General features: G+C 64.4%; 53 protein-coding genes and 1 tRNA gene (1 of these 54 cut by a window edge). 27 read left to right on the forward strand and 27 right to left on the reverse strand.

Translation table 11 applies throughout. From position 1 onward, the window contains the following. Positions 1-190, reverse strand: partial view of an ATP-dependent chaperone ClpB gene (gene clpB / locus CXY91_RS10835; RefSeq protein WP_100961205.1) — the 5' portion only. It extends 2,432 nt beyond the left edge of the window; the window shows 190 of its 2,622 coding nt (coding positions 1-190); its start codon is at positions 188-190; its stop codon lies off the left edge, out of view. A 139-nt stretch (positions 191-329) separates the two neighbouring features. On the opposite strand from clpB, the gene CXY91_RS10840 reads away from it, so the two are divergent. Both CXY91_RS10840 and CXY91_RS10845 read left to right on the forward strand, forming a co-directional pair. After that, a complete protein-coding gene (locus CXY91_RS10840) occupies positions 330-701 on the forward strand; it encodes a DUF2293 domain-containing protein (RefSeq protein WP_465246851.1) in 372 nt (123 codons plus the stop codon). 103 nt (positions 702-804) lie between these two features. Further along, a complete protein-coding gene (locus tag CXY91_RS10845) occupies positions 805-1,593 on the forward strand; it encodes an MOSC domain-containing protein (RefSeq protein ID WP_248307434.1) in 789 nt (262 codons plus the stop codon). Between the two features lie 56 nt (positions 1,594-1,649). Here the strand turns inward: CXY91_RS10845 and CXY91_RS10850 are convergent, their stop codons facing one another. The 6 genes from CXY91_RS10850 to CXY91_RS10875 form a co-directional block, all read right to left on the reverse strand. Next, positions 1,650-2,693 (reverse strand): DUF4167 domain-containing protein, encoded by a 1,044-nt coding sequence (locus tag CXY91_RS10850; RefSeq protein ID WP_158673363.1) that lies wholly within the window; start codon positions 2,691-2,693, stop codon positions 1,650-1,652. A 392-nt stretch (positions 2,694-3,085) separates the two neighbouring features. After that, a complete protein-coding gene (prmC, locus tag CXY91_RS10855; RefSeq protein WP_199777404.1) occupies positions 3,086-3,970 on the reverse strand; it encodes a peptide chain release factor N(5)-glutamine methyltransferase in 885 nt (294 codons plus the stop codon). A 28-nt stretch (positions 3,971-3,998) separates the two neighbouring features. Next, positions 3,999-4,244: a hypothetical protein gene (locus tag CXY91_RS10860; RefSeq protein ID WP_091834108.1), complete on the reverse strand. Its 246-nt coding sequence runs from the start codon at positions 4,242-4,244 to the stop codon at positions 3,999-4,001. A gap of 61 nt (positions 4,245-4,305) precedes the next feature. Next, on the reverse strand, positions 4,306-5,391 hold the full coding sequence (gene prfA / locus CXY91_RS10865; RefSeq protein WP_100961209.1) for a peptide chain release factor 1: 1,086 nt from the start codon (positions 5,389-5,391) through the stop codon (positions 4,306-4,308). Between the two features lie 62 nt (positions 5,392-5,453). Beyond that, positions 5,454-7,721, reverse strand: coding sequence for a phosphoenolpyruvate--protein phosphotransferase (gene ptsP / locus CXY91_RS10870; RefSeq protein ID WP_199777405.1), 2,268 nt, complete (start codon positions 7,719-7,721; stop codon positions 5,454-5,456). 118 nt (positions 7,722-7,839) lie between these two features. Further along, positions 7,840-9,396, reverse strand: coding sequence for a trehalose-6-phosphate synthase (locus CXY91_RS10875; protein WP_100961211.1), 1,557 nt, complete (start codon positions 9,394-9,396; stop codon positions 7,840-7,842). Here CXY91_RS10875 and otsB point away from each other — a divergent pair. Beyond that, positions 9,289-10,410: a trehalose-phosphatase gene (gene otsB / locus CXY91_RS10880; RefSeq protein ID WP_349236586.1), complete on the forward strand. Its 1,122-nt coding sequence runs from the start codon at positions 9,289-9,291 to the stop codon at positions 10,408-10,410. The two genes, CXY91_RS10875 and otsB, sit on opposite strands and share 108 nt — an antisense overlap. Before the next feature lie 14 nt (positions 10,411-10,424). After that, complete coding sequence (locus CXY91_RS10885) at positions 10,425-12,263, forward strand: glycoside hydrolase family 15 protein (protein ID WP_100961215.1); 1,839 nt, start codon at positions 10,425-10,427, stop codon at positions 12,261-12,263. A 6-nt stretch (positions 12,264-12,269) separates the two neighbouring features. On the opposite strand, the gene metW is transcribed toward CXY91_RS10885, so the two are convergent. Together metW and metX are read right to left on the reverse strand one after the other, a co-directional pair. Beyond that, the gene (gene metW / locus CXY91_RS10890; RefSeq protein WP_091834120.1) at positions 12,270-12,893 is read right to left on the reverse strand and encodes a methionine biosynthesis protein MetW; all 624 of its coding nucleotides are present in this window, start codon (positions 12,891-12,893) and stop codon (positions 12,270-12,272) included. A 2-nt stretch (positions 12,894-12,895) separates the two neighbouring features. Further along, the gene (gene metX, locus CXY91_RS10895) at positions 12,896-14,074 is read right to left on the reverse strand and encodes a homoserine O-acetyltransferase MetX (protein ID WP_100961217.1); all 1,179 of its coding nucleotides are present in this window, start codon (positions 14,072-14,074) and stop codon (positions 12,896-12,898) included. Positions 14,075-14,495: 421 nt separating this feature from the next. On the opposite strand from metX, the gene CXY91_RS10900 reads away from it, so the two are divergent. From CXY91_RS10900 to CXY91_RS10920, 5 genes are all read left to right on the forward strand, one after another. Next, a complete protein-coding gene (locus tag CXY91_RS10900) occupies positions 14,496-15,332 on the forward strand; it encodes a chorismate mutase (protein ID WP_100961219.1) in 837 nt (278 codons plus the stop codon). Between the two features lie 182 nt (positions 15,333-15,514). Beyond that, a complete protein-coding gene (hisC, locus tag CXY91_RS10905; protein WP_100961221.1) occupies positions 15,515-16,624 on the forward strand; it encodes a histidinol-phosphate transaminase in 1,110 nt (369 codons plus the stop codon). Beyond that, on the forward strand, positions 16,621-17,565 hold the full coding sequence (locus tag CXY91_RS10910) for a prephenate/arogenate dehydrogenase family protein (RefSeq protein ID WP_100961223.1): 945 nt from the start codon (positions 16,621-16,623) through the stop codon (positions 17,563-17,565). Before hisC ends, CXY91_RS10910 begins: the two co-directional genes overlap by 4 nt. 116 nt (positions 17,566-17,681) lie before the next feature. Next, positions 17,682-17,757, forward strand: a tRNA-Thr gene (locus tag CXY91_RS10915). Positions 17,758-17,922: 165 nt separating this feature from the next. Then, the gene (locus CXY91_RS10920) at positions 17,923-19,167 is read left to right on the forward strand and encodes a tyrosine-type recombinase/integrase (protein WP_100961225.1); all 1,245 of its coding nucleotides are present in this window, start codon (positions 17,923-17,925) and stop codon (positions 19,165-19,167) included. Between the two features lie 343 nt (positions 19,168-19,510). Here CXY91_RS10920 and CXY91_RS30155 read toward each other — a convergent pair whose 3' ends face one another. Then, complete coding sequence (locus CXY91_RS30155) at positions 19,511-20,020, reverse strand: hypothetical protein (RefSeq protein WP_158673364.1); 510 nt, start codon at positions 20,018-20,020, stop codon at positions 19,511-19,513. Positions 20,021-20,232: 212 nt separating this feature from the next. On the opposite strand from CXY91_RS30155, the gene CXY91_RS10930 reads away from it, so the two are divergent. The 3 genes from CXY91_RS10930 to CXY91_RS10945 all read left to right on the forward strand — a co-directional run bounded on the left by CXY91_RS10930 (position 20,233) and on the right by CXY91_RS10945 (position 21,528). Continuing rightward, positions 20,233-20,487 (forward strand): GlsB/YeaQ/YmgE family stress response membrane protein, encoded by a 255-nt coding sequence (locus CXY91_RS10930; protein ID WP_091840030.1) that lies wholly within the window; start codon positions 20,233-20,235, stop codon positions 20,485-20,487. Positions 20,488-20,508: 21 nt separating this feature from the next. Beyond that, positions 20,509-20,964 carry a YidB family protein gene (locus CXY91_RS10935; RefSeq protein WP_100961229.1) on the forward strand — a complete coding sequence of 152 codons (456 nt, stop codon included), beginning with the start codon at positions 20,509-20,511 and terminating at the stop codon, positions 20,962-20,964. A 321-nt stretch (positions 20,965-21,285) separates the two neighbouring features. Continuing rightward, on the forward strand, positions 21,286-21,528 hold the full coding sequence (locus CXY91_RS10945; RefSeq protein ID WP_100961233.1) for a hypothetical protein: 243 nt from the start codon (positions 21,286-21,288) through the stop codon (positions 21,526-21,528). Positions 21,529-21,986: 458 nt separating this feature from the next. Here the strand turns inward: CXY91_RS10945 and CXY91_RS10950 are convergent, their stop codons facing one another. The 4 genes from CXY91_RS10950 to CXY91_RS10965 all read right to left on the reverse strand — a co-directional run bounded on the left by CXY91_RS10950 (position 21,987) and on the right by CXY91_RS10965 (position 25,300). Beyond that, positions 21,987-23,666 carry a sensor histidine kinase gene (locus CXY91_RS10950; protein ID WP_158673365.1) on the reverse strand — a complete coding sequence of 560 codons (1,680 nt, stop codon included), beginning with the start codon at positions 23,664-23,666 and terminating at the stop codon, positions 21,987-21,989. 433 nt (positions 23,667-24,099) lie between these two features. Next, a complete protein-coding gene (locus CXY91_RS10955; protein WP_100961238.1) occupies positions 24,100-24,822 on the reverse strand; it encodes an SOS response-associated peptidase in 723 nt (240 codons plus the stop codon). Positions 24,823-24,833: 11 nt separating this feature from the next. Then, on the reverse strand, positions 24,834-25,070 hold the full coding sequence (locus CXY91_RS10960; RefSeq protein ID WP_100961240.1) for a hypothetical protein: 237 nt from the start codon (positions 25,068-25,070) through the stop codon (positions 24,834-24,836). Continuing rightward, positions 25,070-25,300 carry a hypothetical protein gene (locus tag CXY91_RS10965; protein WP_100961242.1) on the reverse strand — a complete coding sequence of 77 codons (231 nt, stop codon included), beginning with the start codon at positions 25,298-25,300 and terminating at the stop codon, positions 25,070-25,072. The genes CXY91_RS10960 and CXY91_RS10965 overlap by 1 nt, the downstream gene beginning before the upstream one ends. Positions 25,301-25,517: 217 nt before the next feature. On the opposite strand from CXY91_RS10965, the gene CXY91_RS10970 reads away from it, so the two are divergent. Beyond that, a complete protein-coding gene (locus CXY91_RS10970; protein WP_100961244.1) occupies positions 25,518-25,826 on the forward strand; it encodes a hypothetical protein in 309 nt (102 codons plus the stop codon). Positions 25,827-26,331: 505 nt separating this feature from the next. Here CXY91_RS10970 and CXY91_RS10975 read toward each other — a convergent pair. Together CXY91_RS10975 and ku (CXY91_RS10980) are read right to left on the reverse strand one after the other, a co-directional pair. Continuing rightward, complete coding sequence (locus tag CXY91_RS10975) at positions 26,332-27,123, reverse strand: exodeoxyribonuclease III (RefSeq protein ID WP_100961246.1); 792 nt, start codon at positions 27,121-27,123, stop codon at positions 26,332-26,334. Further along, on the reverse strand, positions 27,124-27,945 hold the full coding sequence (gene ku / locus CXY91_RS10980) for a non-homologous end joining protein Ku (protein WP_100961248.1): 822 nt from the start codon (positions 27,943-27,945) through the stop codon (positions 27,124-27,126). A 127-nt stretch (positions 27,946-28,072) separates the two neighbouring features. Between ku (CXY91_RS10980) and ku (CXY91_RS10985) the strand changes: the two genes are divergently transcribed. Beyond that, positions 28,073-28,876: a non-homologous end joining protein Ku gene (ku, locus tag CXY91_RS10985; protein ID WP_100961251.1), complete on the forward strand. Its 804-nt coding sequence runs from the start codon at positions 28,073-28,075 to the stop codon at positions 28,874-28,876. Positions 28,877-29,005: 129 nt separating this feature from the next. Here the strand turns inward: ku (CXY91_RS10985) and CXY91_RS10990 are convergent, their stop codons facing one another. Beyond that, on the reverse strand, positions 29,006-29,260 hold the full coding sequence (locus tag CXY91_RS10990; RefSeq protein ID WP_100961253.1) for a hypothetical protein: 255 nt from the start codon (positions 29,258-29,260) through the stop codon (positions 29,006-29,008). 118 nt (positions 29,261-29,378) lie between these two features. Continuing rightward, entirely contained in the window at positions 29,379-30,014 is a 636-nt protein-coding gene (locus tag CXY91_RS10995; protein ID WP_100961896.1) for a DUF6766 family protein, read from the reverse strand. Between the two features lie 160 nt (positions 30,015-30,174). Between CXY91_RS10995 and CXY91_RS11000 the strand changes: the two genes are divergently transcribed. Further along, positions 30,175-30,681, forward strand: a complete 507-nt coding sequence (locus CXY91_RS11000) for a YciE/YciF ferroxidase family protein (protein ID WP_100961255.1) — start codon at positions 30,175-30,177, stop codon at positions 30,679-30,681. A gap of 149 nt (positions 30,682-30,830) precedes the next feature. Here CXY91_RS11000 and CXY91_RS11005 read toward each other — a convergent pair whose 3' ends face one another. Both CXY91_RS11005 and CXY91_RS11010 read right to left on the reverse strand, forming a co-directional pair. Beyond that, positions 30,831-31,952: a phospholipase D-like domain-containing protein gene (locus CXY91_RS11005; protein WP_158673366.1), complete on the reverse strand. Its 1,122-nt coding sequence runs from the start codon at positions 31,950-31,952 to the stop codon at positions 30,831-30,833. A gap of 609 nt (positions 31,953-32,561) precedes the next feature. Continuing rightward, the gene (locus tag CXY91_RS11010) at positions 32,562-32,975 is read right to left on the reverse strand and encodes a DUF1236 domain-containing protein (RefSeq protein ID WP_100961259.1); all 414 of its coding nucleotides are present in this window, start codon (positions 32,973-32,975) and stop codon (positions 32,562-32,564) included. Between the two features lie 777 nt (positions 32,976-33,752). Here CXY91_RS11010 and CXY91_RS11015 point away from each other — a divergent pair. Continuing rightward, complete coding sequence (locus tag CXY91_RS11015; protein ID WP_248307436.1) at positions 33,753-34,187, forward strand: DUF1236 domain-containing protein; 435 nt, start codon at positions 33,753-33,755, stop codon at positions 34,185-34,187. A gap of 294 nt (positions 34,188-34,481) precedes the next feature. Continuing rightward, positions 34,482-35,456: a L,D-transpeptidase family protein gene (locus CXY91_RS11020; RefSeq protein WP_100961261.1), complete on the forward strand. Its 975-nt coding sequence runs from the start codon at positions 34,482-34,484 to the stop codon at positions 35,454-35,456. A gap of 393 nt (positions 35,457-35,849) precedes the next feature. Here CXY91_RS11020 and CXY91_RS30880 read toward each other — a convergent pair whose 3' ends face one another. Beyond that, complete coding sequence (locus tag CXY91_RS30880; RefSeq protein ID WP_248307469.1) at positions 35,850-35,918, reverse strand: hypothetical protein; 69 nt, start codon at positions 35,916-35,918, stop codon at positions 35,850-35,852. A gap of 519 nt (positions 35,919-36,437) precedes the next feature. Further along, positions 36,438-37,610, reverse strand: coding sequence for an acyl-CoA dehydrogenase family protein (locus tag CXY91_RS11030; protein ID WP_100961898.1), 1,173 nt, complete (start codon positions 37,608-37,610; stop codon positions 36,438-36,440). A gap of 133 nt (positions 37,611-37,743) precedes the next feature. On the opposite strand from CXY91_RS11030, the gene CXY91_RS11035 reads away from it, so the two are divergent. Further along, positions 37,744-38,436 carry a winged helix-turn-helix transcriptional regulator gene (locus CXY91_RS11035; RefSeq protein ID WP_100961263.1) on the forward strand — a complete coding sequence of 231 codons (693 nt, stop codon included), beginning with the start codon at positions 37,744-37,746 and terminating at the stop codon, positions 38,434-38,436. Between the two features lie 209 nt (positions 38,437-38,645). On the opposite strand, the gene CXY91_RS11040 is transcribed toward CXY91_RS11035, so the two are convergent. The 3 genes from CXY91_RS11040 to CXY91_RS11050 all read right to left on the reverse strand — a co-directional run bounded on the left by CXY91_RS11040 (position 38,646) and on the right by CXY91_RS11050 (position 41,633). Then, positions 38,646-39,119 carry a hypothetical protein gene (locus tag CXY91_RS11040; RefSeq protein ID WP_100961265.1) on the reverse strand — a complete coding sequence of 158 codons (474 nt, stop codon included), beginning with the start codon at positions 39,117-39,119 and terminating at the stop codon, positions 38,646-38,648. A 144-nt stretch (positions 39,120-39,263) separates the two neighbouring features. Further along, entirely contained in the window at positions 39,264-40,757 is a 1,494-nt protein-coding gene (locus CXY91_RS11045) for an MFS transporter (protein ID WP_349236587.1), read from the reverse strand. A 42-nt stretch (positions 40,758-40,799) separates the two neighbouring features. Then, entirely contained in the window at positions 40,800-41,633 is an 834-nt protein-coding gene (locus CXY91_RS11050) for an oxidoreductase (protein WP_100961267.1), read from the reverse strand. A gap of 163 nt (positions 41,634-41,796) precedes the next feature. Here CXY91_RS11050 and CXY91_RS11055 point away from each other — a divergent pair, with 163 nt between their 5' ends. The 5 genes from CXY91_RS11055 (at position 41,797) to CXY91_RS11075 (ending at position 46,819) form a co-directional block, all read left to right on the forward strand. Then, positions 41,797-42,663, forward strand: a complete 867-nt coding sequence (locus CXY91_RS11055) for a LysR family transcriptional regulator (RefSeq protein WP_100961269.1) — start codon at positions 41,797-41,799, stop codon at positions 42,661-42,663. A gap of 217 nt (positions 42,664-42,880) precedes the next feature. Further along, positions 42,881-44,899, forward strand: a complete 2,019-nt coding sequence (locus tag CXY91_RS11060) for a hypothetical protein (protein ID WP_158673367.1) — start codon at positions 42,881-42,883, stop codon at positions 44,897-44,899. A 132-nt stretch (positions 44,900-45,031) separates the two neighbouring features. Then, entirely contained in the window at positions 45,032-45,232 is a 201-nt protein-coding gene (locus CXY91_RS11065; protein WP_100961273.1) for a hypothetical protein, read from the forward strand. Positions 45,233-45,235: 3 nt separating this feature from the next. After that, on the forward strand, positions 45,236-45,670 hold the full coding sequence (locus tag CXY91_RS11070) for a DNA-binding protein (RefSeq protein ID WP_100961275.1): 435 nt from the start codon (positions 45,236-45,238) through the stop codon (positions 45,668-45,670). A 144-nt stretch (positions 45,671-45,814) separates the two neighbouring features. Continuing rightward, positions 45,815-46,819, forward strand: coding sequence for a site-specific integrase (locus CXY91_RS11075; RefSeq protein ID WP_199777406.1), 1,005 nt, complete (start codon positions 45,815-45,817; stop codon positions 46,817-46,819). Between the two features lie 302 nt (positions 46,820-47,121). On the opposite strand, the gene CXY91_RS11080 is transcribed toward CXY91_RS11075, so the two are convergent. Together CXY91_RS11080 and CXY91_RS11085 are read right to left on the reverse strand one after the other, a co-directional pair. Next, positions 47,122-47,763, reverse strand: coding sequence for an NrsF family protein (locus tag CXY91_RS11080; protein WP_100961280.1), 642 nt, complete (start codon positions 47,761-47,763; stop codon positions 47,122-47,124). A 64-nt stretch (positions 47,764-47,827) separates the two neighbouring features. Next, a complete protein-coding gene (locus CXY91_RS11085) occupies positions 47,828-48,403 on the reverse strand; it encodes a sigma-70 family RNA polymerase sigma factor (RefSeq protein WP_349236588.1) in 576 nt (191 codons plus the stop codon). Between the two features lie 148 nt (positions 48,404-48,551). Here CXY91_RS11085 and CXY91_RS11090 point away from each other — a divergent pair, with 148 nt between their 5' ends. The 4 genes from CXY91_RS11090 to CXY91_RS30160 all read left to right on the forward strand — a co-directional run. Then, complete coding sequence (locus CXY91_RS11090; protein ID WP_158673368.1) at positions 48,552-49,433, forward strand: CE1 family esterase; 882 nt, start codon at positions 48,552-48,554, stop codon at positions 49,431-49,433. Between the two features lie 72 nt (positions 49,434-49,505). Next, positions 49,506-51,152 (forward strand): thiamine pyrophosphate-binding protein, encoded by a 1,647-nt coding sequence (locus tag CXY91_RS11095; RefSeq protein ID WP_100961284.1) that lies wholly within the window; start codon positions 49,506-49,508, stop codon positions 51,150-51,152. Next, a complete protein-coding gene (locus tag CXY91_RS11100; protein WP_100961286.1) occupies positions 51,152-52,348 on the forward strand; it encodes an OpgC family protein in 1,197 nt (398 codons plus the stop codon). The genes CXY91_RS11095 and CXY91_RS11100 overlap by 1 nt, the downstream gene beginning before the upstream one ends. Before the next feature lie 69 nt (positions 52,349-52,417). Continuing rightward, positions 52,418-53,643 (forward strand): tetratricopeptide repeat protein (locus CXY91_RS30160; RefSeq protein ID WP_199777407.1); only part of this gene is annotated, 1,226 nt, incomplete at its 3' end.

A 53,643-nucleotide genomic window follows, 5' to 3' on the forward strand; every position in this document is an offset into this window, starting at 1 on the left:
TCTGCTGCTTCGCGAGCCGCGACTGCCCGCCGGCCCGGTCGACCAAGCCGGAAGCCATGCCCTCGCTGTCGTCGAGCAGTGCCTTCAGCAGATGCTCGGGTGTGAATTGCTGATGGCCTTCGCGCATGGCAATCGTCTGCGCGGCCTGCAGGAAACCCTTTGCCCGGTCGGTATATTTCTCGATGTTCATTCGGCTACCTCCGCACGCCAGTCGCGCCCCGAAGCGGCGGAGCCGGCTGCTTTTCGATGGGATAGGGCCCCCTGATGGGCGGCCCCTCGTCCTCAAAGATAGTGTTGCTTTCGCGCAACGTAAGGGGAAGGACGCAGCTTTGACATTGACGATCGTCAACGCCTGCGCCCAGCCTGCCGGCATGGTCGGCACGAAGCGGCAGCAGGCGATTCGAAAGGCGTTGCGGGCGCTCGTGCCCGGCATCCCGCTGCTCGACGCCGAGGCGGTGCTGGCGCTCGCCGGCCGGGTCCAGATGAAGGCGCTGCCGCCTTCGACCGCGCTCTGGCTCGCGCTCGGTTCCCATGTCCGGCACGCCCATACCGACTACGACAGCCTGCTCGCCGAGGGCTATGAGCGCGACGCCGCCCGCTTTTTCGTCGTCGAGGCCATCGATGATGTGCTTTCGGGCTGGGGCTGCCAGCGCTCGATCCTGGACGAAGAGGCCGAGGAGGGCGCGGAGCAGTCGCATTGATCGGATCGATGCAATCCTTTCATCGACTATGAGGCCCGTAGGCGGTGGCGTCGCGGTGCCCTGCATGGCACTTTCCGCCCTCGCAATCGGAAGGGCAGGGCCCATGCGCGTCGCTTCGCTGTATCGCTATCCGGTCAAAGGCCTGTCGCCGGAGCGGCTGAGCCGGGCCGAATTGCCGACAGGTGGCTACTTCCCCGGCGACCGGCTCTTCGCCATCGAGAACGGGCTCTCCGGCTTCGACCCGGCCGAGCCAGCGCATCAGCCGAAGATCAAATACCTGATGCTGATGCGCAACGAATCGCTGGCGCGCCTGCGCACGCGGTACGAGGACGCCAGCGGCGATCTCGTCATCGGCCATGATGATGGAGAGACCAGGATCGCCACCCAGACCGCTGCCGGCCGCGAACAGCTCAGCGCCTTCTTCAAAGCCTTCATGTCGCAGGAACTGCGCGGCGAGCCGCGCCTGCTGGCCGCGCCGGAGGGCTATCGTTTCACCGATTCACGCTCGGGCTTCGTCTCGATCATCAACCTCGCCAGCGTCGCCGACCTGGAGACGCGGCTCGGCGTTCCCGTCGATCCGCTGCGCTTCCGCGGCAATGTCATGGTCGAGGGCCTGCCGGCCTGGGCCGAGCTCGATCTGGTCGACCGCGAACTTGTTGCGCCGTCGGGCCTGCGACTCCAGGTGATCAAGCGGATCGAGCGCTGCGCTGCGACAAATGTCGACCCCGCGACGGGCGCGCGCGACCTGCAGATCCCGAAAGCGCTGATGAAGGGCTACGGCCATGTCGATTGCGGCATCTATTGCCGGATCGTCGCTGGTGGCGCACTGGCCGAGGGTGAGCGGCTGACGCTGGTCGAGGTCAGCGAGCCGGCAGGGCTCGGCGTCGCCTGAAAAGAAAAAGGGCCCTTTCGGGCCCTCTCTGAACGATCCTGATGTCTTTGGCGGGATCACTCGGCCGGGGGCTCGCCGCCGTCGCCGCCGAGCGCGTCCATCACCTCGCGCGGCGAGCGCCGTCGGGGCGCCCGGCGCTTTGGCTTCTCGCCAGTCTCGGGCGCGCCTTCCGCGGCTTCGGCCGGGGCAGCTGTAACGACGACCGGAGCTGCAGGCTCTTCCGCGATTGCGATCGGCACGCGGGTCGGCGTGGTCAGGAAGGCCGGAAGCGCCGGCGCGACATCCTGCTCCTCGTTTGTGTTGCTGGCGCGAGCCTCATCGCGGTCACGGCGCGAAGGACGCTCGCCGCGCGGCGGACGGTCCGGGCGCTCGAAGCGACGCTGCTCGACCGGCGGCTGGACGGGTGCGATGTCCGGCTGCTCGGCACCGGGCTGAGCCTCGGGGCGCGGAGCGTAGGAACCGTTCTGGCCCTCGGGGCGCTCGAAGCGACGCTCGCCGCGGTCCTGGCGTTCGCCGCGATCCGGACGATCGCCACGATCCTGGCGGTCGTTCCGATCGTTCCGGTCGAAGCGGCGCTGGCCGTTCCGGTCGAAATTGCGCTCAGGGCGGTTATTATTGTTATTGGGCCGGTCGAAGCGCTGGCCGTTGTTATGGCTGCCGCCTTCGCCTTCCTCGCCTTCCTGGCGCTGGCCGCCATGGCCGTTCACGCCATTGCCATTGTACTGGCGCTCGCCCTGCTGCTGGCCGCCCTGGAAGTTGACGTCTTCCTCGCCTTCCTCCTCGCCGTCGTCAGCGTCTTCGACAAAGGCGCGGTTCGGCTGGAAGCTGTGGCCGAACTGCTGCGTCATCTGCTCCTGGGCAGCGAGCAGAATGCGATAATAGTGTTCGGCATGCTGGAAATAGTTCTCAGCCGCAACCGGATCGCCGGAGGATTGCGCATCGCGAGCGAGCTGGAGATACTTCTCCGCCACATTCTGCGCCGTGCCCCTGACCTTGACGTCCGGGCCGTTCGACTCGTAGCTGCGCTGCAGCGGATTGGGTGACTTACGATTGCCGTTGTTGCTGTTGTTATTGTTATTATTGTTGCTACGGCCGCGCATGCGCCGGTTCTGACCTGGTCTCATTCGCGTCTGTCTCGCGTTCCGTTCATTCAAAGCAACCTTGAGGTCGTCATGCGCGTCGTAACACGCGGCGGGTTGCGACGCCGTGCGTAGGAAATTCGACCTGAAAGGGCTCTGCGCCGATATGGGTCTTCACGCGCTCTTTCCATTGGAGCCTTACCGGCTCCCTCTCCGAATGGCTGTCTCGCGCATTCGAAGTCTCGGTCTCGCTATGTCAGTAACGTCGATTCTTGCAGTGATCCGAGGGCTTGGTCTGCTCGGCAGGGCCCAGCCAAAGGTCATGTGCTGTCGACACTGTCTTCAAGACCATGCGTGCATAGCTGGTTTTGCGGCCTGTTCCAAGCAAATTCGCGCAGCTTGCTGTGCACGGCTCATGGACGATGCCCGAAGACGAGGCCGCGAATATGGCCGCCGAGATCGCGATGGGACGCAAGATGGTGCAAGCCCGCCTGCTCCATCAGTGCGATGACAGCCTCTTCCTGTCCGGCGCCGATCTCCAGGATGACGAGACCGCCAGGATGCAGATGGTCGGGCAGGGCAGCGGCGAGGGCGCGATAGGCGGTTAGGCCGTCCGGGCCGCCGTCGAGGGCGAGTAGCGGATCGTGCTCGCGCACATTCGAGTCCAGGCCAGCGATCTCGGCGCTGCCGATATAGGGCGGATTCGACAGGATGAGGTCGAAGCGCTCGTCGATCCCGGCAGTCCAGTTGCCCTGACGAAAGGCGGTGCGCTCGGCAACGCCGTTGCGCGCGGCGTTGCCCATCGCGGTCGCGACCGCATCCGGCGACAGGTCGATCCCGAGCCCGGTCGCCTGCGGAAACTCGCGCAAGGCTGCGATCAGGAGGCAGCCCGTTCCGGTGCCGAGGTCGAGCGCGCGCAGCCTCTCGTGCCGGCGCGGTGCGAGATGGCTGAGCGCCGCCTCGATCAGGGTCTCGCTATCCGGCCGCGGCTCCAGTGTGCCGGGCGAAAGGGCGAAGGTCAGGCCCCAGAACTCGCGCGCGCCGAGGATGCGCCAGAGCGGCTCGCCGGCGAGGCGCCGAGCGAGTGCATCGTTGAGCCGGATGGCAGCAGACCCGTCGATCGGATCGCTGCCGCCGGCGAGGTCCTCGATCATGATACGGGCTTCGAAGGTGAAATCGGCGATGCCGCCGCGCTTCAAGACGAGCGCGATCGCCTTCCGGGCTGCAGAAATGCTTTCACCCGCTGCCGGCAAGGCAACGGGCGCGTTTCCGTCGGTCGGTTTGGCCGTGCCGGTCAAGCGTATCCTTGGGCCGGCACGCGGCCGGTCAATTACCCTGCATGCCTTCCTGGACGCAGGCGTTGATCTTGATCCGCAGGGCGGACTTGCTTTCCTTAGCGCCGCGATACTGACGCTGACAATCGCGCCGGGCCTGCGACTGCGTTTTGGCCTTCTGCAGCGTTGCCGGTTCGCCGCTCAGAACCTTCTTCGCGGTCCGCTCCTGGGCGCCCGCGGACACCGGCACGAAGGCGACGGCGGCGGCAAGGGCAATGGCGCTGAACAGGACTTTCATCTCTCGATCCTCCCCGTGGAAACAGTCGATGCGTCCAGAACGCGGGAGAGCGGCGAAGGTTTCACACGCTGCCTTGCTCGGCGAGCAACTCGGCCTGCCGCTGGGCGGTCAGCGCATCGATGATCTCGTCGAGCACCAGCCCCTGCATCATCTCCTCGAGCTTGTAGAGGGTGAGGTTGATGCGGTGGTCGGTGACGCGCCCCTGCGGGAAGTTGTAGGTGCGGATGCGCTCCGAGCGGTCGCCGGAGCCGACCTGCGAGCGCCGATCGGCCGAGCGCTCGGCATCGGCGCGACTGCGCTCCATGTCGTAGAGCTTGGCCCGCATCAACTCGTAGGCGCGCGCCTTGTTCTTGTGCTGCGAGCGCTCGTCCTGGACCAGCACGACGGTGCCGGTCGGGATGTGGGTGAGGCGGACGGCCGACTCGGTCTTGTTGACGTGCTGGCCGCCGGCGCCCTGCGCCCGCATCGTGTCGATGCGCAGATCCTTCTCGTCGAGGTTGACGTCGACCTCGCCGGCGAGCGGCAGCATGGCGACGGTCGCGGCCGAGGTGTGGATGCGCCCGCTCGTCTCGGTGTCCGGCACGCGCTGCACGCGGTGCACCCCGGATTCGTACTTCAGCCTGGCATAGACACCCTTGCCGGCGATTTCGGCGATGACCTCCTTGAAGCCGCCCACCGTGCCCTCGCTCTCGGTCAGGATGTCGACGCTCCAGCTCTTGCCGGCGGCATAGCGCTGGTACATGCGCAGGAGGTCGCCGGCGAAGAGCGAGGCCTCGTCGCCGCCCGTGCCGGCGCGGATTTCGAGGATGACGCCGCGCTCGTCGGCAGCGTCCTTGGGTAGCAGCGCGATCAGGATTTCGCGGGCGCGCCCCTCGATCTCGGCCCTGGCCGCATCGCGCTCCTCATAGGCGAGATCGCGCATCTCGGCGTCGGTGGCGGGGTCGTCGATCATCGCCAGCGCCTCCTCCAGCCCGGACTGTGCCTTGCGCCAGGCGGCAATCGCCGCGACGACGGGATCGAGCTCGGCGAGTTCCTTGGACAGTTCGACGACGCGGGCCGCCTCGGTCGCATGGTTGATGGCCTCGCTCGCCGCGGCATGGCGGGCGACGATCGAGTCGAGGCGGTCTTGCGGGAGCTGGAGCGACATGATGCGGTAACGATCTGAACGGAAAAACGGGGAGGCCTGCGCGATCCGCGAGTTAAGCGTCGCTAGACCGGCACCTTCATCTCGGCGGCGAGGGCGGCGAGCAGCGGGCGCAGGCTGGCGGCGCTATCGGAAGAGGACATCCAGGCGTCGAGGCGCTGGCGCGCCTTGCCGGCGTCCAGCGCGCGCAGCATCGCCTTGACCGGGCCGACCGACGCTGCCGACATTGAAAAAGAGCGATAGCCGAGCGCGATCAACGCCAGCGTCTCGATCGGCTTGCCGCCCATCTCGCCGCAGACGGTGACCGGGCAGTTCGCCTTGCCGGCTTCTTCGACGATGTTGCGCAGCGCGCGCAGGCCGGCAATGCCGAGCGGGTCGAAGCGATCGGAGACACGCTTGTTCTCGCGATCGGCCGCGAACAGGAACTGCATCAGGTCGTTGGTGCCGATCGAGAGGAAATCCGCTTCGCGCGCGATTTCCGGCAGCTCGAACAGCAGCGAAGGCACTTCGACCATGACGCCGAGCTTCAGGCTGGCCGGCGCCGGGCGGCCGTCGCGCTCCAGCATGTCTAGCTCGCGCCGCACCAGCGTGCGTGCGCGCAGAAACTCGTTCACCGTGGCCACCATGGGCAGCATGATCTTCATATCGCTGCCGGCGCCGGCCCGCAGCAGGGCCCGCACCTGCGCACGCAGCAGCCGGGGGCGGTCGAGGCCGATGCGGATGGCACGCCAGCCCAGCGCCGGGTTCTCCTCTTCCAGCCGCTCCATATACGGCAGCACCTTGTCGCCGCCGATGTCGAGCGTCCGGAACGTCACCGGGCGGCCGTTCGCGACCTTGAGCACCGCATCGTAGAGCGCCTGCTGCTCGGCCGTGGTCGGCATGTGCTGGGCCACCATGAACTGCAGTTCGGTGCGGAAGAGGCCGACGCCGGAAGCGTTGGTCTCCTCGAGATTGGCCATGTCGACCAGCAGGCCGGCATTGATCTGCAGCTGGATCTCGACGCCGTCCTTGGTCACCGCGGCCTGCGTCTTGAGCTTGCGATACTGCTCCTGCTTGCGGGCGCGCAGGCGGGCCTTGTCCTTGTAGGCGTTCTCGACGTCGGGCTGCGGCCTGATCTGCACCTCGCCGGCCTGGCCGTCGACGATGACCGCATCGCCTGCCTGGATCAGTGCGGTGGCGTTGGCGATCTCGCCGACCGCCGGGATGTTGAGCGCACGCGCCACGATGGCGATATGGCTGGTCGGGCCGCCCTCCTCGAGCACGACCCCGCGCAGATGCCGGCGGTCATAGTCGAGCAGCGCCGCCGGCCCCATCGAGCGCGCGATCAGGATGGCATTCTCGGGCAAATCCTCGCGTGTGACGCCATTGGACTTGCCGACCAGCGTGCGCAGCAACCGGTTGGCGAGGTCGTCGAGATCGTGCAGGCGCTCGCGCAAATAAGGGTCGGTCTGGCGCAGCATCTTGGCGCGGGTGTCCGACTGCACGCGTTCGACCGCGGCCTCGGCGGTGAGGCCGGTCATCACCACCTCGCGCATCCGCCGCAGCCAGCCCTGGTCGTGCGCGAACATGCGGAAGGTCTCGAGCACATCGCGATGCTCGCCGGTATGGGCGACGTCGCCGCGCTCGATCAGTTCGTCGATGGCGAGCCGCATCGTCGCGATCGCCGCCTCCAGCCGCTGCACCTCGCGGCCGGGGTCCTCGGCGATCAGGTTGGTGATCGCGACGCGCGGCTCGTGCAGCACGGCATGGCCGAGGCCGACCCCGTCGGCGAGGGTGGTGCCGATGCTGTGGATCGGCCGGTCGAGCCCGATGGTCGCGCCGGGTTTCGACAGCGCCTTCAGGCCGCCGGCGGCGATCATCTCGGCCATGATCATGGCCGTGGTCTGCAGCGACTCGACCTCGTCCTCGCTGTAGACGCGCGAGGCCCGGTTCTGCACGACGAGCACGCCCATCACGGCTCCGCCGCGCAGGATCGGCACGCCGAGGAAGGAGCGATAGATCTCTTCGCCGGTCTCCGGGCGGTAGGAGAAGGCCGGGTGCGATTGCGCGTCGGATAGCGCGAGCGGTTCCGCCTCGCTGGCGATCAGGCCGACGAGGCCTTCGCCGGCTCGCATGGTGGTGAGATGGACCGCCTCGCGGTTGAGGCCTTCGGTGGCGTAGAGTTCGAGCGAGGAATCTTCACGCAGGACATAGACCGAGCACACCTCGGCCACGAGGTTGCCGGCGATCACGACGACGAGCCTGTCGAGCCGCTCCTGCGGACTGACCGGTGCCGCCATCACCTCGCGGAGACGGCGCAGCAGCACGCCCGATCCCCCGAGTGCGCCTCGCATCAACAAAGCCCTCCGCCCGCCTCCACGGCTGTTTCAGCCGGATACCCCCCGCAGACCTGACACCGCAACCGCTGAGTCGCAAGCGCAAGCTGGGTTGACTGCCCCTAGCGGGCTGCTTCTAGCCAGCGGAGGGAGCGTTCGGCAAGGCCTTGCCGCGCGACGCGCCGCCTTTGCCGTGTGTCGGTCGGGAGGCCTGGGGAAGCATATCCGCGCGTGCGAGGCTGGTATTCATGCCCGATTTGCGTGTGTTGCGCCGCGTTTTGGGTCGCCCCGGCGGCACGATGTCGCCGCTGGGGATATCGAGGCCGGAGAGGGCAGCGAGATAGCGCGACGTCCACCAGTCGATGTCGGTCGAGGAGATCGTCGCGTAGAGCCGCTCGAAGCGGCGCTGCCGTTCCGATAGCGGCATGGCGAGTGCGGTCCGGATCGCCTCGGCCACCTCATGGGTGTCGAACGGGTTGACGATCAGCGCCTCGCCGAGTTGGTGGGCTGCGCCGGCGAAGCGCGACAGCACCAGCACGCCGGGATTGCCGGGATTCTGCGCCGCAACATATTCCTTGGCGACGAGGTTCATGCCGTCGCGCATCGGCGTCACCAGCCCGACCTGCGCGCGCCGGTAGAGACCGGCGAGAGCGCTGCGCGAATAGGCCTTCTTCACAACGCGGATCGGCGTCCAGTCGAACTCGCCGAGCGCGGCGTTGAGGCGGCCGGCGACTTCGTCCGACATCCGGTCGAGCTCGGCATATTCGGGTACGTCGCTGCGCGAGGGCGGCGCGATCTGCAGCAGGCCGACATCGCCGCGGTATTCCGGATGGTTGCGCAGGAAGGTCCCAAAGGCCTCCAGCCGCTGCACGATGCCCTTGGAATAGTCGAGCCGATCGACACCGATTACCAGCTTGCGGCTGCCCAGAGGGGCAGTCGTCGCCCTCACCGGCTGAGTCGCCGCCCGGATCGACGCCTGGGCGAGTTTGCGGAAACCCTCGACGTCGATGCCGATCGGGAAGGCCTGCACCACCGCTTCGCGCTGGCCGGTCCTGACCCGGTTGCCGTCGCGGTGCGCACCGCAGAGCGCAACCAGCCCGCCGATCAGGTTGGCGACGTCGTTCTGGGTCTGCAGGCCGATCAGGTCGTAGGCCGTCATCGTGCTGATCAGGGTCGATGAGAAGGGCAGGGAGCCGAACACCTCGGCCGGCGGCCAGGGGATATGATGGAAGTAGCCGATCCGGTTGGTGACGCCGCGCCGTCGCAACTCGGCCGCGAGAGGGATCAGGTGGTAGTCATGGATCCATATGACGTCGTCAGGCTTGAGCAGCGGGATGAGCAGCCGGGCGAAACGGCGGTTGACGCCGAGATAGCCGGCATAGTCGGCGCGGGGGAACTCGGTCAGGCCGAGCCGGTAATGCATCAGCGGCCAGAGCGCGCGGTTGGCGAAGCCGAGATAATAGCTCTGGCGCTCGGCCTCGGTCAGGTCGGTGACGGCGTAGCTGACCTTGCCGTGCTTGACGGGCTCCAACTGCGCCGCAGGCTCGCCACTGACCGCTCCGCTCCAGCCGAACCAGAGGCCGCCATGTTGCTCGAGGGCCGAACGCAATGCGACTGCCAGGCCACCTGCCGCCACCTTTTCGCCGCGTTCGGGCATGGTGACGCGGTTGGACACGACGACAAGACGCATGATGCCTCACATTTTGCTGACGCTGCCGCAAAGGCGCGGGAACAGAACGCGCGGGCAGGCGTAATGTTTCGTGTGACGCCGGCTTTGCCGGCCGCTTCGCGTCGCCGCCGTGACCGGATCATGGCGACCTCGCGCCAAACTGAACCTCGAATGTGGCGAGGAGGGGACGCTTTCACGATTGTCGTCCTTTCGCCCGTTTCACACTCTAACCAGGTCGTCATGTCACAGATGCTGAGTCCCGGGGTCGCTGAACCTCCCGCAAAAGCCGTTGCCGTCAGCGGGCAGATCGCGCTGTTCCTCGATTTCGACGGAACCCTGGTCGAAATCGCGCCCTCGCCGGAGGATGTGCGGATCGACCGGCGCCTGCCTGAAGCCCTGGACGCGTTGCGTCAGCGGCTCGGCGGCGCACTGGCGCTGGTCTCCGGGCGCCCAGTGGCGCTGCTCGACAAGATGATGGCGCCCTATCGCTTCGACGCTGCCGGTCTGCATGGCGCCCAGATCCGCCTTGGCAGTGAGGATGCGCCGGTCGCCGCTCCCGCGGAAGCGCTCCGCGCCGCCCTCCGCGCCATGGTTCGCTTCGCCAACTCCAATGTCGGCGTCATCATCGAGGACAAGCGCCAATCGATCGCGCTGCACTGGCGGCTTGCGCCTGCGCTCGCCGACGAAGCGCTCGCACTGATGGAAGGCCTCGCCGCCGAAATCGGCCCGACGATGCGCCTCCAGCGCGGCAAGGCGGTCGCTGAATTGGTTCCGGCGAGCGCGAGCAAGGGCGGCGCCATTACCTGGCTGATGCAGCAGGACGCCTATGCCGGCCGCACGCCGGTCTTCGTCGGCGACGATGTCACCGATGAGGATGGCTTTGCCGCGGTCAATGCGGCCTCGGGCCTGTCGATCCGGATCGGCGATGGCCAAACCTGCGCCCGCCATCGTCTGGCCTCGCCTACGGCACTTCGCCAGGTTCTGCTCGCTGCCGCCGACGGCGGCGACCTCACGCTCGAAACCTTTCTCCAGAACTGATTTCAGGAACCGGCATGACTGTGACGACCACCGCCTCGCCGCGCGTCGCCTCGCTCGATCTCGGCGTCATCGGCAATTGCTCGATCGCCGCGCTGATCGACCGGCGTGCCCATATCGTCTGGGGCTGCTTTCCGCGCTTCGACCGCGACCCCGTCTTCTGCTCGCTGATCGACAACCAGATCGACGACGGCGACGCTGTGCCGAAGAAGGGCGTCTTCGCCATCGAGATGGTCGGGATGACCCGCTGCGAGCAGAGCTATCTCGACAACACCGCGATCCTCTCCTCGGTGCTGTCAGACGACCAGGGCAATGCGCTGGAGATTCTCGACTTCGCCCCGCGCTTCGTCCGTTTCGAGCGCTTCTTCCGGCCTCCGCAGCTTGTGCGCCGTGTTCGCCGAATCTCCGGGCGCCCGCGCATCCGCGTCGTGGTCAAGCCTTGCCTCGGCCTCGGCGAGGAGCCGGACGAGATCACTCGCGGCTCGAATCATGTCCGCTTCGTCGGCGCCGACCAGACGATCCGGCTGACGACGGACGCGCCCGTTTCCTATGTGCTGGAGAGCATTCCGTTTGCGGTCGAGAAGCCGTTCTCCTTCTTCATCGGCTCGGACGAGGCGCTGCGTGCCGAGATCGAGACGACCTCGCGCGAATTTCTCGACAAGACCACCGACTACTGGCGCGACTGGGTCCGCTCGCTCTCGATTCCGTTCGAGTGGCAGCGCGAGGTCATCCGTGCCGCGATCACGCTGAAGCTCTGCTCCTTCGAGGAGAGCGGGGCCATCGTCGCGGCGCTGACCACCTCGATCCCGGAGGCACCGGGCACGCAGCGCAACTGGGATTATCGCTTCTGCTGGCTGCGCGACGCCTATTTCGTCGTCCACGCCCTCAATCGCCTCGGAACGACCCGGACGATGGAGGACTATCTCGGCTTCATCACCAACATCGTCGACACCTATTCGGAGAGCGGCGCCGAGCACCTGCCGCCGCTCTATCCGATCACGCGCGGCGGCGAATTGCGTGAGTTCGAGGTGCCTAACCTCGCCGGCTATCGCGGCCATCAGCCCGTGCGCGTCGGCAACGGCGCCGCCACACAGATCCAGAACGACGGCTATGGCGCCGTCGTGCTCGCCGCGACCCAGTCCTTCTTCGACCGCCGCCTGATCCAGCCGGGCAAGGAGGCGCTCTTCGCGCAACTCGAACGCATGGGCGAGCGCGCCATCGCGGTCTTCGACAAGCCCGATGCCGGCCCCTGGGAGCTGCGCGAGAAAGAGGTGGTCCATTCTTTCTCCAGCGTGATGTGCTGGGCGGCCTGCGACCGGCTTGCCCGCATCGCCGGCACGCTCGGCCGCGCCGATCGCAAGGAATACTGGCGGGCTGAGGCCAAGCGCCTGAAGGGCATCATCACCGACCGGATCTGGAACCAGGAGAAGGGTCATTTCGTCTCGACCTTCGACGGCGCCGATCTCGATGCGACGCTGCTGCTGATCGCCGAGCTCGGCTTCGTCAAGCCGGACGATCCGCGCTATATCGCGACCGTGGAGTCGATCGGCCGCGAGCTCGGCCGCGGCGACCTGATCCTGCGCTATGGCACGCAGGACGATTTCGGCTTCATGCACACCGGCTTCCTGATCTGCGCCTTCTGGTATGTCGATGCGCTGCACGCGATCGGCCGCAAGGACGAGGCGAAGGAGCTCTTCGGCCGCATCCTGCAGCGCCGCAACAGCTTCGGCCTGCTCTCGGAGGATGCCGATCTCGAAACCGGCGAGCTCTGGGGCAACTTCCCGCAGACCTATTCGATGGTCGGCCTGATCAATTCGGCGATGCGGTTGAGCAGGAACTGGGAAGAGGCGTTCTGAACGAGGCTACCCCCGCTTCAGCAGGAACACCGCCTGCGCACCGAAGAGGTTCCAGAACCACCAGGGCGCGCTGACGCCAACCCTGCCGCCGGAGACGTCGAGCGCGACGGCACGTTCCTTTTCCGCGCCGACGGCGTCGCACAGCGCGACGAAGTCGCGGATCGTGCAGAAATGGATGTTGGGCGTCTCCCACCACGCATAGGGCAGGGAGTCGGTCACAGGCATCCGACCCATGAAGAAGACCTGGGTGCGCATGCGCCAATGCCCGAAATTCGGGAAGGAGACGATGGCGCGCCGGCCGATGCGCAGCATGTGTTCCAGCACATCGCGTGGATTGCGGGTCGCCTGGATGGTCTGCGAGAGGATGACGTAGTCGAAACTGTCGTCGGGATAGTCGGCGAGATCGGTGTCGGCATCGCCCTGGACGACAGAAAGGCCGCGCGCGACGCAGCCGGCGACGCCTTCGCGCGACAATTCGATGCCGCGCCCGTCGACGCCGCGCGTCTCGGCGAGCAGCGACAGCAACTCGCCGTCGCCGCAGCCGACATCGAGCACGCGGGAGCCCGGTGTCACCATCTCGGCGACGAGCCGCAGGTCGATGCGGTTGGTCTGGGTGTCCGCCAGCGCCATGCTCAGATCCCCCTGGCCCGCGCCGCGGCGCCGATGAAGCCGCGCGTCGTCGCGAACAGGTTGGGCTCCTCCAGCAGGAAGGCGTCGTGGCCCTTGTCGCTTTCGAGCTCGACGAAGGAGACCGAGGCGCCGGCCGCGTTGAGGGCGTGCACAATGGCGCGCGAGTCGGCGGTAGGGAACAGCCAGTCGGAGGTGAACGAGGCGACGCAGAACCGCGTCCGCGTCCCGGCGAAGGCCTTGGCCAGCACGCCGTCGTGGTCGTCGGCGAGGTCGAAATAGTCCATCGCGCGCGTCACGTAGAGATAGGAATTGGCGTCGAAGCGCTCGACGAAGCTGACGCCTTGATGGCGCAGGTAGCTCTCGACCTGAAAGTCGGCGTCGAAGGTGAAGGTCGGCGCGCTGCGCTCCTGCAGCTTGCGGCCGAACTTGCGATGCAGCGCCGGCTCCGAGAGATAGGTGATGTGCGCGCCCATGCGCGCCACAGAGAGTCCTTTCGAAGGCCTTGTGCCCTCGTCGAGATAGCGCCCCTGGCGCCAGTCCGGATCGGCCATCACCGCCTGGCGGCCGACCTCGTGGAAGGCGATGTTCTGGGCCGAGTGCTTAGCGGCGGTGGCGAGCGGCAGGGCGCTGAACACCCGCGTCGGATAGCTCGCCGCCCACTGCAGCACCTGCATCCCGCCCATCGAGCCACCAGCGACGCAGAACAGGCTGTCGATCCCGAGCGAGTCGACGAGATGCGCCTGCGCCCGCACCATGTCGCGGATCGTCACCATCGGGAAGGACAGGCCCCACGGCCTGCCTGTCGCCGGATTGGTCGAGGCCGGGCCGGTCGTGCCCATGCAGCCGCCGAGCACATTGGCGCAGATGATGAAGAAGCGGTCGGTGTCGATCGGCTTGCCCGGCCCGATCATCGCCGTCCACCAGCCGCCCTTGCCGGTGACCGGGTTGCGGCTCGCGACATACTGGTCGCCGGTCAGGGCGTGGCAGACGAGGACGGCATTCGACCGGGACGCATTCAAGGTGCCGTAAGTCTGGTAGGCGATCTGCCAATGCTGCAGCACTGCGCCGGAATCGAGCTGCAGGGCCTTGTCCGGCCCGAACTGGACGAGCAGGCTCGACGGCTGATTGGCTTCGGCCAGCGGATCGGCGAGAGGTTCGGGAGCTTGCGTCCGGTTCGGCATTCGGATTTGTCTTGTCGCCCGGTCCGTTCGTAATAGCGGATATTACCGATGGCGCGGCTCTTCCCGTCTGTCAACGCAGCGATGCGTCGCGAACGCTTTGCCAAGCCCTTCGGTGACCGCTAAGAGACCGGCACGATTGAGAGCCTCGAACAAAACCTGAGCAGGTCTGGATGGGTCTTGGAGGAGTCGGATGCCAGGAGGAGCGCGCAGCCGATATCCTTCGATATCGGCAAGTCGCTTCGACGCCGCAGGCGGCCCTCCAAGGCCCACCTTCGGCGCCGGGAATTCGCCCGCCCGCGGCGTCGCGCCGCTTGCCGGTACCAACGGTATCGGCTGCACGTCGCTCCTGGCGGATCGGACGAATTGCCGGCGTCCAGACCTGCTCAGGTTTTGTTCGAGGCTCTAACGAAGTCTGGCCATCATGACGCAAGCCGCCCCGACCACGCTCGCCGATCTGCGCAGCGAGATCGACCGCATCGATGCGGCGATGCACGGCCTGCTGATGGAGCGCTCGCAGATCATCGAGACGCTGATCGCGATCAAGAAGACGCAGGTGTCCGGCTCGGCCTTCCGCCCGGGCCGCGAGGCCGACATGATGAAGCGACTCGCCTTGCGCCATCAGGGGCTGCTGCCGCTCGACACGGTCGAGAGCATCTGGCGCATCATCATCGCGACCTTCACCTTCGTGCAGGCGAACTATTCGGTCCATGCCGACATCTCCGGCGGCGATGCGGCGATGCGCGACAGCGCTCGCTTCCATTTCGGCTTCACCGTGCCTTTCGTCACCCATGAGGATGCCCGCGCCGTGATCGCGGCGGTGGCGGATTCGGCCGGCGATCTCGGCATCTTCCGCATGGACCTGGGCGCCAGCGCCGGCGTCTGGTGGCGCGACCTGATCGGCCCCGCCCAGCCCAAGATCATCGCGCGCCTGCCCTTCATCGAGCGGCCCGACCATCCCGCCGGCACGCCGGTCTACTGCATCGCCAAGCCGCTGACCGACGCCGCCGTGCGCGAGATCGTGCTCTACGCCGCCCGCGTCGAGCGCTGGTCTGAGCAGCTTCGCCACGGCCTTGCCCAGCACCTCGCCGAAGTCTCGGCCAGCGCCGCCGACGGCTCGCATCTGGCGCTGCTGGTGGCGGCCTCCGGCGAGACGCCGGTCGACGCCATCCGCAGCGCACTCGAACCCGCGGGCCTCAAGGAGCTGACCGAGATCGGCAGCCACGCCGCTCGCTTCGCCTTCAAATCCGTCCGCTCTTGAAATGAACCCTTATCGCTGAACCCTCTTCGTCATCCCGGACAAGCGGCGAGGCCGCGCCGATCCGGGATCCATTCCGGAGCCTTTCCGAAGGAGGTTCCGGAATGGATCCCGGGTCTCCCTCCGGTCGCCCGGGATGACTTCGTTGGTTTAAAAGAAACGCCCGAAACCGAAAGCCCAGCCCCATGGCTCTGCCCGCTCCCCGCCCCGTCCCGCGTCCCGGTGTCCTCGACATCGAGGCCTATGTCCCCGGCAAGTCGTCGGCCCCGGCCGGCGTCAAGCTGCACAAGCTCTCTTCCAACGAGACCCCGCTCGGCCCGAGCCCGAAGGCGATCGCGGCTTATGGCAACCTCGCCGGCAAGCTCGAGCTTTATCCGGATGGCTCGGCGACCAAGCTGCGCGAGGCGATCGCCGGCCGCTACGGGCTCGACGCCAACCGCATCGTCTGCGGCACCGGCTCGGACGAGTTGCTGCAGCTGATCACCAAGGTCTATCTCGGCGATGGCGACGAGGGCGTGTTCACCGAGCATGGCTTTCTCGTCTACAAGATCGCGATCCTCGCCGCCGGCGGCAAGCCGGTGATCGTGCCCGAGACGAACCTCACCGCCGATATCGATGCGATCCTCGCCGCGGTGACGCCGCGCACCAAGATCGTCTTCCTGGCCAATCCCAACAACCCGACCGGCACCTATCTGCCCTTCGACGAGGTCAAGCGCCTGCAGGCCGGCTTGCCGCCGCATGTCCTGCTGGTGCTGGACGCGGCCTATGCCGAATATGTCCGGCGCAACGATTACGCCTCGGGCCTCGAACTTGTCGCGACATCAGAGAACGTCGTGATGACCCGCACCTTCTCGAAGATCTACGGCCTGGCGAACCTGCGCCTCGGCTGGGCCTATGGTCCCGCCCACATCATCGATGCGCTGAACCGCACCCGCGGCCCCTTCAACGTCAATGGCGCCGCGATCGAAGCCGGTGTCGCTGCCATCGCCGACGAGGCTCACATCGCCTCGGCGATCGAGCACAACGACAAATGGCTGGCCTGGACCACGGCCGAGCTGGAGAAGCTCGGCCTCACCGTCACGCCTTCGGTCGGCAACTTCCTCCTGATCCATTTCCCCGCCGCTGGCGGCAAGAGTGCGAAGGAGGCCGACGCCTTCCTGACCCAGCGCGGGCTGATCCTGCGCTCGGTCGCCTCCTACGGCCTGCCGGACGCGCTGCGCATGACCATCGGCAGCGAGGAGGCCAACCGGCTCGTTGTCGCGGCCTTGGCCGAGTTCCTGGGCAAGGCCGCGTGAGCGCGCCGGAAACATTCGCGCCGCGCCGCGACGAGCCGCTCTTCGGGCGGCTCGCCATCATCGGCATCGGCCTGATCGGCTCCTCGATCGCGCATGCGGCCAAGGAGCTCAACCTCGCCCGCCATATCGTGCTGAGCGACGCCGACCCCGATGTCCGCCGGAGAGCCCGCGAGCTCGATCTCGGACATGAAGTCGCCGAGAGCGCGCTCGAGGCGGCGCGCGACGCCGACCATATCGTGCTCTGCGTGCCGGTTGGTGCCTGCGGCGCAGTCGCGCAGGAGATCGCGCCCGTGCTGAAGGCCGGCGCGATCCTGTCGGATGTCGGCTCGGTCAAGCATGCGGTGGTCGAAGCGGTCAGCCCGCATCTGCCCGAGGGCGTGCATTTCGTCCCGGCCCATCCGGTCGCCGGCACCGAGAATTCCGGCCCCGATGCCGGCTTCCCCAGCCTCTTCCTCAATCGCTGGTGCATCCTGACGCCGCCGCCCGGCACGGACGAGGCCGCGATCGCCCGCACCCGTCAGTTCTGGGAAGGCATGGCGGCGATCGTCGAGGTCATGGGCTCGCAGCACCATGACCTCGTCCTCGCCATCACCAGCCACCTGCCGCATCTGATCGCCTACAACATCGTCGGCACCGCCGAGGATCTCGCGGCGGTGACGCAGTCGGAGGTGATCAAGTTCTCGGCCGGCGGCTTCCGCGACTTCACCCGCATCGCTGCGAGCGACCCGACCATGTGGCGCGACGTCTTCCTCGCCAACAAGGAGGCGGTGCTGGAGATGCTGGGCCGCTTCAACGAGGATCTTGCGCTGCTCACCCGCGCCATCCGCTATGGCGACGGCGAGACCCTGCACAAGCATTTCACCCGCACCCGTGCCATCCGCCGCGGCATCGTCGCCCTCGGCCAGGAGAAGGCCGAGACGGAAAAGCTGAAGAAGGGCTGAGCGGCAGGCGCGCTGGTGTCCCCGCGGGCTTCCCACAGCCGGGCGTGAATTCCATGCCTCCGGTGGGCTTGTCTGCCTTGTCAAAACGGGGTCGGGCTGATACAGCCCCACCCGTCGCCGCAATAGCTCAGCTGGTAGAGCACCTCATTCGTAATGAGGGGGTCGGGGGTTCGAATCCCTCTTGCGGCACCACTTCTGCTTTCAGAGACGTTCGCAGCCGCCCCGAAAGGGCGGTTTTTCGTTGCTTTTTGCACCACTTCGCGTCGCTGGCGTCCAGGGACGTTCATTGACAGCCGTGTCGATTGTTGGCCTTTCTGTTGGCCTAGCCAACGAGGCCAACAAGGGCGAGGCCAACACATGCCGCTGTCCGATGTCGCAATCCGCGCCGCCAAGCCAGCCGCCTCGGTTCGGAAACTGTCCGATGGTGGGGGCCTTCAACTTTGGCTCATGCCCAACGGCGCCAAACTCTGGCGGCTGGCTTATCGGTTTGCCGGAAAGCAGAAGAAGCTGGCGATTGGCCCCTATCCCGCCATTGGCCTTTCCGAGGCGCGAGCCAAGCGCCAGGAAGCCAGGGCTCACTTAATCGCCGGCCGCGATCCCTCGATACAGAAGCGGGCGGTCAAGGCGCAGGCGCTTGATTCGCAGGGCCAGACCTTCGCCAAGATCGCCGCCGAACTTCTGGACAAGAAGCGGCGCGAGGGCAAGGCAGCTAACACCCTTGCCAAGCTTGAATGGTTACATGGGCTTGCGAATGCCGCGATCGGCGACCGCCCGGTTTCAGAAATCACCGCGGCGGAAGCCCTGTCCGCCTTGCGCAAGGTGGAGGACAAGGGGCGGCTCGAAACTGCCAAGCGCCTGCGCGCGGTAATCGGCGAAGTCTTCCGCTACGCTATCGCGACCGCGCGGGCCGAGAACGATCCGACCTTCGCCCTTCGCGGGGCGCTGTCGGCTCCTGTCGTAAAGCATCGCGCTGCCATTACAGACCCGGTTCAGCTCGGCGGCCTGATGCGCGCGATCGACGGATTCAACGGCCAGCCATCGACTAACGCGGCCTTGAAGCTGATGGCCTATCTCTTTCCCCGCCCCGGTGAATTGCGTATGGCGGAATGGCGCGAATTCGACCTTGAGAAGGCTGTTTGGACGATTCCCGCGACACGCGCGAAGATGCGGAGGGAACATCGGGTGCCGCTGCCACATCAGGCGGTTGCCGTCTTGAGTGAGCTTCGGCCTATCAGCGGGAGCGGTAGACTTGTCCTGCCCGGCTACGGTGTCAGCGGTGGTGAGGGGCGCAAAGTCGAGCAGCGGCCGATCTCGGAGAACACGCTGAATGGTGCGCTGCGCCGCATGGGCTTTACGCAGGACGAAATGTCTTCGCATGGCTTCCGTGCCGCCGCCTCGACGCTCCTAAATGAGAGCGGTAAGTTCTCCGCAGACGCCATTGAGCGCGCGCTGGCGCATCAGGACCCCGATGCGGTGCGCCGCGCTTATGCACGCGGCGAGCATTGGCAGGAGCGGGTGACAATGGCGCAGTGGTGGGCCGATCAACTTGACGCATGGCGTGATGGAGCGAGAGTGATCTCCTTCGGGCCTAAGGCCGGATGAACGCAGTCAATACGAAACGCTCACAGAAATCGGCCTTTCGGAATATTGGAGACCGGTGGATTGCGAGGTTCGTGGGGACCCCTCCAGTGCCGCCATTGCGCCACTAGCCGACGTCGGCGCTTCGTCGAAACGTGAACATTCTTCGGCTACTTGCTTTTTGCGACCGCGGCGCACTTCGACTTGGGGGAATCAAGCAGCGACCGCGAACGGCGCCCGAGCACCGGAGGCGGCGTTCCTCGACGAAACTGACCCGATGTCCTCGCCGTTGACGGCGAAAGGCGTCGGTGAGCTTGCATCTGCGGGGTTCGTGCGGCAGTGGCTGGTTTTCAATACCGATCTGCGTTCATGGGCCTTCGGAACAGTTCATCGCTTCGGTGGTCGCATGGTCGTCGTCCTCAATTGCGCTGGGATCACTTGCGTCGAGGACCTTTCTTTTCGGCCACGTGACACCATCTGTTTGACGACACTCAGGCTTTGAAGGATCCAAACGTCCATGTCGTGCGATTGCGAACGGCTGGCCGAAGCGATCTATCGCGAGATCGAAAAGCAGCTCCCCGGACGTTGCGACGCCCATATTCTCGATAATCGAGACCTTCAATCGGTCCTGATCGATGGGCAACTGGATCTCGTGAAACTCGCGGCGTCGCTGACAAAACGCTTCTGCTTGCTGGCGGACGATCTGGAGACGTTGGACGCGGACCCGCCAGCCAAAGTCTTCGCCGCTCAATGCCATAGCGCTCCAGCAGGAACCGACCAGAGGGCAATCCAGTTGAAGGCTGCGAACGCTGGCTGAGCCAGTTGCTTTGGAGCGGACCATGCCTGCGCTGCGGAAATTCTCACGAACGTTGGTCAATCTTGTCGCCTATGCGGTGGTGCTTCGCTGGTCCTTTCAGCCGGATCGAGATTTGAATGCTAGTTGAGCCGCGAACCGTGCGCTTCGCCAGTTTGCTGCTTGCCTGCGGTCGCCTAATGAATCGACCTTCTATCGGAACTTTCTACGCACAGCTGCGGTTCATGGGTGGCCCCGAGCGCACATTGCGCCGGGCCAGATCATGAGGATCAGCCATGGGCATCATCTGGACGATCATCATCGGGTTTGTCGCTGGCGTCATAGCCAAGTTTCTGTCGCCCGGATCCAACGAGCCGGCTGGTTTCGTTCTCACGACCGTGCTCGGCATCGTCGGCGCCTTCGTCGCCACGTTTCTCGGTCAAGCGCTGGGTTGGTATCGCCCCGGTGAAGGGGCTGGCCTCGTTGGCGCAGTGATCGGAGCCATCTTGGTGCTCATGGCTTGGTCGATGATGAGTCGCCGCAACGCCTAGTACAAGGCGAGGGAGAGGCAAATGAGCAACGAAAATGGTGGCTTTCCGTCCATGACGGCCTTGCTGGGGCTGCTTGCAGTCGCGGGCTATCAAAACCGGGACAAGCTCGCTGAATGGTTCGGCGGCTCACAGCAGGGAAAGCCCGCCCAGGATGCGCCAGCGGACCTCGATAGGATCACGGGAGGTGCTCAGTCGGCCTCGGCGGGTGGGATCGGCGGTCTTCTGGGCAACGGTATCCAAGAACTGATCGAACGCTTCAAGCAGGCTGGCCGTGGCGAGGCTGCGGATTCGTGGGTCCGTAGCGGCCCAAACGAGCGAATCGAGGGGCGCGATCTGGAGCAGGCAATTGGCCCCGACATCCTGAATCGCCTCGCTGCACAGACTGGGCTCAGCCGGGAAGAAATCGTGGAGAGGTTATCGCAGCGACTGCCCGACGCTGTCGACAAATATACTCCCGATGGGCGCATGCCGGCCTGAGCTGGAACGAGCCGACAAGAATTCGGCCCTGTTGGAGCCGGCGCAGTTTGCCAAGAGGGGGGTGTCATTATTCGGAGCGAGCCTGATGGACCACGATCCTCCTCCGCCTAAAAAGGCCGGTATAGCTGCGCTATTGGCGGTCGCCACTCTCGGCGCCATGATCCTGGCGATATTCGTCGGCTTCAACCTCTATCACGCTGACACGCAGCGCGAGCGGCAGTCAGGCCATGTCGATCAGCGAGACTTGCCGAAGAGTCCTACGGATCTACAGGTAGCGCCACCGCGTCAGTAGGTTGGAGCGCCAGTCGTCGGGAGGGTGGAATGCCGGAAGCGGTCAGCTCTAACGATTGCAAGCGATTGGTCAGCGAGGCTCGTGTTGCCGGCCGGCTGGAGGGTCTGAAAGAGGCACTCGACGCCAGCGACGTCGAAGACTTGATCGCGGTCTGGATTCGTCGCCCCAGGGCTGACACACCGGAAGGCAAGGCATGGGAGGCAGGTGTCCGCCAAGCGTATGAATGGAAATCGGCGGCTATCCTCTCGCTCATTGAGGCCAGCCAGGGATGAGCCTGATAGTCCTCCCAGCCCGAGACTATGATTGCGATTGCCGGGCAGCGGCTTCGGCCCATCGCCGGATCATCCGCCCTAGTTAGCGAATGGCGCAGCGACGAGGTCGAGCCCGGGTCGCGCGCACCGCTGCTGCGAAAGGATCGGATGATTTTTCAACGCGATCGATTTCTGCGTCGATACGCGCATGTTCGTCCCGAGCGTTCATCCTGCCCCGCTAGCGCATCCAATGGTGATGCAGAATGTCATTTCACATGATGGCTCAAGGCGGCGAAGCCTATCGAGGAACTAAGAACGGTTAGCGTTAGATCTAGTTCCATAGCGGTAGCTGTTATCCGCCCTGCGAACGGTGATCCATCTCTTCGCGAGCACGGTCGCAACGACAAGCGTTGCGGCAGAGGCCGATTAAATCCTAGCGACGCGGCTTGTCTCAGCGCGCAAACGAGGCGAACGATGTGTCAGGAAGCGGCCGAGATAACAGCTTCGCCTCGGTCTGCAGCATGGCCCGCATTGAACGCCAGCTCGCACCGTACACCACTCAGCAGATATTTGATCTCGACTGACGCTTCCGCGTCAGGGCCGAACGCGCGGCGTACCAATTTCGAGCCAAAGCCTTCGGTGGTCGGCACGGCAACAGGCGGCCCGCCGCGCTCATGCCAGTGCAGCGTCACCCGCCCTCGATCGACGCTCCAGGATACCAGCACGACACCATGGTCTGCCGAAAGGGCGCCATATTTAGTGGCGTTAGTCGCCAGTTCATGCACTACCATCGACAGCGACAAGGCTATATTGGGCGCCAGCATATGGGGTTCGCCGGAGACTACCACGGTGTCTTTGCGCGGCAGATGGGGCTTGAGCGCTGCCGCCACGACGGCCCGGATGTCGCCTCCGGCGAACTCCTGGCCCAGCAGCACATCATAGGCACCGGCGAGCGCTATCAGCCGCTCGGCAAAGGACCTTGTGAGCTGCGGGTCTTTTCCGCGGAAGGTCTGATGCGCGATTGCCTGGACCAGAGTCAGCGTATTTTTCACCCGGTGTGCGAGTTCGCGCATAAGAAGGTCGCGCTGCCCCTCGGCGCGCTTGATCTCCAAGGAGCGCCGTTCGAGCTCGTCCAACATCCGGTCGAGGGCTTCGCCGACCATCTCGACATCGCCCTCCTTGGCGCGCAAGGCCGTCCGGGCGCTGCCGGTTCCAGCTTGCCAAGCCTTGATGACGCTGACGATGCGGTTGACCGGACGGCGGATCAAGCCCCCAGCAAGCCAGGCGGCACCAAGAGCGATGATGCTTCCTAAGGCGATCGACAGGGCTGCGATGAACGTCTGTCTGTTCACATCTGCATAGGCGTCAGCTTTGGAGATGCCGACGCTGATATATAGGCCTCCTGGCGGACGCGTTGTTGGGCTGTACGCGATGACGCGCGGGGTGCCGTCCTGGCTTATTACATCCATGACGCCTTCGGCCGGTCCGTTGACCAAGCGCTGAAAGCTGTCCGGAATGCGGGTGCCGACGAAGCGCTCCGGCTGCGGGTTGCGGGCGATGATGACGCCGTTGCGATCCGCAATCGTCAGAGCGCCGCGCTCTCCCAAACCGCGCTCGCGAATGCGGTCATTTAACCAATCCAGCCGAATGCCGCTGGTCAGAATGGCAATTGTGCGGCCCTCCTTGTTGCGCAGCGGCAGGGCAAGCGGCAGTACAGCGACGTCCGTCAATCGGCTTTGGGTATATTCTCCGATGTGGAAGGCGTTCCGCCTGACCGCCTCTTGGAAATACGGTCTATCGGCGAAGCTCGGGCCAAGCGGCACGCCTGTGGGCTCGCAAATCAGTGTGCCGGAGAGGTCGAGCACAAAGAGGTTTCTGATCCATGGGACTGCGGGAAGCAGCGGTGCCAGAGTGTCTTTGCAGGCAGCAGGATCGGCTGCGGCTCGCTGAACATCGGGGATGGCAGCCGTCGCCGCCAGCAGGCCTTTCGCGCCTTCGATCAGGCGCTCAATCTCTGAGGCCGCCTGGCGGTTTTCCTCGAGCGCCTTGGCGTTAACTTGCGCCTTAATCGCTGCCCGCGAGGTGTATTCGTTGTAAGCCAGCAGCACGGTTGCCGGAATCAACGCCGCCACGGCAACGAAGATGAGCCGCTTCTTCATCGTGCCCCCCATCCTCGTTGGCGACTATGTCGAGAGGATTGCTATCATGCAAGACGACCCCCGATTGGCGCCGGAGATAGAAACTAAGCCCAGTGCGAAATGCTTCACTGTCATTCGACAGAATGGACCAGATTATCTTCCAGGATGGTAGCGACGCGGGCGACTGGCATGCTGCGGTTGAACTGAGGATGGAATCTGAAGGCCGGATCAACGGCCGTCTGGAGCGCGGGCGGCGCGGCCATGTCGTATTCAGCCCGGACGACGCCTCAGAGCAGCCCGAACGCCCACAGAACCAACCCCACTAGCGCCGTCCAGCTGCCAGCTGTCAGCGAGGCATTCCCATGCTGATGCAGCCGACGCCACCAGCGCCGCCAGGCGGCCCGCGGTGCGCGGCTATTCCGGTTTCCGACGCCGATCTGTTCCCAATGGCCCATCAGAATAGGTCGCCCTGAGCCGGCGGCTTCACCTCTGGAAACAACTCCTGCTCGACCGCATCGATAGTCGCTGGATCGTCATCGCCCGCACCGGTCTTGTTCATGCGCTTGTTGACGATCCACTCGCGCAGCTCCGGCGGTGGCTTCATCAGCGCATCCTTGCCGGCCGTGCCATCGAGCCAGGCGTCGAAGTCGGCGGGATGCAGCATCGCCGGCATCCGGTCGTGGATCTTCGACATGAAGGCGTTGGCTTCGCGAGTGATGATGCTGGCGCTGATCACCTCTTCGCCCTTCTCGTCCCGCCAGCGCTCCCAGATGCCGGCGAACGCCAGGATCGCGCCATCCTTCGCGCTGATGTAGTGCGGGATTTTGGCGCCGCCCTCGTCGGTGGTCCATTCGAAGAAACCGCTCGCCGGTATGACGCAGCGGTTTTTCACATAGGCGCGCTTGAACAGGCCATTCGAGTCGACCGTCTCTATTCGCGCGTTGATGTGCGGCTTGATCTCTTTCGCAGTGCCCTTATGCCAGGGCGGTATCAGCCCCCAACGCACTTTCCAGAGCTCTCGACCAGCCGGCGTCTTCACCAGAATATCGATCAGTGTCGTCGGGCCGATATTGTACCGCGCCTGCACATTGCGCACTGGCTCCGCTGGGACAGTCAGCGGTTGGCTGAACTCAAAAATCTCGGGCCACGTATAGTCCTGGGTGAATCGCCCGCACATGCGCTGTCGCCCTACTCGATACCGCCCTCACCATAGCGACGCTCGAACCCCGTGCCATCCTTTTCGCCATTCAGGATGCGCACCATTAGGCCGAGCGAATGATTGAGCGGATCGAGACCGAGATAGACCGGGCTACCGATAGGGACCTCTGCGGCCCAGCTTCGCACCTTCCATTCGAAGGCTTTTACCTCGCGCTGCATCTCCTCGATCTTGCTGGACGATAGAGAGCGCTTCGACCTCTGGACCATCAGGCGTCCTCGCCATGTACCGGCCGGGCTCCTTGCGAGAACACGCCACGTAAGAAGCCGCGCGAGACAGAACGATCAGCGTCGACGAGGAGTACGAGGAAGTCGTGCGCCAACGCCCGCAGCGCAGCCGTCTCTGAGCCGTGCTCCTCCAACAATTCGGCAATTAGCCCCGTAATTTCAGCATCCAGGGACGCGTCCTCGACCTGCTGGTCGGCCGGCAGCGTTGACATCGTTCTCGTCTCCAAAATGAGAACATAAAAAGAACAAGCGAATGATTGAGAGTCAAGCCGATCGGCAGTTGCGCCGGTTCGATAACGCTCGCGGCGGTCGCCAGCAGGAACGCGGGGCAGCCGTTCGCGTTGAGTAAGCGCGAACGAGCTCAATCACTGATGCGATCAAGGCCCGTCAGGAGCGATGAAGTGCTCGCCATGGAGAGGCGACGACCGTATGGACCGAGAAGAACTCGCCGCATTGGATGATGCCAAGCTCGTCGACCTTCTCAGCTTGGCGCAACACGTCATGGCGGGGCTCACGCGAACACTGCTGCTGGTCAGCAAGACCGTCACGGGCGAAAATCTAGATGGCGCCGCGCTGACCCATGAGGCGGCGAAAATTGTCGCCAACATGTTTCTCGCCGAGGCGGCACAGTTGCGAAAGGCCGGCAAAACCGCTGAGGCGGACGTTCGTGAACGTGCTGTCGGCCAATTCAGGATGGTCGTCCGTGAAACCTTTCGCCCGCCGCTCATGCGGCAGTAGAGGCGGTCTTGCCTACGCTGCGCCCGCGTCTGAGGCGCTAACAAGGTATTTGGCGTAGCGGCGGCGTGATTCTGGTGTATTCGGCCGCTTACGGAGCCAGGCGAGATAAGCTCCCGGCCGCACGGTCACGAACTCGATCGACTTCTCTTCTCTGAGCAGGTCATCGACTACCTGCATCATGTTGCCGTACCAGATTTGGTAGTCCTGCCTCCCATGGCCAGCTATCCCCGATAGCTCAGCAAAGTCAGCCTCTTCGTACCAAGGTAGAACCGTCGTGGACGGTCGAATTGAGCTAAGATTTCGAATGCTGCTCTCCTTCGTCCGGGACTGCGGCATCAAAGGTCGGGTGTGCATGACAGGTCTCCGCTTGGCGGCGTCAACATGCGCCGCACGCGGTCATGTCCAGAAGCAAGGAGACAACTGCAGTTTAGAAGGTACAGGGTAAAAGTGATGCGTCTATGTCATCTGACCGAACCGCGACAGCTTGGCCGTGCTCCGCACCACGTCAGCGTTCCATGAGCGCCCATACTGGAGCGTGGTCGCTCGCACCGTCCCGACCACGCGCGTCGAGGTCCACCCCGGCATCCACCAGGCCTCCCGCGAGATCGGGAGACAGTAGGATGTGATCGAGCCGCAGCCCGTGGTCTCGTTCGAACCGGCCACGCCAATAGGTCCAGAACGAATAAATCCGCTGGTTAGGGAACAGATGTCGGAGCGCATCGGTCCAACCCTGATCGACCAAGCGGCGAAAACTCCGCCGCGGCCCCGGCTGGATCAGGGCGTCATCATCCCATGACTTGGTCGGGTAGATATCGATCTCGGTCGGAGCGACATTGTAATCCCCGGCCAGAATCACCGGCACGCCCGTCGCCTTCAACTCCGCGGCGTGCGCGATCAGCCGCTTCATCCAGGCGAGCTTGTAAGCGAATTTCGGCCCGGGCTGCGGATTACCGTTGGGGGCATAGATCGACGCGACGACGATGCCGCCGATGGCTGCCTCGATGTATCGAGCTTGGCCGTCCTCGTCGTCACCGGGAAGCCGGCGGCGTATGATGACGGGCTCAGCGCCACGCGCCAACAGGGCAACACCATTCCAGGTCTTTTCCCCCTGCCAGACGGCCCCGTAGCCGGCCGCCTCCACCGCAGCGAGAGGAAAGGCAGAGTCCTTTGCCTTCAGCTCCTGTAGCGCGACGATATCGGGCTGCGTCGCATCGAGCCAGGCGAGTAGGTTTGGCAACCGCTTGTTGATGTTGTTGATGTTGAACGTCGCGACCCGAAGCCGCCCGGCCTTCGCCACCTACGCCGCCTTCTTCACCGGCTTGCGCTTCGCTGCCTTGGGCTCGCTCCCACCGACGCTCGCGCGCAGCGCTTCCAGCAGGTCGACGGGCTTCGGCGCCTTGGCCTTTTTCGCAACCTTGACCGGCTTGCCGGCGAGCTTGGCCTTGACCAGTTCCGCGACGGCCGCCTCGTAACGGTCATCGAACTGGGCTGGGTCAAACTCCCCCTTCTTGGTATCGATGATGTGCTTGGCGAGATCCAGCATTTCCTTCTGGACTTTGCGCTTGGGTATGCCGTCGAAGGCCTCTGCCGCGGGCCGGACCTCGTAGTCGAAGTTGAGCGTATGCGCGACAAGGCCGAGCCCCTGCGCACGGATCATCAGCGCGCGATAGCGCCGGAACAGCACCGCATGCGCCAGCGCCCCAACCTTGCTGGCGCGCAGTGCCTCACGGATCACGGCGAAGGCGTCATCGGCAATCTTGCCGGAGGGCGCGAGGTAGTAGGGCTTGTCGAAGAAGACGGTATCGATCTCGCCGCACGGGATGAAGGCCTGCACCGCCAGAAGCTTTTTGCTCTGCGGAACGGCCTGAGCGACTTCGTCCGGCTCGATTTCGACATAGCGGTCCGTGTCGATCTCGAAGCCCTTGATCTGGTGCTCGCGGTCGACCGGCTCTTCAGTGACAGGGTCGATGAACTCGCGCCGGACGCGATGTCCGGTATCGCGGTTGACCATATGGAAAGCGATGCGTTCGGAGGTGCTGGCGCCGGTGTAGAGTGCGACCGGGCAACTGATCTCGCCGAACTTCAGATAGCCCTTCCAATTTGCCCGCGGCGAGACCATGGCACCAACTCCCAACGCAACACACCAGCGATTCAATGCCGGGCGAGGCGGCAGGTTCCGGCCGCCTCGGAACTGAATCGACCAATCCGCATTGAGTCGGCAGTTGCGTTCGTGGAGTTGCGTCGTCATGCCAGCCCGCACCTATTGGAAGGGCTACCTCAAGCTCTCGCTGGTCACCTGCCCGGTCGCCATGAGCCCGGCGACATCCGAGAGCGAAAAGGTCCGCTTTCACACGCTCAATCGCGAGACAGGCAATCGCGTGGTCAGCCGCTATGTCGACACTGAGACGGGCAAGCCAGTCGATGCCGACGACCAGGCGAAGGGTTATGAGGCCGAAGCCGGACGGCTCGTCGTGATCGAAGACGAGGAGCTCGAGGCCGTGAGGCTGGACACTGTTCGAACGATCGACATCGACGCCTTCGTGCCGCGAGACTCAATTCCCTGGATCTATCTCGACAGCCCGCACTACCTGGTGCCTGCCGACGAGGTCGGCGAGGAGGCATTCTCCGTGATCCGCGACGCGATGGCTGCAACGAAGATGGTCGGCGTCTCCCGTGTCGTCCTCTATCGGCGCGAGCGCGCCGTCATGCTGGTGCCGCGCGACAAGGGCATCGTGCTCTGGACCCTGCGCTATGGCGACGAGGTTCGCGATGCGAAAGCCTACTTCGCCGACATCGATAAGGATAAGCCAGAGCCCGAACTGCTCGACCTGGCGCAGAGGTTCATCGAGGCAAAGACCAAGGACTGGTCACCCGAGATGGTAAAGGACCCTGTCCAGGAGCACCTTCTGAAGCTGATCGCGTCGAAGAAACGCAAGGGCGCGCGTAAGGCGGCGACCGGGGCAGCGGACAAGGGGCGGCAGGGCAATGTCGTCAACCTGTTCGAGGCCCTGAAAAAGAGCCTGCAGGCTGACAAATCGCTGGGGGGCTAAACTATCCCCGTGATTGACGTTCCGGGCCGCCAACGGACGGCGCGCACCAAACATCTTGAAATCCACCTCCCCCTGGCGGCCGGCCGGCCGCAGGAAGTCGACAGCTAGCACTAGGTCAGTCGACGGGCGCTAGTCCGCTTTCAACTTTCCGAGATTGCCGGGCAGGCCGGACACAGGCAGATCGTCTCGGCTGACATTGCTTAATGGCTCGGGGTTGGTTTCCGGCCCATGCGCATTCTCGCCAGCATGATCCTCATCCCATTTGCGCAAGGCATCTATGAGAGCAGCCAGCTCGCGCGCCGCCTCGGAGCCTTCCGGCGCGTCGCTCAGCGCGTTGGCGCGCTCGGCCGCCGCCGCGTACTCGGTGTGGTTTTGAATGACCATGATTGGCTCCTGGCATAGCAGGGGAACTGGTCCCGTTGCATCACCCCCTCATGCTGCAACCGCCTGGCTGGTCTGCCGTTCCATGTCGGGACCACGCGATGGCCAGGCGCTTCGCCCCTTAGGCCCCAGTATCGCTGTTCCGCGCGCTCACAGGCTTTGATTCCGGCGAGCCCCTGAAGCGCAAGAAGATCGACAGCACAACCAGTACCGCGGTCGACAAAAATTCCGACTGCCAGTTCTGGAAGGACTCGAACCAGAATTGCGCATCGGTCAGGTAGGCCAGTGCCGACTTGATTTCTGCGTTGTGCAGCAGCGCTTCCTTGTTCGACGCCGCAGTACTCGCTAGCCAATGCAGCACGAAGCTCAGAACGAACAGCGCCGCCAATGCGAGACCCAGCGAGTGCGCATACAGCCAGGTGCGGAAGGGGCTTTTCTCGTGCCAGGCTTCGGCTAGCGCATCGCCCTCGCGGCCGGGGTCATCAGGGTCTCTCGATTCCGCCGAGCCTCTTTGAAACAGCACGGCCGTCAACATCACGTAGGCCGACATCTGCAAGAATTCGCTCTCCCAGTTCTCGAACAGCGCTGAGAGGAAAGCTCCGGAAACGATGTAGGCCAGCACGCCGAGTGGCGGCTGCCCGTGCTTTGCGAGCATGTCATTTTCGACGCGAAGACCGGACGCAATCATCCCGGCAATACAAAGAATGGTGACGAACACGAGGGTGATGGTCAGACCGTTATCACGCAAAAATTTCATGATGTTGGAGCCCATGAAGCAGACCGGCTTTGGACTGCCAACGACTGGGCCTGGGAATGGTTCACTGGATACTCTTCGGCGCCGCTCGCAATCCTCACACCCCGGAACTGAGCGGGAACGGAATCGTTAGGGAGATACCCAACAATTGGAGGAGCCCCCGATGGCCAACGAACCCAAAACCCTTGATGATCTCTTTCTCGATACGCTCAAGGACATCTATTACGCCGAGAAACAGATCCTGAAGACGCTGCCGAAAATGGCCAAGGCGGCGAAATCCGCCGAGCTCAAGCAGGCGTTCGAGAAACATCGCGAGGAGACCGAAACCCATGTCGAACGCCTAGGCGAGGTGTTCGAGGAAATCGGCAAGGCGCCGCGGGGCAAGACCTGCGATGCGATCCTCGGCATCATCGAGGAAGGCAAATCGATCATCGAGGAGTTCGAGGGAAGCCCCGCCCTCGATGCCGGTCTTCTTGCCGCCGCCCAGGCCGTCGAGCACTACGAGATTTCGCGCTACGGCACGCTCAAGGCTTGGGCAAAGCAGCTCGGCTACGCCAACGCCGCGAAACTTCTCGATCAGACCCTGACCGAAGAGCTCAAGACCGATCAGACGCTGTCCAATCTCGGCGCGAGCAAGGTCAACAAGCAGGCGCAGTCCAAGGCTGCCTGACGCTCTTGCGGCTCCGGGTTTCTCGGAGCCGCATTTCATTGTCAGTGCGCAATGCGCGGTAATTTCCGATCCGATTTCGAATCTGCGCCTGTCGTTGTTCTTCACCCGGTTGTCCCAACCGTTGGCGCGGAAGTCCAAATCCCTACCTGTCAGATCTGCGACCGGCTCAGGCTGGCGAGCCAATCCGATATTTTCTTGCTCACCGAGCGGTTCTGCCAATCTGAATAGGTGTATGGCCGGGAAACGGCAGCATCCTGGTCGAATAAATTAGTCTGAGTACGGGCGAATTCCGGATCAAACAGATTGATGTTCGCCTCGTCGTTAAGCCTCAAGGCACGATCGTCGATATTAGTCGACCCAACCGACGTCCAGATGTCATCCACGATCACAAGCTTGCAGTGGAAAAAGGTGGGCTGATACTCGCTGATCGCGATTCCGGCCTGGAGCAATTCGCCCCACAAATGGCGGGATGCGCTTCTCACGATGCGAGCATCGGTCTGGGGACCGGGGACAAGGATCTGGATGTCCACACCCCGTTTCCGAGCCTCGAGCAAATGCCGGCGTGTGAGCTCGTCCGGCACGAAATAGGGTGTTGCGAACCGGATGCTCTTTTGCGCGGAGGCGAGCGCTGTCATGAGCATCAGGTGCATGACGTTGCGCTGATGGGTCGAGCTGACGACGACCTGCGCAGCATGGCCACCTTCCGGGACAATCTCCGGGAAAAAGCGGTCGCCTAGTAGTAGCTCGCCGGTCGCCTCGATCCAGTGTTCGGCGAATGCCGCCTGGAATTCGGCCGCTGCTGGCCCTTCGACGCGATAGTGGTTGTCGCGCCATTCATTCGGCGAACGCGCGTCGCCGTTCCATTCGTCGGCGATGCCGACACCGCCAGTGAATGCCACGCGCCCGTCGACCACCAGCAATTTGCGGTGCGTGCGGTTGTTAATCCGGTCCAGGGAGTACCAAGCGATTGGGCGGAACCGGACGATCTCGACGCCGGCGTGCCGCATGCGCTCAATCAACTTCTCGTCCATCGGAAGGCTGCCGACCCAGTCGAGTAGCACCTTCACGCTGAGGCCCTCTCGAGCCTTCGCGGAAAGCGCCTCCGCGAATTCATCGGCAATCGCGCCGCGCCAATAGATGTAGGTCTCGAAATTGATGGTCTGCCGTGCCTCCCGGATGGCACTCAGCATCGCAGGAAAAATCCGGTTGCCGTTGACGAGTGTCTGAACCTTGTTCCCGGAAATATAGTTCGACCCAAAAAGGGCGCCCATCGATGTTTTGAGTTGACGATCCGAGGCAGCCAGATTGTGGGGGATCGGTCCCCTGAGTTCCTGAGGTTCGGGCAGGAGGTTGCTTATGACTAGGCAGCAAACGGCTCCGACAACCGCCGAGAGGACTGCAAGGATCAGAGGGTGCCGTCGAATTGTCATGAGCGTGAAAACATGAATGGACAGCCCGTCAATTGCGCGACGGTTCGATCCGAGGCGGCTGTGGCCGTGTGGAATCGCCGGGCGGAACCGACCAGGTCGCCGTCCAAGTCTCACTCAAAGTCCGATTCCTTGCGCGAAGGAACATGCGTAATTCGGCTGACTGACCGTCGGGCAGAGTTGCGTCGACGACGGCCCGCACCCCCTTCAGCGGCCCTGCAGGCGCCTGAGCCTGCACGGATCTGCCTGCCAGTACGCAAGCGCTCGAGGCCCATGCGAGAACTCTGCGGCGAGAAGGTACGTGCAATGCCATCGCCCTTAGAAGAAGCGGCCGACGCAGCAATGCGTCGGCCATTAGATGGGTAATGCAGCGAGGCGCGGGCCAGTGCTGATACAACTTCTGAGTGATCAAGCAACGGGACGGACGCGCGTGCTCGCAGGGGCCTGGGCCCGCTACTCGATCACCTGAACAATTCTACGCGTCCCGGGCTCGACCAGCACGGTACGATTGTTGACGACCGTATACCGGTACCCCTTGACGCCATACTCGGCTGGCACTTCGCGGTAGGTCACGCCGCGCTCGGGCAGAACCGCTCCGACGTGGACCTCTTCCTTGTAGGTGTAGGAGGGAACGCGCTGTTCGGTCACGTAGGTCTTGAAGCGCGGCGTGTTGTCTCCGACGATGCCGCCGACCACGGCGCCGCCAACACCGCCGACAACAGCGCCAACGGGTCCGCCGACGATTGCGCCGCCGACAGCGCCGGTTGCCGCACCAGCGGCCGCACCACCCTGCGCACCCTGGGGATTCTGGGCGAACGCTGCCATTGGCGCCATCGCGATGGCAGCAGCGAGAATGATCTTCCTCATCCGTCAGATCTCCTGGTTATCCCCCCAGATGAGGGGCGTAACTTAGAAGCCCTCTAAAAAGTTCCGGGCCACGAGAACGGATGCCTGGCCATTGCACTCCCTCGGAGCGTCGTCGTCAGGTATATGCTGAGTTCCGGAACCGTTCGAGTGCGCGGTGGGCCAACTCGTCCGCATCCTGCTCATCCGGAGCGAAGCTTGCCACGATATAGGCAAGGCGCGTCCGCTCTCGCTCGTCACATGGGTCGGCCAGGGTCGACCGAATTTCGTTCCAAGCCTCGTCTAGAGCTGCTGAGGCCCGGGCCAGTTCTGTCGGGTCCGTGAGTGATGAGAACGGCATATCCTTTCCCCATGCAAAGACCATCAGACAGAGGATTGATGGCCCACAGGGCACCGGCAAGCAACAACAAGGAGTGGTGCGGGGGGGCGGAACGCCCCTCGGCGACGAAGCGGCTGGGCAGCATGCCATGTCGACGAGGGGCGTGGCGCCTAGAGAGAGCCGAGCGCCGCACCTTGAACTCGCCGCAACGTTCTTTGATCCTTGTGATCCGCAGAGAGGCAGCCGTCGTCCGGTACCGGACATTCCGCAGCTACGGCAGGCGCAGAGAAGCCCCGCGGGCGCAGCACTGACCCGATTGATCAGTTCATCGCTTTGCGTGCGCCTTCGACCCCTTCGCTTTCATGTCCTCAGCCTACCTAAGTGCGCACTGGATGATTGTAACGAGGCGCCATCGGAACCCAGGAGCAAACGAGCCGTTCATCGGACGAGGATAGCGAAGTTTGAACTTCGGCTTCACCGCGATGAAGGAACATCACATGCTCAAGAATGCTCTTTTCGCCGCCGGACTGGTCCTGCTCCCTGCAACGGTGTTCGCGCAGACTTCTGGGGTCGTCGTCCGCGATCCGACCGGCGGCTCAACCCGCGATCCAGCGCTCGGCACAGGCAGCGTGGCGGCTCCTCTCAAGCGGGACCCCGCTGGTGGCGTAATGATCGACGATTCGACGCGCTTCCGAGCGTATGTGGTCGAGCAGCGCGTCCCGTCCTACACCTATGCGGAGCCGATGACGGTCGGCACCGTCCTGCCGCAGCAAGGCGTGGTCTACCGGGACGTGCCCGCAGAATACGGCGCCAGCGGCTATCGCTACACCGTCGTCAACAACCGCACGGTGCTGGTCGATCCGAATACGGGCCGGGTCGTTCAGATCATCGAATAATCAGCCGGCCCGTGCGCGGCACGCATTGACGATCAAACTGCTTCCCCGCTCCTTAGGGAGCGGGATTTTTCTTGCCTCTGAGGGCGCTGATGCGAACTCTCCTGTGTCGGATAGGTGTATCCTTTCCAACACGGCACGAAGCGAACCTTTCTCGCGGTGTCGAAGCAAACTCCGCGCGGAATAGTTCCGTCGCAACTAGACCAACGAGACAGTCCCTGCTCTCGGCTGAGGGCTGTATCGGAACCTTGCGGACGGTGCTCCGTATAGCTTTCGTAGGCTGCTGCGGAGCTCTTGATGAAGCGGACATTCTCGCAAGTTGGTGCGTTGGTTATGTTGGGCCTCGCGCCCGCTGGGGCCATTACGCCAGAAGAGATCAACGGCGCCATGCTAACGCAGCGCGCGATGGTCGACCGAGAAGGGTTGAACCCGTTCATCGTTAAGGCACAGATCCTGTTGGGACGCCGCAGCATTTCGCCAGGCGTCATCGACGGTCTCGACGGCGAGAACTTCCGTAAGGCCGTCGCGCAGTTTAGGCGCCAGGAGAACCTCGGCGAAGGCGATACGATTGATGACGTGACCTGGGCAAAGCTGGGCGGCGACACGATCAACGACCTGATCGTGACATACGGGGTAACGAGGGCAGATGCACACTATCGGTTCGCCCGTCGCATTCCGCACGACTACGCCCGTCAAGCAAAAATGAAGCGGCTGTCATACACCTCTGCCAGGGAGATGCTCGCAGAGCGTTTCCATATGAGCGAGCCGCTGCTCGTCGCGCTGAATCCAAAGATTCGAATGGCCAAGGCTGGCAGCGAGCTTCAGGTTACCTTAGCCAGCCGCGAGGTGCAGAAGGGGACGGCTGTTCGCGTCGAGGCGAGGAAGCGAACCGGCATGGTCATCGTCTATGGAACTGACGAGCGCATACTGGCGAGCTATCCCGCGACGATCGGCAGCGATGACAATCCATCGCCCAGCGGCGATTACACCGTCCAACGCATCGTGCGAAATCCTGACTACACCTATGATCCGGAGAAGAATTTCCAGCAGGGCAAGAATCGCAAGAAGTTGGCGCTGCCGCCCGGCCCCAACGGGCCTGTCGGCACAGTTTGGGTCGCGCTATCGAAGCCGACCTTCGGGATCCACGGCACGCCTGATCCCTCCAAGGTCAGCAAAACCAATTCGCATGGCTGCGTCAGGCTGACGAATTGGGATGCAACAGAATTGGCGGACCTGGTCAAGCCGGGCGTGCCGGTGCACTTCGTCGATTAGGTATCAGCCAACCGCCTTGCCCCCGCGTGCATCGAAACGGCCGCTGCCGTCAGTTGCTCGCATTTGGCTTCAACGTGGCGGTTCAGTGAGGAGAGTGATACACAGCCCGGCCCGCTGAGCGAACCGACGACTTGGGCATGCGGCAGCAAATCGCTGCTCACGCGGCAGCAGACAAACCCACCTGTGGCGACAAGCTCGACATATCGGCGACCAGCGCGCTACGGATCGATGTGCTCCGGCATCGCCTTGAGTTGATCTTTCGTCCAGCGGGTGGCGGCATGGACGTCTCCGCGTACGAGGTGCGAGACTTCGGGTTCGGTGGAAGGCTGCCCATGAAACCGCACCGGCGAGAGCCGACGGGGCGGATAAGTCAGCTGAGTGCGCGTTCAGCGCTCACTCGATGACCTGAATGATCTTGTGGGTTTTTGTCTCAACAAGCACGGTCTGATTGTTGACCACCATGTACCGATAGCCCTTTGCTACCTACTCAGCCATAGGTCACCCCCAGCTCTGCCCACGACTGCTCCGACCGAGCCTCCGACAACTGCACCGCCAACTGCACCTGTCGCTGCACCGGCGGAAGCGCCACCCTGAGCGCCTTGGGGATTCTGCGCGTACGCTGCGACCGGCATCATCGCGATGGCAGCAACAAGAATGATCTTCCTCATCGTCAGATCTCCTGGTTATCCCCAGATCGACGTCAAACTCAGAACCCCTGATAAGAAGTTCCTCGAACCTAACGGATGCCCGAATATCCGAAAAAGAAGCCCCGCGGGGTCACCGACAGGGCATTGTTGGGCCTCCGCCCTTGAGGCGATCCTGCGCCATAAGCCGACCTTGGCGCTTTGCGGAAAGCCGACGCTAGCTGGTCTGGGTCCAGACGTCGGGACTCGGCTTTGGGCGCATGCTCCGCGTCCGAGCCAGCGATTAGGAGCGAAGGAGGCTTGCGATCGGCCTGGCCTCCACCGGAGCATCGGCTCGTTAGAAAATCGCCCCCGTCGGCAAGCCGAGCGCCATTGCACCAGCATAACGCGCTTGCGGACTGGCCTGGAGCGGATGGAAACGCGCACCTTGGATGTCACGGAAGCGCCGCTCCAAGCCCGTCGCCCGGTAAAACGAAGCCCCGCCTGCCAGCTCCATCGCCAGATCGACGGCTGCAATTGCATGACGGGCGACCAGCGTGCGCCCGATCATGACTTCGTTGACTGTCTCGGCGCATGGCGTATTGCGCGCCACGGCATCCAGCATCCAGCGGTGCGCGAGCTGGGCGGCCCGCAATTCGGTGTCTAAGCGGCCGGCCAGCGTCGGATCGGATGCCTGCTTCCTCTTCGCGACCTCGATGGCGATGTCGCGGGCGCTCTCAGCAACTCCGAGGTAGACGGCGTAGATCAGCGGGAAAGCGATCGTCGCGATCGTCTCGAAAACAGGGTGCCATTCGCCGGCCCTGCGCGAAAACGCGACATTCGCGGCGGGGATGAAGAGATCCTCGATCACGACGTCGTTTGACGCGGTGCCACGCATGCCGAGCGTGCGCCAGGTCTCCTCGATGCGCACGGCCGAGGATTTCATCGGAGCGCCGAAGTGAATGACCGACCGGGTTCCGTCTTCCCCCTCGTAGATCGCTCCGGTCATCAGGATATCGCCGGCTTCGGCGCCGGAGGTGAACACCTTCCGGGCGGTGATGCGGTAGCCGTCGCCCTCCTTTTCGGCCTTGCCTGAGCCGCCGATCCAGTCCGAGCCGCCGGACGACAACAGGATGATTCTCTCCGCCGCGACCCGTTTCAACAGCGGCTCCACGGTGGCGACCTTCTGGTGCCGCCAACGCCAGGCCGGGATGGCGACCTGATGGGTGTGCATCGAAAAGGCCAGCGCCGTGGAACCGCAGGCCCGGGCGAGCACGCGCAGCATCTCGGCGAGCTCGGCAATCTGGGCTCCGCCACCGCCGAGTTCCCGCGGGACGCCTGCCTCGACAAGGCCAGCTTCCTTCAGCAAGGTATAGTTCTCGCCGACGAAACGGCCCTTCTGATCGATGTCGGCGGCACGGGCGGCGAGCTTCGGCGCGAGGCGGTGCGCCGTTTCCACGACGCTGGCGGGAGAGGCGGTGGCTCCGACGAATGACGGAGCCGAGGCTTTCGAAGCAGCGGTCGTCGACATGGTGTCCTCCATTGCTGTGAGGCGGGAAGGATCACCGCTGCGGTTCCCGGCTTCCAGTTCAGCAACTGAACTGCAGGCGTTTTCCGTGTGCCCCCGATCTGGTACCATTCGGCAAAAGAAAACGGGGTTCGCCATGAACAATCGCGGCGGCTATGGCCAGTTCTGCCCGGTTTCGATGGCCTCGGAGATATTGTGCAGCCGATGGACGACACTGGTCGTGCGGGAGTTGCTCTGCGGCAGCACCCGATTCAACGACCTGCGGCGCGGCCTGCCGAAGATGTCGCCCGCATTGCTCTCCAAACGGCTCAAGGAACTGCAGCAGGCCGGGGTCCTAACCGTCTCCCGCAAGACGAAGGGCTCGGTCGAATATCACCTTTCCGAGGCCGGCGAGGAACTGAGACCGTTGATCATGGGCCTCGGCAACTGGGCGCAACGCTGGATGGAATCGCGGCTGTCGCTCAGGAATCTCGATCCTTCGCTGCTGATGTGGGACATGCACCGAAGCCTCAACGTCAAGATGTTGCCGGCGCATCGCTGCACGATACAGTTCCTGTACCCCGAACTTTCAGGGTCGCAGAGGAAGTGGTGGCTGGTGGTGGCCGACGGTGCCGTCGACCTATGCAATTTCGACCCCGGTCATCAGCTCGACCTACTGGTCAAGAGTTCCCTGCGCACGATGACGGCGATCTGGATGGGGCTGACGACGATCAAGAAGGAGTCGGACGCCGGCCAGTTGGAGATCGACGGCGATCAGACCCTGGCTTGCTCCATGCAGCAATGGCTGGGGCTCAGTGCCTTCGCTTTCGAACCACGCCGGGTGCAGTGATCGACACAACGATTGGTGTGCAGGGACGAGCAATAGCACGGCTCATCTGCGCCAGTTGCGTGCGTTGGTCTATCGCCCAGGAACTAACTTCGAATCCTGATGAGTTATTGCCTGGACTGGTGAGTTCGTGGCGTGAGGTGGAGCGCCTTCAGCCGAACGGGGATTGCTCTCGGATCGAGGCTGCTTACCGCCAAGGAGCCTGGCCTTAGTCAGCTTTGTCTGCGCAATTGGACGATCTGAGCGGTCAGTCCGACGACGAGCATGACAAATAGGCCGGCCAAGGCGCCCAGCAGAAGCGGCGACCTTGGATCGGTCACCAAGGGGTGACCGTCCGGAACGCGGCGAAGCGTCTCGCTGACGCTTGGTACCATGAGAAGGAATGCGGTGAGGGTCAGAAATATCGTTTCAAGGTACGTGGCGCCACGGCCGAAACGCAAAACGTATCCGACGCTGTAGCCAGCGACCAGCAACAGGATCGTCGCCGCGCCGATGCCGTAGCTTATTGGCTCACGGGCAACCAGAAACACCGTTGTCGCGCCAATCAGCATTGAAACGAAATAGAAGGCTCCTGGCACAGATCGCGGCACGATCCGGCCGTGTCGGGCAAACATGTAGATGGCGAGCGGAATGGCAGGCAGGCTGCCGAGCGTATGCACCCAGCCCAGTGGCGAAATTCCAAACATGAAGTCGTCCTGTTTTTTCGATCTGATGCGATGGATGATCCCGATCGACCGGCATCGCGGTTGTGAAGGAGCGGCGATTCTCGGCTCCAATGGAGTCTTCATCATTGGCGACACGCGGCTCTGAGGAGGCGTCGTGGACGGTTCTCAAACCTGCCGCTGCACCCCGTCATGCAAAGGAGGCGCCTGCCGGACGAGCGTGATGCTGAGGGCTACGCTTCCTGCGAGACAGAAGGCGATGCAAAGGATGGCGACAATGAGCGCCTGCGCGATGGCGGCTGGATCTGTCCGCGCGCCGAGCACCTCGAAGAAGATCCCGCCGATCACGGCGACGCTGAGAGCCGTACTGACTTGGAGAGTCGAGCTGGCGATGCCGGCGATCATTCCGGACAGGGCTGGCGCGACTCGGCCCGTTACCATCCGCATCAGGGTCGGCAGCGCCAGCCCCTGCCCAAAACCGATGACGAACAGGAGGGCGGCAAGCGGCATCGGTTCCGGATGCGTACCTGTCGTTGTCGCCATGATAAGCCCAGCGAGACCCAGGAACCCGGCAACTTCAAGCCCCATGCCGATTGGATTGACATAGGCGCCGCAGAACCGTCGAAAAAAAGGCGTCGACAGCGGCCCGAGCAGGAATCCGGCGCCAAACGGCAGGAAGATGAAGCCCGCCTGCAGCGCAGTCATATGCAGCGCCTCCTGCAAATAGACAGAGAGCAGCTGGAAAAAGCTGCCGATCGAATAGAACAACAGCGCGATCAGCAGCGCGTGGCCCAGTCCCGGTGCCCGCAAGGCGACCGGGTCGAGCAACGGGGCACCGCCCGCTCGTGCCAGCCGGGCCTCATACCGCCAGAACAGCCACGCCAACAGCGGCACGCCGACGAGCGACAGCCTGGACCAGAGGGGCCACCCGGCTTCCCGCCCCTCGATCAGCGGCACGAGCAGCGCGCCGAGCGTCAGCATCGAGAGCACCGTGCCGCCGAGATCCAGCCGGCGTGCGTCGCGCGCGCGCGTCTCTTTCAGCAGAGGAATGCCGAACAGGAGGACCAGCAGCGCGATCGGCAAGTTGACCAGGAAGATTGCCCGCCACCCCAGCCCCATGAAATCCAGCGCGATCAGGACGCCGCCCAATGCCTGCCCGACCACCGCAGCCAAACCGAAGATCGCACCATAAATGCCAAGGGCGAGCGACTTCTCCCTCTCAGGGAAAATCGCCTGCACCGAAGCGAGCGCCTGGGGCGCAATCATGGCGGCAGTTACGCCCTGCAATGCGCGGCCGGAGACCAGCACCCAGGGCGACCAGGCGAGGCCGCACAGCGTGGAGGCGGCGGCAAACCCGATCAGGCCGAGAAAGAACACACGGCCGCGACCGAACAGATCGCCGAGCCGCCCACCGGTCGTCAGCGTCACAGCATAGAGCGCGGCATAGGACGAGATGACGAGCTGCTCGGCAGAGGAGGAGGCGCCCAACTCAGCCCCGATCGAGGGGAGCGCCACATTGACAATGAAGAAGTCGAGCGGCGGCAGGAACGCGCCGACGAGCAGGATCACGAACATCGTCCAGCGCCGTGGCTCGGGCAAGGCGTCCTCATCTCGGACCATCGCGGCATTGAGGGCCGCAGCTTCAGATGTCATTGCGCTCATGAGTGCGTTTCCGTCATTAACCCTGAACTTTGCCGTTGCCGGTCAGGCCGCCTCGAAGTCAGTGGCAATGGAAATGTCGCGCCAGGCCGTGATGTCGGCGCGGAACGACTCCAGCTTCTGCTCCGCTACCGCGTGGGCGCGCGGCCCGATCGGGAGATGAAGCGGCGCATGCTCGTCATCGACGGCCCGCAACATCACGGCGACGGCTTTGGCCGGGTCGCCGGCTTGCCGGCCGTTGTTGGTCTCGCGGTAATGACGTCTCGCTGGCACGGTCTCGGCATAGGCAGCGATCTCCCGCGCCGCCGTGAGCATCGAGCGCCCGAGGAATTCGGTGCGGAAGGGACCGGGCTCGACGATGAGCACGCGCACGCCGAGCGGACGAAGCTCCTGCGCGAGCGCTTCGGACAGCCCCTCCACCGCAAACTTGCTCGCATTGTAGAAGCCGAAGCCGGCGGAGCCGGCAATCCCGGCACCGGAGGAGAGATTGACGATGCGGGCCCCGGCACGTTTGCGCAGGGCCGGCAGGGCGGCCCGGGTCGTCTCAATCAGGCCGAAGAGGTTCACCTCAAACATCGGCCGGTATTCGCCGGGCTCACCCTCTTCGATCGCGCCGATAAAGCCGAAGCCGGCATTGTTGACGAGAACGTCAAGACCGCCGAACGTGCCTTCGGCCAGAGCCACGGCCTTTGCGGCGTCGCCGGCGCGCGTGACGTCCAGCGAAATGCTGCGTACCGTCTCGGGATAGCGTCCGCCCAAAGATTTTAGGCTTTCCGTCGAACGGGCGGTGGCGACGAGCCGATCGCCTCGCGCGGCTACGGCCTCAGCAAGCTGCCGGCCCAAGCCCGACGAGCATCCGGTGATCAGCCAGGTTTTCATCATGTCCTCCTTCAGCGCCTAGGTCGGGGCGCGGCGTGAACCCGCCGCCATGAGCGGCCGGCGCGCTTTTCGTCTCCAGCGGGATGGGGGGAAGATAGGCGGTTGGATTTGTTCGAGTACTGACAGTACCGTACGATCTCTGTTCAATTTTGTGGGTGCAGCGATGGAGTGGAGCGATGTCAGGATCTTTCTGGCCATAGCTCGTACCGGCACACTCGGTGCTGCCGCTCGCGCGCTTAATCTGAGCCATCCCACGGTCGGACGCCGCCTTCGGGCTCTTGAACAGGCCACGGGCCAGACACTCTTTCAGAGAACAGCCGACGGTTTTGTCCCGACGGAAGAAGGCAATGCCGTGATTGCCTTGGCGGAACAGATGGAAGACGGCGCTCTGGCCATCGAGCGGCGGCTCGCCGGACAGGAGCAAGCCCTCCACGGCACCTTGCGCATATCGTCGGCCGACTGGTTCGGCGCCTACGTCCTCCCGCCGATCATCGACGACTATGCAAAGGCCTATCCCCAGGTCGATCTGGAAATTCTCACTGGTACCCGCCTGTTCAGCCTCGCGCAGCGCGAGGCTGACATCGCTTTTCGGATCGTCCCGTTCGACAGTCCGGACGTCGTGCAGCGACGACTGGTCCGTCTACCCTATGGCGTCTATGTCGCGGCAGGCTCACCCGAGCCGGTCTATGGCGATGGCGCCGGCTTCCGGCTGATCACCCACGACACGTCGACCGGCCGATTCCCTGATATTGCCTGGCTCATAGAGAGCTTTCCGAACGCGAAGCCGCTCCTCCGATCGAACAACCGCAACGTACAGGGGCGGATGAGCCGCCAGGGCATCGGCATCGCAGTCCTGCCACAGGTGGTCGGAAGCCAGATAGCGGGTCTTCGCAAACTTGATCTGCCGGCAGAACCACCCTCACGAGACATCTGGATGGGCTATCATCGGGACATCCGGCGCCTTCAGCGACTGCGGGCCTTTATCAGCGTTGTGACGGATCATATGACGAAGACAGCACTCCAACTGTGAAACGCTGCGGTCGCGAATTTAGCTTAAGGGCCGTGCCGGAGCGAACTTGCGGGCGCCTGTTTCCAATCGATATCGTTGGGTGTTCCTTTCGCGTTGCGCCAGGAACGGGTGTTGCGACGGCCGGCGGCCAATGTCCGTAAGCGGTTGAGAATAGGTATCCCTGCGGCTGCAGCTTGGCATGATAGAATGTAGCTGTTTTCCTGACTAGGAGAGGCCTTTGACTGCGGGTGGAATGGATGTTTCGGCCGCACTGGCCAAAATCGTAACAGCGATATCTCATCGCAGCGACCTATATGAGAAATGGCAAACGGAAATAGCTTCCGATCAACTTCATGGGCTTCAATCTAGCGCGCCTATAACGATCAAGAATGCACTCTTGCACGCAGCCTCATTGGGCTTGCTGGATGCGGAAGTTGCCGAACGGCTGGCGGCTGAGCTCGGTTGCGCGCCCCTGGCAAATATACCTGACATCGCAGAATTCGATCCCCGCGATGACGCGTACTGGTCTCTGCCCATGGCGATGGCTTGGATAATGTCCCTTGATTGGAAACAGGTTGCCCGACAAAAGTCAGATTACAGGACGGCTCACGAAGTTTGGCATTGCAACTCGAATGTTGGACTGCCGAAGGACGGGCGGTTGAACGGATACATCATCAATGCGAGCTGGCAGATCAGGAATTTGAGGCCGGCCGCGATCGACCGATTGCTTATAGGAGACAGCGTCGACACTGAGCAGTCAGTCCACAGTGCCAGAGCGATGACCGCGCGGGAGGCGAAGCGTGCATTGTGGCGCGCGCTTCAGGAACAGCGGCTGACGGCATCCGGTCGCCAGGACGGCTCGCGCAAGCCTATCCCTCCTTTCCTATGGCAAGATCTTCTGCCCGTTCAAGACAGCCGCGAAGCACCGGAGTATCTGCGGGAGGGCTCTCACGGGCCGAGATGGGACGAAGTGACCGTCAGCCGAGATGACGTCATGCGGGAGTGGCCGCCGAGCGCGGACGACGCGCCGCAGCAGCAAGGCGAGCCACAGGCGGAGAATTGGCTCCGCTTCGCTTCTTTGCCGCTTGCGGCATGGCTTCCGCTGGAAGTCGTTTTGAGCTTTGTGCAGGACGGATGGGCGCTGCATCCCTCCAATACGGCGTTGAGCGAGCTTGTGGTGCCCAGCGGCGATGATGGCGAGTGGCGACGGAAAGGGGCGCTGCTGGCGCACCAACCGCAGGGCACGAGCAACTATGACGATCCGGTCATCGATCGGTTCAACATAGCTCTTACCCGGGCAGGTCTTGAAGAGCGCGTGAAATTTCGTGGCGTTCCCTGCGGCGGCGACGCGACGGACATACGGGACATTCCGTCGAGCTACTTCGTCGAGATGAGAGTTTTCGGACCCATCCCGGTCCATAATCCGACAATCAGCGACGTCGCGGATGGCGCGCGTCGCCGGCATCACTGGGAAAGCGTCACCGTTGAACGGCTTGGCTTCCTTAGATGGTTGGCGAACGAGTATCCCGATATCGCGAGCCTGCACCGAGATTATGCGCCCGTAGCTATGCCTTGGGCCTCCGACATCATGCGGAGGTTCATTTCTGATGCGACCGAGCGAATGACAGTCTCTCCCGGTCCAATGGCGATACCGGCCGCAGCGGCGTGGCTCGCGTGGGGCGGAGAAGAGCCGCCTAACGATTGCCTTGAAAAGGCTATGGTGGAGAGGCTGAAGACGACCGCCGCCAGCTTGCTAGACAGAATAGCGGTTGGTTCGCTCGGTGCTTTCGGCTCGAAAAAGGGAAGGGCGCCGGAGCTGCTGGAGGCGCGATGGTTTCGGGCCTTGCCAGTCATTTTTGATGTCGACGGTGGTTCCACGCCGCTGTCTTATATCCTTGGGGAACAGGGCCTGTGGTTCGACCTACCGCGCAGCGCTCTGGAGCTGGGCCGGTCGGAACCTGGCTGGCCTCATGAAACGACGTTTGAGAACGTGACCATTAATTCGACCGACATTGCGGCACTGGCGCCAAACAAGTCGGTGAAGCGCTCCGCTGAAGTTGCCATTGACGACGGGCATGGGACCGCTGGTGAGCGAGCAGTGCGCCGGGCCCTTAAGTATCTCTGGCCGGACGGTGTTCCTGTCGGAATGACGAATAAATCTCGGAACGAGAAGATCAACGATTGGGCGCGAACCCATAGCCTTGGCCGCACATTTTCGGACAAGACGATTGAGCGCGCATTGCGTGCACTCCGCTAGATCGTCGCCAAATCGCGTCATTCTTCGTCAAATGGCGTCGTTCTTCGTCAAATGGTTCCGGCAATAGCTGGTCTGTCGCATCGCTCCACTCACGTCCGCCAGTGCCCATGCGGATGCCAATGGAGCAACACCATGTTTGACATCGACCGCCTGATCCCTGTCACCGACGCCTTTGCCATGGCCGGCATGGCCCGCACCAAGGGTTATGCCGAGGTAACCGCCGGCCGGCTCATCGTCATCCGCAACGGTCGCCGCACTTTCGTCCGCGCGAGCGAGCTGCAGCGCTATATCGACAGTCTCGCCGCCGCTGCGACCCTGCCGAAAGGGCGCTGAGCAATGTCCCGTCGCGGCGCGGTGCTGCGCGGCGTCAGCAAGCACCGATCCTATACCATCGCCGAACTCGCCTTCGCTCTGCGCAAGTGCCGGGGCACTGTGGAGCGCTGGATCAAGGCTGGGCTGCCGGTCATGGCGGAGAAGAAGCCGCATCTGGTCCTCGGCGCGGATGTGATCGCTTTCCATGCGGCCCGCAAAACGCCGAAACACAAGTGCCGCCTGACCGAGTGCTACTGCTTTACCTGTCGCCAGCCGCGCGAGCCGGCAGGCGGAATGGCCGACCTCCATATCGGTTCAGGCCGAACCGGTAACCTTCAGGCCCTGTGCTGCGAATGTGTCGGTCCTATGCGCAAGCGGGTATCGCTGGCGCGGCTGGCTGAGCTTCGCGCGGCGCTGGATGTGGCGATCAGACAGGCTCCCGCACGCATAGGTGAGTGAAGCGTGCCCTGTCTGAATGTCGCATTCGCGGCGAAAGGAACTCCGATGCGAAAGCGCAACCCGAAAAACGAACGCATCAAGCGCGACTACTTGATCTATCTCTCTGAAGCGCGGGGTCGGTCGAGGGCGACGCAGGATCAGGCAATGGCCGCCATCGCCGCCTTCGAAGCCTCGACCGGGCACAAGGACTTTGCCTTGTTCCATATCGAGCAGGCGCGCGCTTTCAAGCGCCAGCTTTCCGAACTGCGCCACCCCGAGACCAAGGACCCGCTGGCAACGGCGACGATCCATGCCCGACTGATGGCGGTTAAGGCATTCTTTCACTGGCTTGTCGGCCGGCAGGGCTATCGTCGCCTGACCTATGGCGATGTGGAGTATTTCAATCCTGCTACCAAGGACGCCCGGATCGCCACGGCCAAGCGCGAGCGTCAGGCACCGAGTATCGCCATGGTCCTGCATGTCGTCGGCGAGATGCCGACCGAGACCGATATCCAGAAGCGCGACCGGGCGCTGGTCGCCTTCGCCATTGTGAGCGGCGCACGCGACAACGCCATCGCCAGCTTCCGCCTGAAGCATGTCGACCTCGCCGCGAGGACAGTCGCGCATGAGCCGCGCGACGGCGTGCGGACCAAGTTCAGCAAGACCTATACGACCTGGTTCTTCCCAGTCGGCGGCGATCTCGCAGCAATCGTTGCCGACTGGATCGCTCATCTGCGGGACGTGCTCCTGTTCGGGCCGGACGATCCGCTGTTCCCAGCGACCGAGGTAGGCATCGGGGCTGATGGCAGCTTCCGCCCGGCTGGCCTCAGCCGTCAGGGCTGGGCTTCGGCCGAGCCGATCCGGCGCATTTTCCGCCAGGCCTTCGCCGCGGTCGGCTTGCCCTATTACAACCCGCATTCGTTCCGGAAGACGCTGGCGGCCTACCAGCACGAAGTCTGCGCCACGCTGGAGCAGCACAAGGCCTGGAGCCAGAATCTCGGTCACGAGAAACTCGACACGACCTTCACCCATTACGGTGAGGTGCCCCACCGTCGTCAGGCCGAAATCTTCGCTGGGCTGTGCGCCGGCGGGGCTCGCAACATTGACGGAATGTCGGACGATCAGATCGTGAAGGCGGCGGCAGAGATTTGGCAGCGTCGCGCTTCCTAAGTGCCGATAAAGCTACCGCCCTATCTGGCTGCGACGTAGCGTCGCGCTCCGGAGAGGCGCGGCCTCTATCACTTTTTGCTCAAGGCGAGCGAAGACCGCCTTCAGCCGTGCGGAATGTTGGCCTTATTGTTGGCCTTTAATAGAAATAAGGATCAAATAAGAAAATAAACTCAGTTATTTATAACGATTCTGCGCCTCCCTCTTGCGCACCACTCGCTCAATTCTCTCGAGCTGAATCCGCGGCCTCTTAGCAGGATGGTCAAAGGCCGCTCGTCCGGCTGAGCGGCCTTTGGCGCGGCTGGCTACCAGCGCAGGAGCCGCGGGAAGATCAGCGCGCCGATCACGGTGACCGCCGCGATCGCGATCGTGTACCAGGTCGCCAGGAACGGCGCCGTGTCGTCCGGGCAATGCAGCGCATAGGCCACGACGGAGAGTCCGGCCGCGGCCAGGCCGGCGCAAAGCCCGGTCAAGGTCGTATCGACCGGTGCACCGCGCCGGGCCAGCCAGAACAGCGCGACGAGCGGGACGAGCGCGTAGAGCGGCACGTTGAACAGGCAGCTGCGCCAGTAGCGCCCGAAGATGAGCGCCTGCCACTGCTCGACCGGCGCGAGCGCCAGCGTCAGTACGGCCCAGGCTGCGACCAGTGCGACCGGGATCGCCACCAGCGGCAGCAGGCGCTTCGGCTTCAGCCCGGGCCTGAGGCTGCGCTGAAACAAGGTGAGCGCGATGACGGCGATGCTGGCGCCGAACAGAACCTTGGCGATGACCGGCGTGGTGACGATCACGCCCGCGAGATTGCGCCGGACGCCGATAGTGAAACCGAGCAGCGCCACTGTCAGCACCAGAGCGGCAAGCGCGGCGAGCCAGGTAGCCCGACGCAGCCAGCCGGTGTCCACCGGGCGGTGGCCCGCGGTCATCACAGCGATCAGCTCATCGGTCTGCATGGTTCTCTGGTCCGTTCGGCAGGAAATTCGCTCGGGATCGTCGAAAGGTTACACACGGCCTCGTTCATCCCGGCCGATCCCCGCGCCGGGAGAGGAACCTGGCCATGGCCTGCAGGCCGCGATGGATCGCGACCTTGGCCGCCGTCTCGGTCATGCCTGCGGCGCGGGCGGCTTCGGCCACGCTCGCCCCCTGGAGCTTGACCTTGTCGATCAGGGCGCGCGTGCGCCCCGGCAGGGCCGCCATGGCGCGCTCCAGATCGAGCCTCGCCTCTGACGCCGCATCATCGGCCGGCCCGGCGAGCTGATAGGCCTCGTCGTCGAGCGGCAGGTTGGCGACATGACGACCGGAGCGGCGCAGATGATCGACGAGCTTGTAGCGCGCGATCGCGTGCGCCCAGGCGGTGACCGGGCTCGTGGCATCGTAAGTGTGGCGCGACAGATGCAGCGCCAGCAGCGTTTCCTGCAGCACGTCCTCGGCCTCGCTCGCCTCGCTGCGGCCGGCGCGCGCCAGCATCTGCCTGAGATAGCCGCGCAGTCGCACGCTGATCGTATCGAGGAATAGGCGATAGGCCGCGGCATCGCCGGCAAGGGCCGCTAGGAAGATCGGCCGGAGCTGGGTTTCGAGCTCTTGCAGCGACACGTCTTGCGTTTCTCGCACGGGGACAAACTGCCTGTCCGTCGCATAGCGGGGACGGGCTCACAAGCCTGCGAGCGGCCGATGAAGCGCTTGCGCTGGTCCGTTACGCTCGCGCGAGGGCATGCCGGCCCTTGTTCACGGAGGGACGCAGATGGGCAAGACGCGATGGCTCGCAGGCGCACTGGCCTGCTTCGTCATCGCGGCGCCCGCCGCCGGGGAGCCCGGCCTGCCGCAATCCGGCGAGGCCTGTCCGACGCCGACAGGCTGTATCTTGGCGACCGGCAGCTATCGCATCGTGCTGCCGCCGCCGGCAGCCAGCGAGCGGAGGGTCGGGGCGATCATGTATTTCCACGGCTATCAGGGCTCGGCCGAGGAGGCGATCGCCGATCCCGGCCTGCTAGCGGTCGCCCGGCGCCTCGGCGTCGCCCTGATCGCGCCCGATGGGGCCGGCCGCACCTGGTCCTATCCCGGCTCGCCCGCCCGCAACCGCGACGAGTTCGCCTTCGTGGGCCAGGTGCTGGACGATGTCGCGGCGCGCTTTCCGGTCGATTCCCGCCGTATCCTCGCGAGTGGGTTCTCGCAGGGCGGCTCGATGGTCTGGTATCTCGCCTGCCGGATGCCGGCGCGCTTTGCCGCCTTTGCGCCGATCGCCGGTGCCTTCTGGGAGCCCTTGCCGGAACGCTGCGATGGTCCGCGCCCGCCGCTGATCCACGTCCACGGTACGAGCGATGCGACGGTGCCGCTCGCCGGCCGCGCGCTGCGCTCCGGAGCGCGGCAGGGCGATGTCTTCAAGAGCTTCGCGATCATAGCACCGGGCGGCTGCACCGCGGCCTTGGCCGAAACCGCTCGCGCCGCGTCCGAGAGCGAGGGGCTCGCCTGCCGCATCGCGCGCGGCTGCGATGGCAAGGCCAGGTTGGAGCTATGCCTGCATGCCGGCGGCCATGAGGCCGATCCGGCCTGGGTCGAGCGCGCCTGGCGGCTGGCGATGCCGGCCGAGCCGCCAGATTCCGCCATCAAGCTCACGTCTCCGTGATCCTGTAACCAAACCGGCCTTCCGCGCGATCTTTCTCGCATGACCGCCGCGGCGGCAAAGCGGAGAGAGACGATGCGCCATGAACGGATAGCGGCGAAGCCGGCGGGCACCGGCCTCGGGCAACCCGTCACGGGCGCCGATCTCCTGGCCGCTCAATTGGCTGCTGCCGGCGCCACCCATGCCTTCGGTATCCCCGGCGGCGAGGTGCTGGCGCTGGTCGATGCGCTCGGGCGCGCCGGCATCCGGTTCGAACTCGCCCGGCACGAGAATGCCGCCGGCTTCATGGCCGAAGGGCTCTGGCATGCGACCGGCGCGCTGCCGGTGCTGGTCGCGACGCTCGGCCCCGGCGTCGCCAATGCGGTCAACGTCGTCGCCAATGCGCAGCAGGATCGGGTGCCGCTGATCTTCGTGACCGGCTGCGTCGATCAGGCCCTGGCCGAAAGCTACACGCACCAGGTCTTCGATCATCAGGCCGTGCTGCGTCCATTGGTCAAGGCGAGCTTCCGCGCCGCTCCCGGCACCGAGGATCTCGTGGTCGCCAAGGCCGTCGCCATCGCCAGGCGCGGCCGGCCGGGGCCGGTTCATATCGACCTGCCGATCTCCGTCGCCGAGGCCCGCACTGCCTGGCGCACAGCGCCCGCGATCACGCTCGCCGCCCCATTGGTCCCCGCCGATCTGCGGCCGGCGCAGGCGCTGATCGCCGCGGCAAAGCGGCCTCTGGTCATCGCCGGGCTCGACCTCGTCGACCAGGACGGCGCAGTCGCGCTCGATCGCTTCCTGGCCGCGACCGGCGCGCCGCTGCTCACCACCTACAAGGCCAAGGGGCTGGTGCCGGAGGCTGATCCCCGCGTGATCGGCGCCGTCGGTCTCTCGCCGAAGGCCGATGCGATCGTGCGACCGCTGATCGAGGCGGCCGACCTGATCGTGCTCGCCGGCTACGATCCGATCGAGATGCGCCAGGGCTGGCGCAGTCCCTGGCCGGCCGGCAAGCCGGTCATCGACATCGTCGCCGAGCCGCTTCAGCACGGCATGCACGAGTCGAGCCTCATGCTGGAGGGGGCCGTCGGCATGATCCTGACGCGGCTTGCGGACGAGCTTCCGCAAAAGGCGACCTGGCCGCGGGGCGAGCCAGCCGCGATCCGCGAAGCCTTCCATGCCGCCTTTGCCGCTCCCGGCGAATGGGGTCCGCACACCGTCTTCGAAACCCTGCGCGAGGTCGCTCCGGCCGGCACCGTCGCGACCGCCGATTCCGGCGCCCATCGCATCCTGTTCAGCCAGATCTGGCGCTGCGACGGGCCGCGAACCCTTCTGCAATCGAGCGGGCTTTGCACCATGGGCTGTGCCCTGCCGCTCGCCACGGGCGCGGCGCTGGGCTCCGGCCGGCCGACCCTATGCTTCGTCGGTGACGCCGGGCTCGAGATGGTGCTCGGCGAGCTGGCGACCTTGCGAGACCTGCAACTGCCGGTGATCGTCGTCGTGCTCGTCGATCAGGCCCTCGGGCTGATCGCGCTGAAGCAGCGCCAGCTTGGTCTGCCACGCGCCGGCGTCGATATCGGCGAGACCGATTTCGCCGCCGTCGCCCGGGCGATGGGCGGCTACGGCGTGATCATCGATGATCGCGAGACCCTTGCGCATGAGGCTGAAGCCGCCTTCCGCCGCAAGGGCTTCACGCTGCTGGCCTGCCGCATCGAGGCCGGCAGCTATGACGGGGCGTTCTGATGACGGTGCTCCCCGCCACGCCGACGAAGCGGCCCCGCGACGAGCGGCTCGATTTCTTCCGCGGCCTGACCATGCTGATCATCTTCGTCGCGCATCTGCCGGCGAACAGCTGGAATGCCTGGATTCCGGCGCGTTTCGGCTTCTCCTCGGGGGCGGAGCTCTTCGTGTTCTGCTCGGGCCTCGCAAGCGCGCTCGCCTTCGGCGGCGTCTTCACCCGGCGCGGCCTTTGGCTGGGCACGGCCCGCATCGCCTACCGGATCTGGCAGGTCTACTGGGCGCAGATCGGCCTTGTTCTGGCGCTGATAGCGCTTGCCGCTCTGCTCGACCGGAGCTTCGGCCTATCCGTCCTCGCGCAGCAGTTCGCGCCGCTTCTCGCCAACCCGGAACGCGCCCTGCTCGGCATTGCCACTCTCACCTGGCAGCCGGATTATCTCGACATCCTGCCGATGTATCTCGTCATCCTGGCGCTGGTGCCCGTGATGATGCTGGGCCGCCGCCTGCACGCCGCAGTGCCTTTCCTGATCGCGATCGGGCTCTACGCCGCGGTGTGGAGTTGGGGGCTCAACCTGTCCGGCAACCCCTGGAACGGGGCCGGCTGGTTTCTCAACCCCTTCGCCTGGCAGCTGATCTTCTTCATCGGCTTCTTCATCGGCATGAACTGGCTGCCGGTGCCGCGGCTCCGTGACCGGCGCCTCATGATAGCGGCTGCGCTGTTCGCCCTCGTCTCGGTGCCGCTGTCGTTCTGGGGCATCCTCGAGCACTGGCCACTGGCGCAGACGGCCCACGATCTCATCATCCCCGCCAACGAGAAGACCGACCTGCACATCCTGCGGGTGCTGCATTTCCTGGCGTTCGCCTATCTCGTTCTGAGCCTGATCGAGCCCTGGCGGGATCGGCTCGATCGCGGCGCCGGCCATCTCCTCATCCTGATCGGTCGGCAATCGCTCGCAGCTTTCCTCGCCAGCGTGGTGCTGGCGCGGCTGCTGGGCACCGTCGCCGACATGGCCGGGCGCAGCGAGCCGGTGGTGGCGCTGCTCAACCTCGCCGGCTTCGCGCTGATCCTCGCCGTCGCTGTCGTCGTCGGCTGGTTCAAGAGCGCGCCCTGGTCCGGGCCGAGGCCGAAGCCCGCGGCGGAGCGGCAGCAGGAATCGGCCGCGGCGGTCCCGCCGACAACACGGGTCCGTGAAGCGAGTTGAATGCTGCTTGATCGAGCCGCTGCGAACTCCCTGAAGAGCGCCCTTTGCGGCGCGGCAATGGAGCAGCCCATGTCCTACGCCTTGCATCACGATCTCTCGGGCGAGCGCATCACCGTCGCGAACGATGCCGCGCGCCTCGCCTGGAACGATACGCTCGAAGCGCTGCTCGCCCATGCCGCCGCCACGCCCGATCATCTCGCCCGCACGCTGGCCGCCGATCCCGACTTCGTCCTGGCCCATGCCGCCAAGGGGCTGATGCTGCTCTCGCTGGCGCGGGCCGAATTGGCCGCTCCGGCCCGCGATTGCCTGGCGAAGGCGCGCGCGGCAGCGCGCTTGCGGCCGGTCACGCGGCGCGAGGCGATGGTGGTCGAGACGCTGGCGCTCTGGCTCGACGGCGCCCCGCGCCGGGCGGCGGAACGGCTGGAGGCGATCCTCCTGGCTCATCCCTTCGACGTGCTGGCTCTCAAGCTTTCGCACGGCATCCGCTTCATGCTCGGCGACCAGGTCGAGATGCTCTCGACCCTGCGCCGCGTCGCGCCCGGCTTCGGCGAGAGCCATCCGCTCGCCGGCTATGTCCATGGCTGCCATGCCTTCGCGCTCGAGGAGCGCGGCTTCTATGCCGAGGCCGAGCGGGCCGGGCGTCGCGCCGTCGCCTTGAGCCCGCGCGACGCCTGGGGTCGCCACGCCGTCGCCCATGTGCTGGAGATGACCGGCCGGGCCGATGAAGGCATCGCCTGGCTTAGCGACGGCCGCGACATCGCCCACGCCAACAATCTGCGCTTCCACATTGTCTGGCATCTCGCCCTGTTCCGGCTCGAGCGTGGCGAGACCGGCGAGGTGCTGCGGCTCTATGACGAGGAGATCCGGGCCGAGTCGACCGACGATTATCGCGACATCGCCAATGGCGCCTCGCTGCTGGCGCGGCTCGAATTCGCCGGCGTCGATGTCGGCTCCCGTTGGGACGAGCTCGCCGCCAGGGCGGAAGGCCGCGTCCATGATGGCTGCCTCGTCTTCGCCGATCTGCACTACGCCCTGTCGCTGCTCGGCGCCGGCCATGCCGCGGAGGCCGATGCGATCGCCCGTGGCCTGATTGCGGATGCGCAGGCCCATCCCAGCGATGAGCGGCGCGACGCGGCCCGCAACGGCGCGCTCGCCGCCTTCGGGCTGATCGCCTTCCACGAGCGCGACTACCGCGAGGCGGCCCGCCTGCTCGGTGCCGCCCGTGACGGCTTGCTTACCGTCGGCGGCAGCCACGCCCAGCGCGACCTGTTCGAGCAGGCCTATGCCGAGAGCCT

Origin of the sequence: Allobosea sp. FBZP-16, from assembly GCF_002831785.1 — a bacterium.
Classification (GTDB): Bacteria; Pseudomonadota; Alphaproteobacteria; order Rhizobiales; family Beijerinckiaceae; genus Allobosea; species Allobosea lupini.

Coding starts and splice junctions, on each gene's coding strand:
- CXY91_RS10845 (WP_248307434.1), top strand. CDS start 805: ATGCGCGTCGCTTCGCTGTATCGCTATCCGGTCAAAGGCCTGTCGCCG.
- CXY91_RS10850 (WP_158673363.1), bottom strand. CDS start 2,693: ATGCGCGGCCGTAGCAACAATAATAACAATAACAACAGCAACAACGGC.
- CXY91_RS10860 (WP_091834108.1), bottom strand. CDS start 4,244: ATGAAAGTCCTGTTCAGCGCCATTGCCCTTGCCGCCGCCGTCGCCTTC.
- prfA (WP_100961209.1), bottom strand. CDS start 5,391: ATGTCGCTCCAGCTCCCGCAAGACCGCCTCGACTCGATCGTCGCCCGC.
- ptsP (WP_199777405.1), bottom strand. CDS start 7,721: ATGCGAGGCGCACTCGGGGGATCGGGCGTGCTGCTGCGCCGTCTCCGC.
- otsB (WP_349236586.1), top strand. CDS start 9,289: ATGTTGCTCGAGGGCCGAACGCAATGCGACTGCCAGGCCACCTGCCGC.
- CXY91_RS10885 (WP_100961215.1), top strand. CDS start 10,425: ATGACTGTGACGACCACCGCCTCGCCGCGCGTCGCCTCGCTCGATCTC.
- metW (WP_091834120.1), bottom strand. CDS start 12,893: ATGGCGCTGGCGGACACCCAGACCAACCGCATCGACCTGCGGCTCGTC.
- metX (WP_100961217.1), bottom strand. CDS start 14,074: ATGCCGAACCGGACGCAAGCTCCCGAACCTCTCGCCGATCCGCTGGCC.
- CXY91_RS10900 (WP_100961219.1), top strand. CDS start 14,496: ATGACGCAAGCCGCCCCGACCACGCTCGCCGATCTGCGCAGCGAGATC.
- hisC (WP_100961221.1), top strand. CDS start 15,515: ATGGCTCTGCCCGCTCCCCGCCCCGTCCCGCGTCCCGGTGTCCTCGAC.
- CXY91_RS10920 (WP_100961225.1), top strand. CDS start 17,923: ATGCCGCTGTCCGATGTCGCAATCCGCGCCGCCAAGCCAGCCGCCTCG.
- CXY91_RS10930 (WP_091840030.1), top strand. CDS start 20,233: ATGGGCATCATCTGGACGATCATCATCGGGTTTGTCGCTGGCGTCATA.
- CXY91_RS10935 (WP_100961229.1), top strand. CDS start 20,509: ATGAGCAACGAAAATGGTGGCTTTCCGTCCATGACGGCCTTGCTGGGG.
- CXY91_RS10945 (WP_100961233.1), top strand. CDS start 21,286: ATGCCGGAAGCGGTCAGCTCTAACGATTGCAAGCGATTGGTCAGCGAG.
- CXY91_RS10950 (WP_158673365.1), bottom strand. CDS start 23,666: ATGAAGAAGCGGCTCATCTTCGTTGCCGTGGCGGCGTTGATTCCGGCA.
- CXY91_RS10955 (WP_100961238.1), bottom strand. CDS start 24,822: ATGTGCGGGCGATTCACCCAGGACTATACGTGGCCCGAGATTTTTGAG.
- CXY91_RS10960 (WP_100961240.1), bottom strand. CDS start 25,070: ATGGTCCAGAGGTCGAAGCGCTCTCTATCGTCCAGCAAGATCGAGGAG.
- CXY91_RS10965 (WP_100961242.1), bottom strand. CDS start 25,300: ATGTCAACGCTGCCGGCCGACCAGCAGGTCGAGGACGCGTCCCTGGAT.
- CXY91_RS10970 (WP_100961244.1), top strand. CDS start 25,518: ATGGACCGAGAAGAACTCGCCGCATTGGATGATGCCAAGCTCGTCGAC.
- ku (WP_100961248.1), bottom strand. CDS start 27,945: ATGGTCTCGCCGCGGGCAAATTGGAAGGGCTATCTGAAGTTCGGCGAG.
- ku (WP_100961251.1), top strand. CDS start 28,073: ATGCCAGCCCGCACCTATTGGAAGGGCTACCTCAAGCTCTCGCTGGTC.
- CXY91_RS10990 (WP_100961253.1), bottom strand. CDS start 29,260: ATGGTCATTCAAAACCACACCGAGTACGCGGCGGCGGCCGAGCGCGCC.
- CXY91_RS10995 (WP_100961896.1), bottom strand. CDS start 30,014: ATGAAATTTTTGCGTGATAACGGTCTGACCATCACCCTCGTGTTCGTC.
- CXY91_RS11000 (WP_100961255.1), top strand. CDS start 30,175: ATGGCCAACGAACCCAAAACCCTTGATGATCTCTTTCTCGATACGCTC.
- CXY91_RS11005 (WP_158673366.1), bottom strand. CDS start 31,952: ATGGGCGCCCTTTTTGGGTCGAACTATATTTCCGGGAACAAGGTTCAG.
- CXY91_RS11010 (WP_100961259.1), bottom strand. CDS start 32,975: ATGAGGAAGATCATTCTCGCTGCTGCCATCGCGATGGCGCCAATGGCA.
- CXY91_RS11020 (WP_100961261.1), top strand. CDS start 34,482: ATGAAGCGGACATTCTCGCAAGTTGGTGCGTTGGTTATGTTGGGCCTC.
- CXY91_RS11030 (WP_100961898.1), bottom strand. CDS start 37,610: ATGTCGACGACCGCTGCTTCGAAAGCCTCGGCTCCGTCATTCGTCGGA.
- CXY91_RS11035 (WP_100961263.1), top strand. CDS start 37,744: ATGAACAATCGCGGCGGCTATGGCCAGTTCTGCCCGGTTTCGATGGCC.
- CXY91_RS11040 (WP_100961265.1), bottom strand. CDS start 39,119: ATGTTTGGAATTTCGCCACTGGGCTGGGTGCATACGCTCGGCAGCCTG.
- CXY91_RS11045 (WP_349236587.1), bottom strand. CDS start 40,757: ATGAGCGCAATGACATCTGAAGCTGCGGCCCTCAATGCCGCGATGGTC.
- CXY91_RS11050 (WP_100961267.1), bottom strand. CDS start 41,633: ATGAAAACCTGGCTGATCACCGGATGCTCGTCGGGCTTGGGCCGGCAG.
- CXY91_RS11055 (WP_100961269.1), top strand. CDS start 41,797: ATGGAGTGGAGCGATGTCAGGATCTTTCTGGCCATAGCTCGTACCGGC.
- CXY91_RS11065 (WP_100961273.1), top strand. CDS start 45,032: ATGTTTGACATCGACCGCCTGATCCCTGTCACCGACGCCTTTGCCATG.
- CXY91_RS11070 (WP_100961275.1), top strand. CDS start 45,236: ATGTCCCGTCGCGGCGCGGTGCTGCGCGGCGTCAGCAAGCACCGATCC.
- CXY91_RS11075 (WP_199777406.1), top strand. CDS start 45,815: ATGGCCGCCATCGCCGCCTTCGAAGCCTCGACCGGGCACAAGGACTTT.
- CXY91_RS11080 (WP_100961280.1), bottom strand. CDS start 47,763: ATGCAGACCGATGAGCTGATCGCTGTGATGACCGCGGGCCACCGCCCG.
- CXY91_RS11090 (WP_158673368.1), top strand. CDS start 48,552: ATGGGCAAGACGCGATGGCTCGCAGGCGCACTGGCCTGCTTCGTCATC.
- CXY91_RS11095 (WP_100961284.1), top strand. CDS start 49,506: ATGCGCCATGAACGGATAGCGGCGAAGCCGGCGGGCACCGGCCTCGGG.
- CXY91_RS11100 (WP_100961286.1), top strand. CDS start 51,152: ATGACGGTGCTCCCCGCCACGCCGACGAAGCGGCCCCGCGACGAGCGG.